The 54385-nt window shown below is 64.6% G+C and carries 62 protein-coding genes and 4 pseudogenes (2 of these 66 only partly in view); 51 read left to right on the forward strand and 15 right to left on the reverse strand.

Annotated elements, in window-relative coordinates:
- Positions 1 to 303 carry the 5' portion of a response regulator gene (locus tag JHX87_RS10955; protein ID WP_271884892.1) on the reverse strand. The gene continues 408 nt to the left of window position 1, outside the view, so the window shows 303 of its 711 coding nt (coding positions 1-303); it begins with the start codon at positions 301 to 303; its stop codon lies beyond the left edge, outside the window.
- Between the two features lie 9 nt (positions 304 to 312).
- A complete protein-coding gene (locus JHX87_RS10960) occupies positions 313 to 831 on the reverse strand; it encodes a MarR family winged helix-turn-helix transcriptional regulator (protein WP_271884890.1) in 519 nt (172 codons plus the stop codon).
- A 150-nt stretch (positions 832 to 981) separates the two neighbouring features.
- On the opposite strand from JHX87_RS10960, the gene JHX87_RS10965 reads away from it, so the two are divergent.
- Positions 982 to 1851, forward strand: coding sequence for a branched-chain amino acid aminotransferase (locus JHX87_RS10965; protein ID WP_271884888.1), 870 nt, complete (start codon positions 982 to 984; stop codon positions 1849 to 1851).
- Between the two features lie 6 nt (positions 1852 to 1857).
- On the opposite strand, the gene JHX87_RS10970 is transcribed toward JHX87_RS10965, so the two are convergent.
- Positions 1858 to 2795 (reverse strand): IS630 family transposase gene (locus tag JHX87_RS10970; protein ID WP_377775999.1). Its coding sequence is split into 2 segments (ribosomal slippage): positions 1858 to 2471 and positions 2471 to 2795, totalling 939 coding nucleotides; the frame shifts between segments, so codons are not numbered across the junction.
- Here JHX87_RS10970 and JHX87_RS10975 point away from each other — a divergent pair.
- Genes JHX87_RS10975 through JHX87_RS18460 form a run of 3 tightly spaced genes read left to right on the forward strand, consistent with a single transcriptional unit; the run spans position 2730 to position 3647 of the window.
- Positions 2730 to 3233 (forward strand): YcbK family protein, encoded by a 504-nt coding sequence (locus JHX87_RS10975; protein ID WP_271884886.1) that lies wholly within the window; start codon positions 2730 to 2732, stop codon positions 3231 to 3233. The two genes, JHX87_RS10970 and JHX87_RS10975, sit on opposite strands and share 66 nt — an antisense overlap.
- A 5-nt stretch (positions 3234 to 3238) precedes the next feature.
- Complete coding sequence (locus JHX87_RS10980; RefSeq protein ID WP_271884884.1) at positions 3239 to 3484, forward strand: hypothetical protein; 246 nt, start codon at positions 3239 to 3241, stop codon at positions 3482 to 3484.
- A gap of 28 nt (positions 3485 to 3512) precedes the next feature.
- Positions 3513 to 3647 carry a hypothetical protein gene (locus tag JHX87_RS18460; protein ID WP_334220884.1) on the forward strand — a complete coding sequence of 45 codons (135 nt, stop codon included), beginning with the start codon at positions 3513 to 3515 and terminating at the stop codon, positions 3645 to 3647.
- A gap of 232 nt (positions 3648 to 3879) precedes the next feature.
- Here the strand turns inward: JHX87_RS18460 and JHX87_RS10990 are convergent, their stop codons facing one another.
- The 4 genes from JHX87_RS10990 to JHX87_RS11005 form a co-directional block, all read right to left on the reverse strand.
- Entirely contained in the window at positions 3880 to 4161 is a 282-nt protein-coding gene (locus JHX87_RS10990; RefSeq protein WP_271884880.1) for a PAAR domain-containing protein, read from the reverse strand.
- A 453-nt stretch (positions 4162 to 4614) separates the two neighbouring features.
- On the reverse strand, positions 4615 to 5022 hold the full coding sequence (locus JHX87_RS10995; RefSeq protein WP_271884877.1) for a hypothetical protein: 408 nt from the start codon (positions 5020 to 5022) through the stop codon (positions 4615 to 4617).
- The gene (locus tag JHX87_RS11000; RefSeq protein ID WP_271884875.1) at positions 5019 to 5600 is read right to left on the reverse strand and encodes a hypothetical protein; all 582 of its coding nucleotides are present in this window, start codon (positions 5598 to 5600) and stop codon (positions 5019 to 5021) included. Before JHX87_RS11000 ends, JHX87_RS10995 begins: the two co-directional genes overlap by 4 nt.
- Positions 5597 to 6595: a DUF4123 domain-containing protein gene (locus JHX87_RS11005; RefSeq protein ID WP_272833673.1), complete on the reverse strand. Its 999-nt coding sequence runs from the start codon at positions 6593 to 6595 to the stop codon at positions 5597 to 5599. The genes JHX87_RS11000 and JHX87_RS11005 overlap by 4 nt, the downstream gene beginning before the upstream one ends.
- Before the next feature lie 54 nt (positions 6596 to 6649).
- Here JHX87_RS11005 and JHX87_RS11010 point away from each other — a divergent pair, with 54 nt between their 5' ends.
- The 4 genes and pseudogenes from JHX87_RS11010 to tnpC form a co-directional block, all read left to right on the forward strand.
- Positions 6650 to 7864: an IS256 family transposase gene (locus JHX87_RS11010; protein ID WP_272833674.1), complete on the forward strand. Its 1215-nt coding sequence runs from the start codon at positions 6650 to 6652 to the stop codon at positions 7862 to 7864.
- 54 nt (positions 7865 to 7918) lie between these two features.
- Positions 7919 to 8371, forward strand: a pseudogene (locus JHX87_RS11015) (ABC transporter permease); the annotation flags it as partial.
- A gap of 24 nt (positions 8372 to 8395) precedes the next feature.
- A complete protein-coding gene (locus tag JHX87_RS11020; RefSeq protein ID WP_271886718.1) occupies positions 8396 to 9370 on the forward strand; it encodes a substrate-binding domain-containing protein in 975 nt (324 codons plus the stop codon).
- Positions 9371 to 9423: 53 nt separating this feature from the next.
- Positions 9424 to 10463, forward strand: a pseudogene (gene tnpC, locus JHX87_RS11025) (IS66 family transposase); the annotation flags it as partial.
- A gap of 60 nt (positions 10464 to 10523) precedes the next feature.
- On the opposite strand, the pseudogene JHX87_RS18465 reads toward tnpC, so the two are convergent.
- From JHX87_RS18465 to JHX87_RS11040, 3 genes and pseudogenes are all read right to left on the reverse strand, one after another.
- Positions 10524 to 10847: pseudogene (locus JHX87_RS18465) on the reverse strand (transposase domain-containing protein); the annotation flags it as partial.
- A gap of 452 nt (positions 10848 to 11299) precedes the next feature.
- A complete protein-coding gene (locus JHX87_RS11035) occupies positions 11300 to 13750 on the reverse strand; it encodes an SIR2 family protein (protein ID WP_271886719.1) in 2451 nt (816 codons plus the stop codon).
- Positions 13751 to 14049: 299 nt separating this feature from the next.
- Positions 14050 to 14490 (reverse strand): hypothetical protein, encoded by a 441-nt coding sequence (locus tag JHX87_RS11040; RefSeq protein ID WP_271886720.1) that lies wholly within the window; start codon positions 14488 to 14490, stop codon positions 14050 to 14052.
- Between the two features lie 264 nt (positions 14491 to 14754).
- On the opposite strand from JHX87_RS11040, the gene JHX87_RS11045 reads away from it, so the two are divergent.
- Positions 14755 to 16026, forward strand: a complete 1272-nt coding sequence (locus JHX87_RS11045) for a tyrosine-type recombinase/integrase (RefSeq protein WP_271886721.1) — start codon at positions 14755 to 14757, stop codon at positions 16024 to 16026.
- A gap of 3 nt (positions 16027 to 16029) precedes the next feature.
- On the opposite strand, the gene JHX87_RS11050 is transcribed toward JHX87_RS11045, so the two are convergent.
- Positions 16030 to 16632, reverse strand: a complete 603-nt coding sequence (locus JHX87_RS11050; RefSeq protein WP_271886722.1) for a hypothetical protein — start codon at positions 16630 to 16632, stop codon at positions 16030 to 16032.
- Between the two features lie 622 nt (positions 16633 to 17254).
- Between JHX87_RS11050 and JHX87_RS11055 the strand changes: the two genes are divergently transcribed.
- From JHX87_RS11055 to JHX87_RS11140, 18 genes and pseudogenes are all read left to right on the forward strand, one after another.
- Positions 17255 to 17503, forward strand: a complete 249-nt coding sequence (locus JHX87_RS11055; RefSeq protein ID WP_089386171.1) for a helix-turn-helix transcriptional regulator — start codon at positions 17255 to 17257, stop codon at positions 17501 to 17503.
- On the forward strand, positions 17500 to 17739 hold the full coding sequence (locus JHX87_RS11060) for a hypothetical protein (protein WP_089386170.1): 240 nt from the start codon (positions 17500 to 17502) through the stop codon (positions 17737 to 17739). Before JHX87_RS11055 ends, JHX87_RS11060 begins: the two co-directional genes overlap by 4 nt.
- Positions 17736 to 18131: a VRR-NUC domain-containing protein gene (locus JHX87_RS11065; protein ID WP_271886723.1), complete on the forward strand. Its 396-nt coding sequence runs from the start codon at positions 17736 to 17738 to the stop codon at positions 18129 to 18131. The genes JHX87_RS11060 and JHX87_RS11065 overlap by 4 nt, the downstream gene beginning before the upstream one ends.
- Complete coding sequence (locus tag JHX87_RS11070) at positions 18128 to 19129, forward strand: helix-turn-helix domain-containing protein (RefSeq protein ID WP_271886724.1); 1002 nt, start codon at positions 18128 to 18130, stop codon at positions 19127 to 19129. Before JHX87_RS11065 ends, JHX87_RS11070 begins: the two co-directional genes overlap by 4 nt.
- Before the next feature lie 71 nt (positions 19130 to 19200).
- Positions 19201 to 19596 (forward strand): annotated as a pseudogene (locus JHX87_RS11075) (DNA cytosine methyltransferase); the annotation flags it as partial.
- 49 nt (positions 19597 to 19645) lie between these two features.
- Positions 19646 to 20218, forward strand: a complete 573-nt coding sequence (locus JHX87_RS11080; protein WP_271886725.1) for a DNA methyltransferase — start codon at positions 19646 to 19648, stop codon at positions 20216 to 20218.
- The gene (locus JHX87_RS11085; protein WP_271886726.1) at positions 20215 to 20895 is read left to right on the forward strand and encodes a hypothetical protein; all 681 of its coding nucleotides are present in this window, start codon (positions 20215 to 20217) and stop codon (positions 20893 to 20895) included. The genes JHX87_RS11080 and JHX87_RS11085 overlap by 4 nt, the downstream gene beginning before the upstream one ends.
- Positions 20896 to 20961: 66 nt before the next feature.
- On the forward strand, positions 20962 to 22500 hold the full coding sequence (locus JHX87_RS11090) for a class I SAM-dependent DNA methyltransferase (protein ID WP_271886727.1): 1539 nt from the start codon (positions 20962 to 20964) through the stop codon (positions 22498 to 22500).
- Complete coding sequence (locus JHX87_RS11095; RefSeq protein ID WP_271886728.1) at positions 22497 to 23798, forward strand: restriction endonuclease subunit S; 1302 nt, start codon at positions 22497 to 22499, stop codon at positions 23796 to 23798. Before JHX87_RS11090 ends, JHX87_RS11095 begins: the two co-directional genes overlap by 4 nt.
- Positions 23795 to 24226, forward strand: a complete 432-nt coding sequence (locus JHX87_RS11100) for a hypothetical protein (RefSeq protein ID WP_271886729.1) — start codon at positions 23795 to 23797, stop codon at positions 24224 to 24226. The genes JHX87_RS11095 and JHX87_RS11100 overlap by 4 nt, the downstream gene beginning before the upstream one ends.
- Positions 24227 to 24241: 15 nt before the next feature.
- Positions 24242 to 25000 carry an abortive infection family protein gene (locus JHX87_RS11105; protein WP_149140662.1) on the forward strand — a complete coding sequence of 253 codons (759 nt, stop codon included), beginning with the start codon at positions 24242 to 24244 and terminating at the stop codon, positions 24998 to 25000.
- Positions 25000 to 28134: a type I restriction endonuclease subunit R gene (locus JHX87_RS11110; RefSeq protein WP_271886730.1), complete on the forward strand. Its 3135-nt coding sequence runs from the start codon at positions 25000 to 25002 to the stop codon at positions 28132 to 28134. Before JHX87_RS11105 ends, JHX87_RS11110 begins: the two co-directional genes overlap by 1 nt.
- A gap of 3 nt (positions 28135 to 28137) precedes the next feature.
- Positions 28138 to 28530, forward strand: a complete 393-nt coding sequence (locus tag JHX87_RS11115; RefSeq protein ID WP_271886731.1) for a hypothetical protein — start codon at positions 28138 to 28140, stop codon at positions 28528 to 28530.
- Positions 28531 to 28928: 398 nt separating this feature from the next.
- Positions 28929 to 30191, forward strand: a complete 1263-nt coding sequence (locus JHX87_RS11120) for a site-specific DNA-methyltransferase (protein WP_271886732.1) — start codon at positions 28929 to 28931, stop codon at positions 30189 to 30191.
- Positions 30188 to 30691 carry a hypothetical protein gene (locus tag JHX87_RS11125; RefSeq protein WP_271886733.1) on the forward strand — a complete coding sequence of 168 codons (504 nt, stop codon included), beginning with the start codon at positions 30188 to 30190 and terminating at the stop codon, positions 30689 to 30691. Before JHX87_RS11120 ends, JHX87_RS11125 begins: the two co-directional genes overlap by 4 nt.
- Positions 30688 to 32055 carry a site-specific DNA-methyltransferase gene (locus JHX87_RS11130; protein WP_271886734.1) on the forward strand — a complete coding sequence of 456 codons (1368 nt, stop codon included), beginning with the start codon at positions 30688 to 30690 and terminating at the stop codon, positions 32053 to 32055. The genes JHX87_RS11125 and JHX87_RS11130 overlap by 4 nt, the downstream gene beginning before the upstream one ends.
- A complete protein-coding gene (locus tag JHX87_RS11135) occupies positions 32052 to 32261 on the forward strand; it encodes a DUF7220 family protein (protein ID WP_271886735.1) in 210 nt (69 codons plus the stop codon). The genes JHX87_RS11130 and JHX87_RS11135 overlap by 4 nt, the downstream gene beginning before the upstream one ends.
- A gap of 190 nt (positions 32262 to 32451) precedes the next feature.
- Positions 32452 to 32658, forward strand: coding sequence for a cold-shock protein (locus JHX87_RS11140; RefSeq protein WP_271886736.1), 207 nt, complete (start codon positions 32452 to 32454; stop codon positions 32656 to 32658).
- A gap of 70 nt (positions 32659 to 32728) precedes the next feature.
- Here the strand turns inward: JHX87_RS11140 and JHX87_RS11145 are convergent, their stop codons facing one another.
- Both JHX87_RS11145 and JHX87_RS11150 read right to left on the reverse strand, forming a co-directional pair.
- On the reverse strand, positions 32729 to 33289 hold the full coding sequence (locus JHX87_RS11145; protein ID WP_271886737.1) for a DUF3489 domain-containing protein: 561 nt from the start codon (positions 33287 to 33289) through the stop codon (positions 32729 to 32731).
- Between the two features lie 95 nt (positions 33290 to 33384).
- Positions 33385 to 33612 (reverse strand): hypothetical protein, encoded by a 228-nt coding sequence (locus JHX87_RS11150; RefSeq protein ID WP_271886738.1) that lies wholly within the window; start codon positions 33610 to 33612, stop codon positions 33385 to 33387.
- Positions 33613 to 33729: 117 nt separating this feature from the next.
- On the opposite strand from JHX87_RS11150, the gene JHX87_RS11155 reads away from it, so the two are divergent.
- The 15 genes from JHX87_RS11155 to JHX87_RS11225 all read left to right on the forward strand — a co-directional run bounded on the left by JHX87_RS11155 (position 33730) and on the right by JHX87_RS11225 (position 44507).
- The gene (locus JHX87_RS11155; protein ID WP_271886739.1) at positions 33730 to 34266 is read left to right on the forward strand and encodes a hypothetical protein; all 537 of its coding nucleotides are present in this window, start codon (positions 33730 to 33732) and stop codon (positions 34264 to 34266) included.
- Complete coding sequence (locus JHX87_RS11160; RefSeq protein WP_271886740.1) at positions 34214 to 36265, forward strand: phage terminase large subunit family protein; 2052 nt, start codon at positions 34214 to 34216, stop codon at positions 36263 to 36265. Before JHX87_RS11155 ends, JHX87_RS11160 begins: the two co-directional genes overlap by 53 nt.
- On the forward strand, positions 36265 to 36480 hold the full coding sequence (locus tag JHX87_RS11165; protein WP_271886741.1) for a phage head-tail joining protein: 216 nt from the start codon (positions 36265 to 36267) through the stop codon (positions 36478 to 36480). Before JHX87_RS11160 ends, JHX87_RS11165 begins: the two co-directional genes overlap by 1 nt.
- A 2-nt stretch (positions 36481 to 36482) precedes the next feature.
- A complete protein-coding gene (locus JHX87_RS11170) occupies positions 36483 to 37979 on the forward strand; it encodes a phage portal protein (protein ID WP_271886742.1) in 1497 nt (498 codons plus the stop codon).
- Positions 37979 to 39286, forward strand: coding sequence for a S49 family peptidase (locus JHX87_RS11175; protein WP_271886764.1), 1308 nt, complete (start codon positions 37979 to 37981; stop codon positions 39284 to 39286). Before JHX87_RS11170 ends, JHX87_RS11175 begins: the two co-directional genes overlap by 1 nt.
- A 53-nt stretch (positions 39287 to 39339) precedes the next feature.
- Positions 39340 to 39720, forward strand: coding sequence for a head decoration protein (locus JHX87_RS11180; RefSeq protein WP_181745857.1), 381 nt, complete (start codon positions 39340 to 39342; stop codon positions 39718 to 39720).
- Positions 39721 to 39760: 40 nt separating this feature from the next.
- Positions 39761 to 40783, forward strand: coding sequence for a major capsid protein (locus JHX87_RS11185; protein ID WP_271886743.1), 1023 nt, complete (start codon positions 39761 to 39763; stop codon positions 40781 to 40783).
- An 18-nt stretch (positions 40784 to 40801) separates the two neighbouring features.
- Entirely contained in the window at positions 40802 to 41116 is a 315-nt protein-coding gene (locus tag JHX87_RS11190) for a head-tail joining protein (RefSeq protein ID WP_113900856.1), read from the forward strand.
- A complete protein-coding gene (locus tag JHX87_RS11195) occupies positions 41113 to 41742 on the forward strand; it encodes a DUF6441 family protein (RefSeq protein WP_271886744.1) in 630 nt (209 codons plus the stop codon). Before JHX87_RS11190 ends, JHX87_RS11195 begins: the two co-directional genes overlap by 4 nt.
- Before the next feature lie 63 nt (positions 41743 to 41805).
- On the forward strand, positions 41806 to 42063 hold the full coding sequence (locus tag JHX87_RS11200; RefSeq protein ID WP_036707085.1) for a type II toxin-antitoxin system ParD family antitoxin: 258 nt from the start codon (positions 41806 to 41808) through the stop codon (positions 42061 to 42063).
- Positions 42063 to 42407, forward strand: a complete 345-nt coding sequence (locus JHX87_RS11205) for a type II toxin-antitoxin system RelE/ParE family toxin (RefSeq protein WP_036707083.1) — start codon at positions 42063 to 42065, stop codon at positions 42405 to 42407. Before JHX87_RS11200 ends, JHX87_RS11205 begins: the two co-directional genes overlap by 1 nt.
- A 33-nt stretch (positions 42408 to 42440) precedes the next feature.
- The gene (locus JHX87_RS11210; protein WP_271886745.1) at positions 42441 to 42863 is read left to right on the forward strand and encodes an acyl-CoA transferase; all 423 of its coding nucleotides are present in this window, start codon (positions 42441 to 42443) and stop codon (positions 42861 to 42863) included.
- A gap of 23 nt (positions 42864 to 42886) precedes the next feature.
- On the forward strand, positions 42887 to 43825 hold the full coding sequence (locus JHX87_RS11215) for a phage tail tube protein (RefSeq protein ID WP_271886746.1): 939 nt from the start codon (positions 42887 to 42889) through the stop codon (positions 43823 to 43825).
- Positions 43826 to 43827: 2 nt separating this feature from the next.
- Positions 43828 to 44265 (forward strand): hypothetical protein, encoded by a 438-nt coding sequence (locus JHX87_RS11220; protein WP_271886747.1) that lies wholly within the window; start codon positions 43828 to 43830, stop codon positions 44263 to 44265.
- A 98-nt stretch (positions 44266 to 44363) separates the two neighbouring features.
- A complete protein-coding gene (locus tag JHX87_RS11225; protein ID WP_271886748.1) occupies positions 44364 to 44507 on the forward strand; it encodes a DUF7697 family protein in 144 nt (47 codons plus the stop codon).
- On the opposite strand, the gene JHX87_RS11230 is transcribed toward JHX87_RS11225, so the two are convergent.
- Together JHX87_RS11230 and JHX87_RS11235 are read right to left on the reverse strand one after the other, a co-directional pair.
- Positions 44497 to 44877, reverse strand: a complete 381-nt coding sequence (locus JHX87_RS11230) for a type II toxin-antitoxin system VapC family toxin (RefSeq protein WP_271886749.1) — start codon at positions 44875 to 44877, stop codon at positions 44497 to 44499. The two genes, JHX87_RS11225 and JHX87_RS11230, sit on opposite strands and share 11 nt — an antisense overlap.
- Entirely contained in the window at positions 44877 to 45089 is a 213-nt protein-coding gene (locus JHX87_RS11235; protein ID WP_271886750.1) for an AbrB/MazE/SpoVT family DNA-binding domain-containing protein, read from the reverse strand. Before JHX87_RS11235 ends, JHX87_RS11230 begins: the two co-directional genes overlap by 1 nt.
- 69 nt (positions 45090 to 45158) lie before the next feature.
- Between JHX87_RS11235 and JHX87_RS11240 the strand changes: the two genes are divergently transcribed.
- The 9 genes in view from JHX87_RS11240 to JHX87_RS11280 are tightly spaced (at most 9 nt apart) and all read left to right on the forward strand, a layout consistent with a single transcriptional unit that may run on beyond the window.
- Positions 45159 to 47621 (forward strand): phage tail tape measure C-terminal domain-containing protein, encoded by a 2463-nt coding sequence (locus JHX87_RS11240; RefSeq protein ID WP_271886751.1) that lies wholly within the window; start codon positions 45159 to 45161, stop codon positions 47619 to 47621.
- A 9-nt stretch (positions 47622 to 47630) separates the two neighbouring features.
- The gene (locus JHX87_RS11245) at positions 47631 to 48257 is read left to right on the forward strand and encodes a DUF2460 domain-containing protein (RefSeq protein WP_271886752.1); all 627 of its coding nucleotides are present in this window, start codon (positions 47631 to 47633) and stop codon (positions 48255 to 48257) included.
- On the forward strand, positions 48254 to 48601 hold the full coding sequence (locus JHX87_RS11250; RefSeq protein ID WP_097031196.1) for a hypothetical protein: 348 nt from the start codon (positions 48254 to 48256) through the stop codon (positions 48599 to 48601). Before JHX87_RS11245 ends, JHX87_RS11250 begins: the two co-directional genes overlap by 4 nt.
- Complete coding sequence (locus tag JHX87_RS11255) at positions 48594 to 48725, forward strand: hypothetical protein (protein WP_271886753.1); 132 nt, start codon at positions 48594 to 48596, stop codon at positions 48723 to 48725. The genes JHX87_RS11250 and JHX87_RS11255 overlap by 8 nt, the downstream gene beginning before the upstream one ends.
- 4 nt (positions 48726 to 48729) lie before the next feature.
- A complete protein-coding gene (locus JHX87_RS11260; protein WP_271886754.1) occupies positions 48730 to 49416 on the forward strand; it encodes a lysozyme in 687 nt (228 codons plus the stop codon).
- Positions 49417 to 49418: 2 nt separating this feature from the next.
- Positions 49419 to 49628: a hypothetical protein gene (locus tag JHX87_RS11265; protein WP_272833675.1), complete on the forward strand. Its 210-nt coding sequence runs from the start codon at positions 49419 to 49421 to the stop codon at positions 49626 to 49628.
- Positions 49625 to 50509, forward strand: coding sequence for a DUF2163 domain-containing protein (locus JHX87_RS11270; protein WP_271886756.1), 885 nt, complete (start codon positions 49625 to 49627; stop codon positions 50507 to 50509). Before JHX87_RS11265 ends, JHX87_RS11270 begins: the two co-directional genes overlap by 4 nt.
- Entirely contained in the window at positions 50506 to 50952 is a 447-nt protein-coding gene (locus tag JHX87_RS11275) for an NlpC/P60 family protein (protein WP_271886757.1), read from the forward strand. The genes JHX87_RS11270 and JHX87_RS11275 overlap by 4 nt, the downstream gene beginning before the upstream one ends.
- 9 nt (positions 50953 to 50961) lie before the next feature.
- Positions 50962 to 54385, forward strand: partial view of a baseplate multidomain protein megatron gene (locus JHX87_RS11280; RefSeq protein WP_271886758.1) — the 5' portion only. The gene runs 575 nt beyond the window's last position; only the first 3424 of its 3999 coding nucleotides appear in the window; it begins with the start codon at positions 50962 to 50964; its stop codon lies beyond the right edge, outside the window.

Genomic DNA, 54385 nt, shown 5'->3' on the forward strand with positions numbered 1-54385 from the left:
ATCATCGGCGCCGCTTTCCAGACCAGAGATGCGGTCCTCGACCTCGCCCTTGGCAGTCAGCAGCAGGATCGGCGTCGCGATCTTCTGGCGCAGCGCACGGGTCAGCGAGACGCCATCCTCGCCCGGCATCATCACGTCCAGCACGATCAGATCGAACTCCAACCCCGACAGCAGCCGCCGCGCATGGGCCGCGTCCTTGGCCAGGGTCACCATATAGCCGTTCTTGCGCAGGAATTTTCCCAGCAAGGCGCGAATGCGCTGATCGTCATCGACGATCAGGATATGCGTGTCCTGATGTGTCATGGGTGTTTCCTAGCGCTCGTCCGAAAAATCCTTCATCGCGTGATACTGCGCCCGCGTCTCGGGGTCCATCATCGCTTCCAGAACCTGTCGAAACCCGCCGACGGCCTGCGGACCCGCCGCGCGATAGGCGGCCCGCATCCGCGCCCGCTGCGCCTCGGACAGCTTACGTTCCAGCGCGGTGCCCTTTTCGGTCAGGTAAAGCTGGCGTTCGCGGCGGTCGCGGCGGCCGATCCGGCTTTCGACCAGCCCATCCCCGATCAGCGTCCGCAGGACGCGGTTCAGCGACTGCTTGGTCACGCCCAGCACCGCCAGAAGCGAGGTGACCGTCAGCCCCGGATCGCGATTGATGAAATGCAGCGCCCGGTGATGCGCACGCCCGTAATCCATATCGATCAGGATCATGTCGGGATCAGCGGTGAAGGCACGATAGGCAAAGAACATCGCCTCGATTCCCTTGCGAAGCTGATCATCCGTCAGAAAAAGAAGATCCTCGCCGACCATGGTCTGGGTGCGCAGTTGTTCGGTCATAAAGCTTCCTTTTGCAATTTGCCCAATCGATATGGCAGCGTTGTTGACTTTCCTAGATTCCATTGCTAGCCGTCAAGTGCTTACGCAACAAAAAGATTGTTTCCGGAGGCGCTGCGCAAGAAATGAAAACCGGATGGATGGAGTAAAGAGATGACGGCGGCATATGACGATCGCGACGGCAAGATCTGGCTGGACGGTGCCCTGGTGGACTGGCGCGATGCACAGGTACATATCCTGACCCACGCCCTGCATTATGCCAGTTCAGTATTTGAAGGCGAACGCTGCTATGACGGCAAGATCTTCAAGGGCCACGAACATTCGCTGCGCCTGATCGAATCCGCGCGGCTTCTGGACATGCCCTCGCCCTATACTGCCGAGGAAATCGACGCGGCCAAGGAAGAGGTGCTGAAGGCCAACGGCTTTACCAACGCCTATGTGCGCGCGGTGATGTGGCGTGGATCCGGGCCGGATATGGGCGTCTCGGCGGCGCGCAACCCGGTGCGCATGGCCGTGGCCGTCTGGGAATGGGGCAGCTATTACGGCGATGCCAAATGGCAGGGGGCCAAGCTGGACGTTGCCAAGTGGAAGCGCCCCAGCCCCGAGACGATCCCGACCGCAGCCAAGGCGGCGGGTCTCTATATGATCTGCACCATGTCCAAACATGCGGCCGAGGCAAAGGGCTGTTCCGATGCGCTGTTCATGGATTGGGAAGGCTATGTGGCCGAGGCGACCGGCGCGAATATCTTCTTCGTCCAGGACGGAGAGGTGCATACCCCGCAGGCGGACCGGTTCCTGAACGGCATCACCCGTCAGACCGTCATCCAGATGCTGAAAGACAGCGGCGTCACCGTCCATGAACGTCGCATCAAGCCCGAGGAGCTGAACGGCTTTCAGGAGTGTTTTCTGACCGGCACCGCCGCCGAGGTCACACCCGTGGCGCAGATCGGCGACTGGAATTTCCAGGTCGGCCAGACGACGCGCAAGGTGGCCGAAGATTACGAAAAGCTGGTGCGCCGCTAGAGCGTTTCAGGGTTTAGCGGAAGCATACCCGGCGTTTTGGAAGTCGTTTTCGCATTCTTCGGGTGTGAAACGGTCCATGATGGTACCGACGGTCCTCCAGAGTGTGTCGCGTGTTCTTGCACCAGTGTCCCTCATCCAGTGTTTGAGCTTGGAGAAGGCCTGCTCGATAGGGTTCAGATCCGGGCTGTAGGGCGGCAGAAACAAGAGATGTGCTCGGGCAGCGCGAATGGCCTGGCGGACAGCCTGGCTTTTGTGGCTGCCGAGGTTGTCCATCACGACGATGTCGCCAGCATTGAGCGTGGGGACCAGCCCGCGCTCGACATAGGTACGGAAGATGTCGCCGTTCACGGGGCCGTCAAACACCCATGGTGCGTCGATCCGGTCGTGGCGCAAGGCCGCGATGAAGGTTGAGGTATTCCAGTGACCGAAAAGAGCTGCACCCGGCAGCCGCTCACCCTTCGGCCCCCAGCCCCGGAGCGGGGCCATGTTGGTCTTGACCCAGGTTTCGTCGATGAAAACGAGGCGCGTTGGATCAATCCTGCCCTGATGCCGCCGCCACCGCTCGCGGCGGCGCTTTTCCTCCGGGCGTTCGCGCTTATCGGCGACCAGCGTCTTTTTTTGAAACTGAACCCGCAGTTGCGCAGAAACCGCCACACGGTGTCATGGCTGACCGACACGCCGCGGTCTGCCAGAAGGCCCTGCAGACCGGCGAGGGTCACATGGGGACAGCGGCGCACCTGCTCAACGAGCCAGTCCCGGTGCGGTTCAAGAAGAGGGCGACGATACCCGCCCATCTTCGCCGGACTGACCGAACCGGTCCGTCGCGCCCGGTCTGTCCACTTCACCACGCTTGAGGGCGCAACCCCAAGCCGCTGATCGTGAACTCGGCCTATCGCAGCCCGGGACATAACCGGCGCGTCGGCGGTGCTAAACACTCGAAGCATCTGGAAGGCACGGCCTTTGACATCTCCATGGCCAATCACCATCCGGCAGTCTTCGAGAAAGCCGCGCGGGCCGAGGGATTTCTGGGTTTCGGCACCTATCCTCGCTCCGGCTTCATGCATGTCGATCTTGGCCCTTCCCGGCGCTGGGGCGAGCCCTTCCCGGCCCGCGCCATCCCCTTCGTCCAGGACCAGCCGCCCGCGCGGGAACATCTCGCCGACAGCCGCACGATGAAAGGCAGCGGCGCAGCCGGACTGGCGACCGTCGGCGCGGCGGGGATCGAGATTGCCGAGGACACGCTCGGCGACGCACAATCGGCGATCCAGCCGATGATCCCGCATCTCGACACCCTGCGCTGGGCCTTCATCGGCCTGGCGCTGGCCGGGATCGGCCTGACCGTCTGGGCGCGGCTCGACGACTGGAACCGGGGGCGACGGTGACGGGCATGGTGTCGGCGCTGCTGGCGTCGCGCTGGGCGCGACGGCTGGCCATCGGGATCGCGCTGATCGGCGCGGTCCTCCTCTTCCTCCTCAACCTGCGGCGGGCGGCCGAAACCGCCGGCCGCCATGCCGAACGCCTGAAACAGATGGAGCGCCAGAATGATGTCCAACGCCGCATGCTGGACGCATCCAGCAACCGCCCTCATGATCGCGACGAGCTTGCTGACCGCCTGCGAGACGGGCGGTTCTGATCCAGTCGGCGCGGTTTGCCCGCCGGTCGTGACCTACGATCAGGCGGTACGGGACCGGGCGGCGGCGGAGTTGGAGGCGCTGCCCGAGGATGCCGCGCTGGTCGGGATGATGGCGGATTACGCCGTCGTGCGCGCGCAGGCGCGGGCTTGCGGACCTGACTGAGCATCGGCCCGGTGGGTTCTGATCCACCTGGCCCGGATCACGATTGACGATGTCAAAAAGCGGCAGGGATTCGGTGCACAGCTATACTCGCACAGATATAGTCGCGGGCTGTCGCGCGTGAAAATGGGCACAATTGTGCATGCGGCAATAGATATCCGATTTCCTACGACGAGAATGAAACGCAGGTGCCGCCCCAACTTTTTCGGAGTACACCATCACCGCCACAGCGCTTTCAATCGGAATTTAATGTCGGGATGCCCATCGCTATCTTTCCGCCATGCGCAGTCCGATCACCGACCCGCATGACCCCGCGCCCGTTGATCTTCACCACGCTCGATCCCTTGACCATTGGGTCGGGCAGCGGAGGCGATCCGGGACATCCGCATTGCCCCCCTTCGACCGCAACAGGGATGCCATTGAATTTCACCAGAGTCTGACCGGGATTCATGACCGGCCCACCGCCGTGAATCGGGCAGGTATGCGCGTGGCTGAGAAGAGCTACCGGTTTCGACATATTACCCCTCTTCTTTATATGAAATAAAAACAACATCCTCATGCATTTATGGCTACCGCCTCAGCTGGGCTCATAATCATCTGGGTCAAAATATTTCATGTCAACGGTCCCATCTGGATAAACGCACAACATATCATCTCCAGGTGAACTTTCATCGGGACAAGAAACAAACACACCCAGGTCAACCGCCATTTTCTTAAGAGCAGACAACCAGTCAAATACACTGTTTATCTCAATATCGACCTTAAACGAAAAAAATAGAGATATTTTTCATTTCATGCACGAGCGCCCAACGCTGAAACCTTGGAACCCCAATTGCCTCATCAGAATCATAGGCAACTATCGCGCTACCAGGAATCTCGAATGTTGAAATCAAAGTCGATCTGAGCTGATCATAGCTCACTCCACCCCCAACATATACATCAAGACCGTCGGCAAATTCTAGGCAGAAATTCACATTGCCTCACCACCTGAAGGATGAATCTGCCTATCAACGACGACTTCATTCACATAAAGTTTTTTGGCGGTAATTTTTAATCGAATCCATTCTTCAGAGTTATCTACATAGTTTGACCACTCAACACCCAAATAGAGCGCATCACCATCACTCACCTCTTCAAGGACCTGCCCTGACTGCAAAGCTCCGCCCCGAAACAGAGGCCCGCCATCGCTTGATATCTCCGATTCACCAACAGTAACGCTGAGAATATACTCCTTACTGTAATCGTTCCGCTCCTGATCATCATCGGTATATAGGTCAAACGTTAAAGTGACCTTGCCATCAGCAGAATCAAGAACGGAAAGAACAACCTTATCATATAGCTCATACCGCTTTAGAAAGTCGCCGACTGCCATGATCATGATATCAAGCCTTGTCCATTTGGGTTCCGAATAGTAGTTCCCGGAGATATATGTGAAGAGCCAGAGTTCTTAGGTGTCGGAGCACCGTTTTTGTCCAGATAGTGATCTCCGCGACCCGTCCTATTTGGGTTTGTTCGATGATAATGATCCCGCCCTGCCCAACCAGGTCTGCCCGATTCACCTTTATCAAACTCCAGCACCTCGCCGGTCTCAGGATTCCTGAACCGTCGCCGATTAGGTGCCGGATGTTGCTCTTCTTCCCAGCCTTCCTCAAGTAAATCTTCAGGGTCCTCTGGTAGAGTAAGTTCACCACAACCCTCACATATTGTGCTATCGTCTTTTTCTCCCTCCTGCTCGTCGGTTTCCTCGGCCTCCTCCTCAGCTTCTTCCATACTGTTGATGTGATCCTGCAGCGTTGCCGCAGCCGCGCGACCAGCCATTCCGCCGAGGCGTGCACCCACCGAGCGCCCAATCATCGTACCAACAACAGGGGGCGGTATAAGCGATCCAATTATTCCGCCGATCCAGCCTCCGAACAGCCGGCCGGCCCCTTCACCCAGCGTTCCGGCCGTGGTCATGCATCAATCTCCGCCGCAACCTGATTCATCCGCGCCAAGCTATCGAGCATCGCAGTCTTAACCTGCCTATCAGGCGTCTCATCATAGGCCTGGATGAACGCACGGACGCGGGGCTCCTGTGCAACTCGGCCCTCCGTGATTGTCATAAGGTATGCCCAACGCTGATGACCTCCCAGACTGCGCATCCCCAACTCATTGCCCGAACGACGGCTCGCCGAGGCTACTCGCTCAAGCTGATGGTCAGACAAACCCTGAAAATCCGGTGGCAACGTCCTGCGCAGAAAGCTCGCGGTCCTTCGCAGCGATCTTCGTTCACGCGCACCCTGCATGCCCTCAAGGGTCGTAGCGCTGAGAGTGAGCAGTCCAGGTGGAGAGTTTGGCAAATCTATCGGTCTATCCGACTGTAGCCACTCCCGCCCATTCGCCCAGTCAGGATCAGGCGCGAAGAACAGGCTTGAAGCTGGTCCATAGAAGCGCGCTGTTTCGGACGCGTTCATCACAGGCAGTGCTTGCGCGATGACATTTGCATCTGCATGGCGAAACAGAACCGCTTCATGGGTCCCGGACTCTGTCGAGCCGTTCATATCAGGAAGCGCCAATTCGGCCGGAGGTGCAAATTCATTCGGGATCATCACCATATTGATGCCTCTGAGGTGTTTGTAGAGAGCATCGGCTCCGTCCGGGCACTGCCAGAAGACGGCGGCGGGGCGGTTGGCGATGAGGGTCATGAGGGCCGGGATGGTGTCCTGTGGCGCTCGGCCGGTGATTTTCTCCGGGCGTTCATCCAGCCAGACCATATGCGGGGCAGTGATGATCTGTTCGGGGTGGTTGTCGCCGCGATCCAGATAAAGCGGGCGGCTGACGAAATCGCCCAGCAGCAATTCGTGCGGCAGGTTGTCAAATTGTGCGCCGTCGAGCACAGCGAAGACCGGCGCGGCCTGATGGTCAAGCGCCAGCAGTGCCTCTTCAAGAGAAGCGGGGACCTGCGGCTCCACTTTCGGCTCCGTACGTGCGGCTTGGGTCCATGCTTCCTGAGAGGAGCAAGGACCATGACGATTTCGAACGAACTGCTGGACGAGCTGCTGAAAGGCTGCAAGCGGCCTGAGGATCTGCTGGGCGACGCCGGGCTGATGAAGGAACTGAAGATCCGGCTGATGGAGCGGATGCTCGGGGCCGAGTTGACGGCACATCTGGGCTATGAGGCTGGTGCGGAGCCGCCGGCTGAGCAGACCAACCGCCGGAACGGGATCGCGACGAAGAGGGTGAAGGGCTCGGACGGCGAGGTGCCGCTTTCGGTGCCGCGAGACCGGGAGGGCAGCTTCGAGCCCGAGCTGGTGAAGAAGGGCCAGACCCGGATCGATGGGGTGGATGACAAGATCATCGGGCTTTACGCTGCTGGGCTGTCGGTTCGGGACATCCAGGCCCACCTGGAAGATCTTTACGGCCTGCGGGTTTCGCCCGACCTGATCAGCCGCGTCACGGATGCCGTGCTGGACGAGGTCCGCGAGTGGCAGCACCGGGCGCTGGACCGGATGTATCCGATCGTCATTTTCGATGCCCTGCGCGTGAAGATCCGCGATGCTGACAGCCGGATGGTCAAAAACAAGGCCGTTTACATCGCCTTGGGCGTCACCCGGGAAGGGGATCGCGAGGTTCTGGGGCTCTGGATCGCCGACAACGAGGGCGCGAAGTTCTGGCTGTCGGTGATGAATGAGCTGCGCAACCGGGGCGTTCAGGACATCCTGATCGCGGTCGTGGACGGGCTGAAGGGCTTCCCCGAGGCCATCACTGCGGCCTTCCCCGAGACCACGGTCCAGACCTGCATCGTTCACCTGATCCGGCATTCGATGAACTTCTGCAGCTGGAAGGACCGCAAGGCCGTGGCGGCCGACCTGCGCCCGATTTACGAGGCCCCCACCGCTGAGCAGGCCGCCCGCCAACTGGGTGCCTTCGAGGAGAAATGGGCCGGGAAATACCCATCCATCGCCCCGGCCTGGCGCCGGGCATGGGCGGAAGTGACCCCGTTCTACGCCTTCAGCGCGGCGATCCGGAAGATCATCTACACCACGAATGCGGTGGAATCGCTGAACCGCGTGCTGCGGAAAACGCTGAAGACCAAGGGCTCGTTCCCAACCGAGGAGGCCGCAACGAAGCTGATCTTCCTCGCCATCCGCAACTTCGAAAAGGGCGGCCGCGCGGTCCGGGAATGGGTTGCGGCCCGCAATCAGCTGGCCATAATGTTCGCAGGGCGCTTCGACGCCTGAACGTATCTGAAAACCGCATGGGCCACATCAGATACACAGAGTTTCAGACACTCCCCGGTGCTGATTCTGGCAATCTTGGCCATCCTGGGCGAGATCGCGATGACCCGGATGCGCTTCGGGCGCCATGTAACCGCCATCGGCTCCAATGCCGAGGTGGCAAGGCAGTCCGCGATCCGCGTCGATCGACTGCGCTTGGCGACTTACGTCTTTCAGGGCCTCTGCGTGGGCCTCGCGACGTTGGTATACGTTCCACGGCTGGGTGCGGTAACTCCCTCGACCGGCCTTCTATGGGAGCTGGAGGCCATCGCTGCCGTCATTATCGGCGGCACCGCGCTCGCCGGCGGCTATGGCCGCGTCTGGGGCACCGTTACGAGGGTCCTGATCCTCGGCATCGTCGCCAATATTCTGAACCTCACCGATTTCATCAGCCCGCATCTGAACGGCGCCTTCCAGGGCGCGATCATCATCGTCGCGGTGCTGCTGCAACGCCGCAAGGCACATGACTGAAGCTTGACCAACGGAGGAGAAACCATGTCAATTACTCGTCGCCAGATCTTCACCCACGGGGCCGCAGGCCTTGCCCTGCCCGTGCTTGCTGTCGGCATCCGCCCCGCCGCCGCGCAGGACGCTGCCCCGGCCCGCATCGGCATCGCCATCCCTGCCGCCACCCACGGCTGGACCGGAGGACTGAACTATCACACCGAGCGCACTATCGCCGCCATGACGCAGGCCTTCCCCTCGCTGGAATTTATCCTGACCACAGCTGGCGACGTCCAGACCCAAGTCAACAATATCGAGGATCTCGTCGCCCAGCAGATCGATGCGCTTGTCATCCTGCCGATGGAATCGGACCCGCTGACCGCACCGGTCAAAGCCGCGAAGGAGCGCGGCGTTTTCATCACCACCGTGGATCGCGGTCTGGGCGAAGAAGGGATCGAAGATCTCTATGTCGGCGGCAACAATCCGCAATACGGCACCATCGCCGCCGAATATTTCAAGTCGAAGCTGCCCGATGGCGGCAAGATCGTGGTCATGCGCGGCATTCCCACCGCCATCGACAATATTCGCATTGAAGCCTTCAATGCAGCCCTCGAAGGGTCGGGCGTCGAGGTGCTCGACATGCAATATGCCAACTGGAACCCCGACAAGGGCTTCGAGGTGATGCAGGATTATCTGAGCCGTTTCCCGCAGATCGACGGCGTCTGGGCCGGCGACGACGACGCAGCACTCGGCGCCCATGCTGCCATCGGACAGGCCGGTCGGCAGGAGGAAATCGTCCTGCTAGGCGGATCGGGCATGAACCGGGTGATCAAGATGATCATGGACGGCGACAGCCTGATCGACGCAGATATCTTCTATCCACCGACACTGATCATCCCTGCGATTGAGGTCACGGCCATGCGCTACGCAACGCAGGCCCCGATCTCGGGTCAATATGTCCTGAACAGCCCCCTGATCACCAAGGACAACGCCGAGGATTATTACTTCCCCGACAGCCCGTATTGATCAACGACGGCGTATGCGCCCTGGTGCGTAAGCGTCCGGTCTGACTGCTACCGTTCACGCAGGTGCCGCTGCCCTCGCGCCCCATTGAACGTGGCCGCCCGGGACCGGGACTTCTGGCCCATGTGCTGGTCAGCAAGTATGCGGACCATCTGCCGCTCTATCGCCAGAGCCAGATCTTCGACCGCGACGGGATCGAACTGGACCGGTCCACGCTGGCCGATTGGGTCGGCAAGACCACCGCCCTGCTGGAGCCGCTGGCCGATGCCATCGGTCGCCATGTCTTGGCAGGCGAGGCAATATTTGCCGATGACACGCCGGTGCAAGTGCTGGCGCCCGGCACCGGCAAGATCCGGACAGCGCGGATCTGGAGCTATGCCCGCGACGAACGCCCATGGGGCAGTGATACGCCACCGGCCGCATGGTATCGCTTATCGGGCGACCGCAAGGGCCAGCATCCCAAGGACCACCTGGCCGGTTATCGAGGCTGGATGCATGCCGACGGTTATGCAGGGTTCGAGGAGCTTTATCGATCCGGCACGATCCGCGAAGTTGCCTGCATGGCGCATGTCCGACGCAAATTCGTCGACATCCATCGCGCCCAGGGCTCCGCCATCGCCGAAGAGGCCATCGCCCGGATCGCCCGGCTCTACGCGGTCGAGAAGGAGGCCAGAGGATCACGCCAGACCACAGGGCCGCACTGCGCAAGGCTCATGCCGCTCCGGTCTTCGATGATCTCGAGATCTGGCTGGCCATGCAACTGACCAAAATATCAGGTAAATCACCGCTCGCGGCGGCGATCCGCTATGCCCTGACCCGGATGGAGCGCCTGCGGCCCTATCTCGACAATGGCATGCTGGAACTGGACAACAATGTGGCCGAACGCGGCATGCGGGCCATAGCACTCGGACGGAAGAACTATCTCTTCGTCGGCTCCGAGGCAGGCGGCAAGGCTGCCGCCATCGCCTATACCCTGATCGAAACCGCCAAGCTCAACGATATCGACCCCTTCGCCTGGCTCGCCGATACCATCGCCCGGATCCCGGACTACAAGATCAACAGGGTCGATGACCTGTTGCCGTGGAAATGGAAAGCCTTCGCAGCAGGCACAGGCAAAACGTGGTCGCACGAGGCGGTTCACGATGAAGCGCCCTGGCACATATTCCAGTTCTTCGGTCACATCCTCGCCGATCCGGCGCAGATGCCCGCCGCAATCGGCGCAGGCGTCGCCGCCGGGCGTCAGTTCGACTTCCATGCGCGGGATATGATCCGGGATCGGCTTGCGCTTCGGCTTACCCTTTTCCTCGATGTCGGGCAGCTTCATCCGCGCGGTCATCGCCGCGGCCGCGATCGCGCTGGTTTCCAGTGCCAGCTGCAGTTGCTCGACGGTCTCGACGAACTGCCAATGCAGTTTTTGGTGTCCGGTGTTGATGTGGCGTTGATGTAGACGCGCGATTGGCCGGTGGTATGGTGACACCATCGTCTTATGTATTTGTATTTTCTGCAAAATTTGGTTGCGGGGGTAGGATTTGAACCTACGACCTTCAGGTTATGAGCCACACCCCACCCGATCCCACCATGTCAATCAAATCAACCACTTGGATCGTATGCCTTTGAATTCATTGAATTACTGACAGGAACTCGAAGGATACAACCGCAGTTCAACGGAAGTGAGCGCGTTCAGATTGAATTCTCGGGTTGACCAGGCGTTGACAAGCGACCCTGATCATTCGCGAGGGACCATCGCTACAGCCCGAGAGCCGATCACGATGCGAAGTGCAGGGAGCGGTCTTGGCTGCCTCTGGCTCTATGGGGGGCTGGTCGTGGTGAGCCTTCAAGGCGGGCAGGTGCAAAAACAGATGATCAGATCACCTTGGGGAGAGTCTCTGTCGCAGATGCAGAACAATCCCCAAGCAGATCACAATTTCTCTCTCAAAATCGCGAGCCAATACTGTCGAGCGCAGATTGGGCTTTGTCCCTTTGATATCCCGAAGGAAGCACGCCGACTCGCTTGCGGGCATAGCCTGCGAGCTGACCCAGCGCCGTGTCGATCAATACCTTGTGCCCGTCGTTCAATTGGTGACCCACCACGCTATAGGTTCGCAAAATCTCCGCAAGAGTCTCGAACGGATAGTGCTGCGGGTCGTTCTGGCGCAGGATCTTGCCAGTCAGTTCGATTGCTTCTTTGAAATCCCTGAATAGGTCGACCCCGATGCGGGTAGTTTTCTCCGCCCGCAACATCAAAAACTTTGCGCGCCGGTCGTCCAGTTGGCGACGGTCGAAAGTGTTTCCTGTGCGGCGTTCGAATTCGTTGGCTTCAGCATATCCCTGTTCGAGAAGCTTCTCGGCGACGGGAAGTTCGCCTGCCGCACATTTGGCCATGTGCCATTGCAGCCAAAAAAGCGGCATTCGCCTGATTTGTTGCTCCTGCTTGTTGTGTTCGAAGAACCTGTCGATCTCACCCCTGTCGGTGACGACATCGGAAAGGATGGAAAACCGCATCATCTGATTGAACATGCGCTGTTCGAAAGGGTTGCGATAGGTTGCCGCGAGGTTCATTAACAAAGGAACGATAGCATCCACGATTTCGGCATCGTTGAACAGGTTTTGCAGTATGTTCTGGGCCCCGATCGAGGGTACGGTCTGGATGATCTGACCGGTACGGCGCACGAGGCGGAAGGTGTCACTTCCGGCTCTAGCATTCAGCCGGTCGATGATGGCACCATAGTCCGTCTCCATCGCATTGCTGAGGAAGGAAACTGGTGCGTTCTCACCGATATGGGCGAAATATAGCGCGATGATGATCGCTGCTCGCTCGGTCTGACTGAGTGAAAGCTTATTGAATTCTTCACGATACCGATTGGTAACGTAGTCCGACCTGAGCAACCGCATCAGGAAATGCGGTAGACTTGCCTTGCAGGTGCTCTGGATGAAACGAAGCCGTGCACCGGGATCAAGGGCATGAAAATCACGCCACCCAGCGATCTGATCGGCGAGGTCGCTCAGAGCGCGTGTCTCGTTCTCGTTGAGACTGACGAGGGGTATCTTCCGGAAACTGCCGAAGCCTTCGAGCGATGCGAGGCCAATAGGGCTGGCGTCGACAGCCACGGCCCGGCTGGTGAGGATCAAAACGCCGTCCTGCCCATCAAACTGACGCGCGATGCTGGCAAGCCGGTCTACTGGCAGATCAAAGCAGTTCTCGATGATCAGTGCCGCGTTCGGGGCATGATGAAGAATGTCTGCGACCTCGTTCAGCACGCTCTCATAAGCTTGGCGCATCTGGTAGACCGGTCTTCCCCCCGACAGGCGATAGGCAAGATCGGTTGTGAGCAGGGTCTTGCCATCACAGGGATATCCCTCAAGAAGCACGATCCGGGCGTCACCTGCGATGGCAGCCAGTGTTCCCAGTATGGCGGTGCGCTGTATGTGGTACTCAGATACATCGTTGGACGCGTCCCGCGCGAGCTGCGAGGGTTCGACCTTTCCGTAGAGAAGCAGGTCTTCGATCTGGGCTCGCGTGGGAACCGTAGCCGCGGGATCCGGAGGTGTGTATTTCGCGAAACTGACGAGGCGTGGCTCTTTCGGTGCATCCTTCGCCAGAAGTCCTCTGATGATGGTGGCAAGTCCGGCCCGGCCGGTGAAGAGCGGCGTGCCGAGCCGCTTTTGAACCGCGGTGGCATCAGGGTCGGCCTGGGCCGTCGGGCGATTGATGAAGAAGGCTTTCTCACGCAAGCCTGTCAGGTCATTGATCGCTTGGTTGAGGTGGAAATCGCCGGCATTGAAACCGACAAAAACCACGATCTGAGCCTGGTCGATGTCGCGTCGAAAGCGGTTGAGCCACTTTTTCACGAAGGTGAGCTTCGCGTAGCTTTCGGCGCCGAGCACGCAGCTTTCACGAATGTTGTGTATGTCCCATTTCTGCACATAGCCGTGCAGGTGGATGATCGGCAGATTTGGCGTTGCCGTGTCGGGTTGGTCCGTGTTGTTAAGAGCCTCGACCGATTTTTGCGCGGCATGTGCCGCAATCTCGAGCGCATTGTCATAATTTGTCGTGTAGACCGCTTGCCAAGGGTAGCGTAACAGATCGGCCATATCAGAGGTCACGTTGGAAACGGTGAAACGCTCTTTCAGGAGTCTCATCATGCCGTTGTCGGCAATCTTGTCCCACAGGGCATCGGTAGCGTTTTGCAGATCCTTGTATGGCGGCTTCTGACTGAGTTCGGAATTGAATAGATTGAGCAGTTGTGCGCCAGTGCCGAGCGTTTCATCTGGGTTAAAATTCAGACAATCCGCAGAAAATCCGGCACCGCAGAACAAGATACCACCGCCGTTGCGGGCTAGGTTGAGACGCCTTTGAAACTCATCAAATGAGTTGCTCTCCATGGGTTCGAACTCCTAAAGTAACTCTCATTTGCGGTGAGGCGTGACAGCGTTTTGACTGCGTTCCTACGGTTGTATCATTCTTTATACAGGTCTAAGAACCACATTCAACGCACCCTCCAACCCGCCAGTTACCCCTCGGCCCATCTTGCAGTCCTCTTCCCAATCCTTCCAGCAAGCCATAGTGCGTCGGGTCGAAAAGCTGAAGGATGCGTTCTTTGAGGTTGGATGACCCGCTCCCCTTCCACTGCTGCGTCCTGCAACTAGCCACGACCAGCAGCTTACCGCCGACAGCCCCGCCCCTATCCCTTCGGCGTCACATCCTTCATCCCTTTCTGCAGCAACAGCGCCACCTGTTCTGCAGTGAACTTAAACCCCTGGCCGTCCGGGACTCGTTCGGCTGACACCGGGTATTTCGGGCGGCGGGGGTCGATGCCGGTGATTCTGAACTGCTCGCGGCCGGTGCTGAAAGAGCGGCCGTAATCGGCGGGGGAAAGCCCGAAGGCCTCGGCCAGCGCCTCGAACCGCAACCGCTCAGGATCGAGAGCGCTTCCATCCGGCAGGGGGATCGAGATGCGGAAGGTGGCATCGAACCCCCAACGCAGGTCGACGCCGGTGATGTCGCGCGGCTCAACCACCAGGCCATGACGGGCGGCGACTGTCTCGCAGGCCTTCAGCATTTCGGCTTGCAGGCGCTGGCACAGCACGGGCGTCAGGTTTCTTGGGGGCTTGGTGCTGGGCATGGCAGTTTCACGATTGGGAGCGTGCCGACACGATTACCCCATGGGCGGACCCCGATCAAACGATGGGTACAGATGGTGGCGTGCCTCCGTCTGCTCCCTATCCCGCGCACTGGGCCCGTTCGCCCAACGCCTTGTTCTTCCTGTCCGGAATTGCCCCCCGGCGATCAATTCCGCCTTTCGCCTGTATTCCGGTCCCGGCCCCGTGGTCCGACTTGATAGTGGCGCGGGTCTACGCCTGTGTCACAGGACTTGGAGGCGGGATGCATGGTCAAGAGACTGAAACTCAATGAGAAAACCCTGCGCGAGGCGGAACCGAAGCCCGGCGTCAGCTATCAGATCTTCGATACGGACGTGATCGGTTTCGCCGCGCGGGTGCAGGCTTCCGGGGCGCGGACCTTCACCATCGACTACCGGCACGCCGGGCGGCAGCGGCGGATGACCATCGGGCGCTGGCCGGATTGGAGTGTGACGGCCGCGCGCGAACGCGCCAAGGAACTGCGGCGCGCCATCGACGAAGGGCAGGACCCTCTGGCGGCGCGCGATGAATGGCGAGGGGCCCCGCGCGTCACGGACATGATCGACCGCTACATCGCCGAACACCTTCCGAAACTCGCCAAGACCAATGCGGGCGACCAGGTCTCGATGCTGAAGAAGATGGTGGAACCGGCCTGGGGCAACCGGCTGGTGACGGAGATCACCAAGTCCGACGTCGCGAAGTTCCTAGATTTCGTGGCCGAGGGACGGCCACGTCCCTGCAAAGCGAAGCCCAACAACCGGGCGCGCAAGCTGCAAGGTCACAAGCCCACCCCGATCCGCGCCAACCGCATGGGCGAGGTTCTGCGCAAGATGTTCACGCTGGCGATGGAATGGGAATGGCGGACGGACAACCCGGCACAAGGGTTCCATCGGCGCATCGAACATGCCCGCGAACGGTTCCTGTCGCCCGAGGAACTGACCCGGCTCGCCGCCGTGCTCGATGCCGCCGAGGATCAGCGCGCCGCGGCGATCATCCGCATGTGCATGCTGACCGGCGCTCGTGTGGGCGAAGTGCGGACGGCCCGGTTCGAACAGTTCAACCTCGACTATGCCATCTGGTCGAAGCCTGCCTCGACCACCAAGCAGCGCAAGATCCACCGCGTCCCGATTTCGCAGGACGTCGCGGCCATCGTGCGCCTGCGCCAGCAGGCGGTGCCGAGCGGGAACCCGTGGCTGTTCCCCGGCGATACCGTCGGCCAGCCCGTACGGGAAATCCGCCGATTCTGGGCCAAGGTGCAGAAGGACGCCGGGCTGGCCGACGTCCGCATCCACGACCTGCGCCACACCTTCGCCTCCCTGCTTGTCAGCGGCGGTGCATCGCTGGAAATGATCGGCAAGCTCTTGGGCCACAGCCAGATGCAGACCACCCAGCGTTATGCGCACCTGATGGATTCCCCCTTGCGCGCAGGCGTCGATACGGTGGCCAGTCTCCTGCGCCCGCGGCCCCGCCTTGTGCATGACGCAGCGCAGGACGGAACCGGCTTGCCGAAATCGGCCTGACCTTCACACCGTTTCCTCGCCACGCAGCTTGCGCCAGAGCGATGACAGCCGCTTGCGGATGGTGCTTTCATCCGGCACTTCCCCCGACTTCGAATTCTGGACGAACCAGTCCTGCACCAGCGCAACCAGCGCGGTCTGGGTGTCGGGCACCCCCTTTTCGAACAGGAAAACGGTCAGCCACGCGTACATGGAATCCCAATCGTACCGCGGACTGGCGCCGATGGTGGAGGCCGGGCGGCGCAATAGGTCGCGTTCTTCCTCGAATTGCAGCAACGACCCCGACGCCACCAGCAGGTCTGACGAGCGGATCGGCAGACCATCCGAAGGTTCGGTCACGTGCGCCCAGGTCGCGCTGCCGGGTTTGAGAACGCGCCTCAATCGGCCGATATCGTCGCTCGGCCCGAACCGCCTGAACATGCACATCAGTTCCGCGATGGGCACCTCGACCAAGCCCCCCACGACTTCATCCCCACATCTGACGGGCGGAATGCCTGCGACGACCTTCAGCTGGCCCTCTGCCGCCCAGCCCGCGACATCGGCCGGGGGACAGCCCCAGCGCACGGCAATTTCGTAGATGGAATAGAAGGCGACGGGCGGCAAAGGCATGAACGAACTCCTCTCAGACATACGGCATCCTTCGGCCAAGGCCGTCGGACTGCGGGTTACAAAAACCCGCCGTGCCAAGCACGCGGGTGGACTGGCTGCAGCCCACGTCGTCGAGGAAAACTGCCTGTAATTGGGCACCCCACCCCAAGAGGGGCGGCACCTGGCTTCGGTTGCCTTGTCGATTCTTATGTTCTGCTCAACCACGAATCTACGCATCCTGAAGGCGAACGATCAACCAGAATCCTGCACTGGCGTACCAGAACAAAAAAAGAACTTGTGGATATCATCCAGAACCGTCGGAACCCGACCGGAATGGTCCATTCCGGCAATTCCGGTCCCTGCGAAACCGGCGAAACCGCCTCAGCGCCGCCCAATCAGCCCCAAGCTGTCGGAGCGGTGTCGACGAAGCGCGGATCGTCGCCAGGAAGCGGCGCTTGGAATGCCCTGAGAAGGCTGCGGCAACGCCTGTCGCGTCGCGCGCCAGCCGCTGAAAGTCCAATAATACAAGGGGTGGAATTGGGAGATAGCGGCCAGTTCCACCTTCCGCCTGTCTTCCGGTCCTCACGCTCTGCTTCGCTGAAACCGCCCCCGGCAGAGGGGCGCGAGGCGAACGGAGCAGCCGATGAAGGACATGCAAAACGACCCAGTGGAGGAGGTCCCTGACCTTTTGGCCGACTGGATCAGCCGCGAGCAGTTGGCCCGCGCACTGGATTTGACCACAGACACTTTGTCGCGGTGGGAAGCCCGCCGTCAGGGTCCGCCCTGCACACGCATAGGTCGAAAGATCTTCTATCGCCGCGCCGCCATCCAGGAGTGGATCCGGGCGCAGGAACAGGCTCACCCGGTGCGCAAGACGCGGGGGCGGCCATGACGATCCACCCCCGCAGTTCCGCCTGGCCCGCCGACCGCGTGGCCGAGGCCCGCGCCGTCCTCGCCGATGTCGCACATCACAGCGATCTCCTGATCCGGCTCGCCTGCAACGTGCTGGTCCAACATGGCGAGACCCCGGACGAACGTGCTGATGCCCAGCGCCTTCTGGTGGTCGTTGACGCGCGGCGGCCGGTGCGGCGCGCCCAGCGCGAAGACCAGGGGAGGGCCGTGCGATGAAACGCCGCGGCACCCCCGAGGCCGATTTGCAGCGTGCGGTCGTGCAGGCGCTGCGCATCGCCCTGCCCCGCAGCGCCATCATCCACCACTGCGCCAACGAGGTGACCGAGGCCGGGCCCCGCGGGGCGAAGCGCCAGGCGATCCTTGTCGGCATGGGCGTCCATGCCGGGTTCGCCGATCTGATGGTGCTCTGCGACGGCCGCGTCCTGTTCCTCGAACTGAAGGCTCCGAAGGGGCGATTGCGGCCGGAACAGGAGGCGTTCCGCGATGCGGTGCGGGCGCATGGGTTCGGCTGGGCGCTGGTGCGCAGTCTCGACGAGGCGCTGGGCGCGCTGGCCGATCAAGGCTTCACCACGCGTATCGCTCCTGCCCCGCGGAGGCCCGCGCCATGAGTCACGAGGCCACCAACTGGGCCATCAAGCAGCGCGGATTGAAGCCGACGACCAAGATCGTGCTCTGGCACCTCTGCGACCGGTTCAACCCCGACTACGGCTGCTTCCCCTCACAGGACCGGCTGGCGCATGACTGCGAGATCAGCCGATCAACGCTGAACGATCACCTTGGCCAGCTGGAGGCCGTGGGTCTGCTGCGGCGGGTGCCGCGGCTGGACCCTGTGACCAAGCGCCAGCTGCCCACCCGCTACATCCTGGGGTTTGAGCCGGGCTTCACACCTGTGGCTGTGGTGCCGTGTCCGGAAACCGGACACGGACAGGATCAGGACGTAGAAAGCCGCGACAGTACCGATGTTTGTGACGATGACGCCATGGCCGATGCCTTGCCGTGTCCGGATTTCGGACACGGGGATGAGGCGAGTCCCGTGTCCGATTTTTCGGCCGAGCCGTGTCCGGAAAATCCCGAAAGCCGTGTCCGGATTTCGGACACTAACCCTGTAAGGGAACCTCTAAGTAAACCAGTAAAGGAGGAGGAGGGCGCGCAGGCGCGCGAGGCGATCTCCGATGAGGTCTTCGGGAACCTGATCGAGGCGCTGGGCCTCGACCCCGCCGCCCTGCCCGGCTGGTGGCAAGGCTGGCCGCCTCGGCTGCACGTCCAGCGCTGGCGCGATGAACTCGGACTGACCGAGGCGGAGATCATCGCCACGGCCGAGGCATCCCGCCAGGAGCATCCCGAACCGCCCGATGGGCCGAAAGCACTGGATCGCGCCATGCAGCGCGCCGCCCAGCGCAAGGTCGAGGATGCCGGGCGCAAGCGCCGGAAGGCGAAGACGGCCCCGGCCACGAAGCCGATCACCGACCTCCCCGCCTTCTACGCCGATCTGGTCAACTCCGACCGCTATCTGCCGGTCAGCGCGATCAGCAACACCATGCGCGATGCGATGCTGGCGAGGGGGCTGGTCACGCCCGAACGCCTGCGCGAGCGCGGGGTGCGGTGAATGGCATGGTGTCACGTCCCCGGTACGGATTGTCCCTCTGCGCAGGCGGCGGAGGACTTGATCTGGGCCTCATGCTCGCCGAACCCGGCTATCACACCCGCGCCTTCGTCGAATGGGAAGCCTGGCCAAGGGCGGTCCTCATCGCCGCCCAGCGCGCCGGGTATTTCGCCCCAGCCCCGATCTGGACCGACCTGCGCAGTTTCGACGCCCGCCCTTTCCGTGGCGCATTCGATGCCGTCCTCGCAGGCTACCCTTGCCAGCCCTTCAGCGCGGCCGGAAAGCGTGGCGGCGCGGACGATCCCCGCCATCTCTGGCCCGACGTCGCCCGCGTCATCCGCGAATGCCGCCCGGAATGGGTCTTCCTGGAAAACGTCGCCGGTCACGTCACCCTCGGGCTCGAGACTGTCCTGCGAGAGCTTTGGGGCATGGGCTACACGCCTGCGGCGGGCCTGTTCTCGGCGGCAGAGGTCGGCGCGCCGCACGAGCGGCTCCGCATCTTCATCCTGGCCCACACCGATGAGCCTGCACCCCGGCACCGGCCGCTACAACCCGGCCGGGAACAGCGACTTCACCCGGAAGGCGGAAGCGCTGGCGCTGGGCATCGCGAAAGCCCTGCCGAACCACTGGCCGACCCCGGCGGCGCAAAACTGGAAAGGGTCGAGCGAGGCGAGCATCACCCGCACCGACGGCAAGTCCCGGATGGACCTGCTGCACTACCGGGCGGAGCAGGGCTTCACCCGCCCGGCCCCGGCGACCTCGCCGGATGGGCCGCGGTCCTCGCCGCACGCCCCGATCTCGCGCCCGCTCTGGGCTTCGATGATTGCCTTGCATGGGCGCGCCGTCTCGCGGCGGATCCTGAGGGGCCGGTCGCGGCGGCGGCTGAACCCGCTCTTCGTCGGATGGCTGATGGGCTGGCCCATCGGGCACGCGCTCTGCGCCTGCTCGGTAACGGAGTTCACCCTCTGGCAGCAGCACATGCGTGGCGCTCTCTCGCAGCTGCCCATGGCCTCGGGCCCGTGGATCTGGCGGCCGATGGATGCAGCCCAGCGCCCGGCACAGATGGATTTCCTTGAAGGATTGCAGCCATGAGTTTCCACGGCCGCGTCAGCGGCACCAGGATCAAGCGCGCGCTGGGCGTGCAGGCGGCGCTGGAATGGGCCTTCCGGATCGAACAGGCGCAGCTGGAACTGCCCCTGCCCCCGGACGTCACCGAGGAAGGTTTCGGCTTCGGCCTGGAATACGTCCTCCTGCAACGCGCCGTGCTGGGCTGCAAGATCGACGGCGGACAGCACAAGATCGGCGGCTACACCCACGAGGACGCCGAGGTCATCGCCGCCACCGTCGCCGGGATCCCCGACACCCTCGGCGGCAAGCGCATGGCGATCCGCGTCGCCGAACTGGCCCGCGCCGGGCTGACCCCAGACTGGATGCCCGGCGCCGTCCCGCGCTGCGTGCCCAACATCGTGAAGCAGAACCAGCACGGCACGCATGCGGGGGCCATCGTCGTAGGCACGGAGCGCATCCGTGTTCGTGGCCCGGGCGCGCGCGCCACTTGGAAGACCATCGACATCCTGGCCTGCCCGGTCACCTTCTCGCCCCACCCGCAGCAGATCGACGCTGCCCGTCGCGGCTATGACGACTGGTGGCAGGCGCTGGGCTGGGTGCGGGACGGGCTGATCATGGGCGGTATGTTGCGGGAGGTCGAGGTGACGGCGGCGATGCCGAAGGCGCGCCCGTGGGAAAGATCACAGCCAAGCCGCTGTTAGCGGCTGGATTTCGCCCTCCGGCTGAAATACCGTCTGGAAAAGACTTACCGCGGGGCAGATTTCACAATGGCATCAATCGACAACGGCTCGGACCTCGGCATTGAAGCCGCCCTCTTTAAAGCCGCGGACAAGCTGCGTGGCAACATGGAGCCGTCCGATTACAAGCACGTCGCCCTTGGTCTGATCTTCCTCAAGCACATCTCGGACGGGTTCGAGATGAAACGCCAGGCGCTGCTGACCGAATACCCCGAGGGCGCCGAGGATCCCGACGAATACCTCGCCGACAACATCTTCTGGGTGCCGCCCGAGGCGCGCTGGTCGCATCTGCAGGCCAGCGCCAAGCAACCCAACATCGGCAAGTTGATCGACGAGGCGATGATCGCCATCGAAAAGGTCAACCCCTCGCTCAAGGGCGTTCTGCCCAAGGACTACGGCCGCCCGGCCCTCAACGCCGTCATGCTGGGCGAACTCATCGACCTGATCTCCGGCATCGCGCTGGGCGAGGGAAAGGACAAGGCGCGCGACCTCTTGGGCCGGGTCTACGAATATTTCCTCGGCCAGTTCGCGGGCAGCGAGGGCAAGCGCGGGGGTGAGTTCTACACCCCCCGCTCGGTCGTGCGCACCATGGTTGAGATGCTGGAACCCTACAAAGGCCGCGTCTATGACCCCTGCTGCGGATCGGGCGGCATGTTCGTGCAATCGGAAAAGTTCGTCGAGGCGCACGGCGGTCGTCTGGGCGACATCGCCATCTACGGGCAGGAATCGAACTATACCACGTGGCGGCTGTGCAAGATGAACCTCGCCGTGCGCGGCATCGACGCCGACATCCGCTGGAACTCCGAGGGCACCTTCCATAAGAACGAACTGCCTGACCTGCGCGCCGATGTGATCCTCGCCAACCCGCCCTTCAACATCTCGGACTGGGGCGGCGAGCGGCTGCGTGAGGATGCGCGCTGGAAATATGGCATCCCGCCCGCGGGCAACGCCAACTTCGCCTGGCTGCAGCACATCCTGCATCACCTGTCCCCCACCGGCACGGCGGGGGTGGTGCTGGCGAATGGCTCAATGTCCTCCACCCAGTCGGGCGAGGGCGAGATGCGCCGCGCCATGATCGAGGGCGAGGTCGTGGATTGCATGATCGCCCTGCCGGGGCAGCTGTTCTATTCCACCCAGATCCCGGCCTGCCTGTGGTTTCTGGCGAAGGACAAGTCGAACGGCATCGCGCGGGACCGCAAACTGCGCGACCGGCGCGGCGAGGTGCTGTTCATCGACGCCCGCAAGCTGGGCTTCATGGTGGACCGCACGCGGAAAGAGTTTTCCGATACCGACATCGCCCGCATCGCGGACACCTACCACGCCTGGCGGCTGGGCGAGGGCTATGCCGACGTGCCGGGCTTCTGCAAATCGGCGAGCCTTGAGGAAATCCGGTCCCACGGCCACGTCCTGACCCCGGGCCGCTATGTGGGGGCCGAGGCGGCGGAGGAGGACGAAACGCCCTTTGCCGAACGGTTCGCCGCGCTTCAGGAGCAACTGGAGGCGCAGTTTGCCGAGGCCGCCGAATTGACGGAGACGATCCGGGCGCGGCTGGCGGGGATTGGGCTTTGAGGGAGGGGTGGCATAAGGCTACGATCGGCACGCTGATTAGCTCAGGTGCGATTCAGGTCCACAAAGACGGCAATCATGGCGCAAACTACCCGCGCGTAGATGATTTTGGCACTGATGGTCTGCCGTTCCTAACGGCCAAATCCATCTCGGATTGGACCATAGACTATCAAGGTGCTCCACGCCTTTCTCGCGAAAAGGCAAAAACCTTCAAGTTCGGCTTTGTCGAAGGTGGAGATGTACTGCTTTCTCATAACGCCACCGTTGGAAGAGTAGCCATTGTCCCAGAAGGTCAAGAGACAGCGGTTATCGGGACATCGCTCACCCAGTTCCGGGTTGACCGCTCAAGAATACTCCCTGAGTTTCTCGCGCTCTATTTTTCGAGCCGAGAATTTCAGGAACAGCTTAGCTTTGTGATGGCGCAGACGACAAGAAACCAAGTGCCCATCACGGAGCAACGCAAGCTGCCTATTCAGCTACCTGAACTTGGCGCTCAGCAAGCGATCGTTGATGTCGCCTTTGGGCTCATCGACAAGATCGAGTTGAACCGGAAGATGAACGCCACGCTCGAGGCCATGGCGCGGGCGCTGTTCCGCGACTGGTTCGTCGATTTCGGCCCCACCCGCGCCAAGATGGAAGGCCGCCCCCCCTACATCTCCCCCGATCTCTGGTCGCTCTTCCCAAACCGCCTCGACGCCGAGGGCAAGCCGGAGGGGTGGGAGGTGCGCTCGGTCTATGACTTCGCCAACGTCGTTTACGGCGCCCCTTTTGCGTCGAAGCAGTTCAACACAGATAGCGCTGGAATTCCGCTGATCCGTATCAGGGACCTCGCCACCCACGAACCCGGTGTGTGGACAGAAGAGGTTCACCCCAAAGGCCATCTGATCGAACCCGGAGATATTGTGGTCGGCATGGACGGCGAGTTTCGTTTGCACGTCTGGAAAGGCGCGCCCGCTTGGCTGAACCAGCGCGTATGCCATTTTGAACCGCGGCCCGGTGTTCCGACAGCATTCTTGGCCGAAGCCCTGATCGAACCTCTCGCGTTTTTCGAACGTGGCAAAGTCGGCACGACGGTTATCCATCTCGGCAAGGGCGACATCGACACCTTCCGGCTGCTTCACCCGGGAACGGAACTGCTATCTGCATTCGGCGAGATCGCCCGGTCGTTGATCGATGCAACAGTGAAGAACGCAACCGAATCCCGCACCCTCGCCCAGACCCGTGACCTCCTCCTGCCGCGCCTGATGTCGGGGGAGTTGCGGGTGGCCGACATCAATTCCGAAGAGGCGGAACACGCATGACAGAGGGTTCACGAGCCAACCTCAAGCGGGCCATCGTCTCCCGTCTGGACAGCATCGCCGAGGAACATCGCCTAGGCCATCAAGCCGCCTATGCCAACAGATACAAGATGCGGTCGCTCCATGATGCACCGATCGAGCTGATGTTCGAAAAGCACCCCGAAACCGAGCCTCATCTGTGGGCGCTGGCAGCGCAAGTCGCCGCGATTCCTAAAGGCTCCCTCGTTGCAGAGCCTTATCCAAAGGCGGACCTCTACAAAGTTCCGGCGAAGGGCGGCGGCATGCAGTATGGACGCCATTCCGCACTGGAAGACATGACCTTACTCGGCCGAGCCGATCTGGTCCGTTTCACCCTGCGCAGTGTCGCGGATCTTGATGTTGTCCTGTCGGCCGTCATGCAGGCGAAGCGTCAAGTTAGCGGTGGCGACTGATGGAGTGTCGGGCGAATGAGTAGCGATTGGTATCCGGGCATCGAGCAGTTCTGCGACCATTGGAAACATGCCCCGATGCTCCAACAGACATTTGAAACGCTGAAACAGACCTTTGCCGATGGCAATGATGCATGCATTGACGCTTCAAAAAGCCTTGTCGAATGTGCTTGCCGTGTCATCATCGAGACCCTGGATGATCCCGTGAACCCAATCAAGGATTGGAAAAACAGCCCAATCAAAGGTGAGAGCCCAAGCTTTAACAATTGGGTGTCGGCTGGCCTTATGCTGCTGGAAATCCAATCAGTCCGCGATGATCCATTCAGCAAGGTGATTTCAAGGCATTTCGATCTGGTGGACGCCTTGGGAAAGTTCCGGGACAAAGCAGGACCAGTAAGCCACGGCAAAGAAGGCTTCGCAAAAAAACTTTCAGCCCACCACCGCCGGGCAGCAGTGCTTGCCGCTGATGCGCTCGTGACGTTCCTGCATGAGGCTTATCTCGAGCGCGAATCCGATCCAGGCACTACGCTTGAGCCTTACGAACGTTTCCCCAACTCGAATGCCCTCATCGATTTTCACGTCGAGGCTGAGGCTGCCAGCAGTGAGGATGGGTGGCTGGATGTAACCCTGCGACTGCCGGGGGGAGAAACGCTGGACCTCACGGTAGAGCCCTCCCGCCTGCTTTTTGGCGTCGATCGTGAAGCCTACAAATATGTGCTGGGTTTGTGCCGTGATGCTTCGCTGCCTCCCGTGACAGACGATGAGGAGGCGGCCTGATGGCGACCCTGACCGAAGCGGAAGTCGAAGCCGTCCTGCTCGATCAGTTGGGCGCGCTGGGCTATGTTTGCCTGAACGATTCGGTTTCGGGCCCAGACGGCCATACACCCGAGCGCGACGCATACTCCGACACGATCCTTGCCGGGCGCCTCCGCGAGGCAATGGCGCGGCTGAACCCGCAAATTCCCGAGGATGCGCGTGAGGATGCGTTGCGGCGCGTGGTGGCCAGCGACCGCCCCTCGCTGATCGAGGAGAACCGTCGCCTGCATCGGTTCATGATCGAGGGCGTTCCGGTGGAATATCGGGCCGAGGATGGCACGATCCGCGGCGATGCCGTGCGGCTGGTGGACCCTGAGGATGCGCTGAACGACTGGCTGGCCATCGCGCAGTTCACTGTGATCGAGAACGGCAACAACCGGCGCCCGGATGTGGTGGTGTTCCTGAACGGTCTGCCGGTGGGTGTGATCGAGGTGAAGAAGCCAGGGGCCGAGACCGCCACGCTGGGCGCAGCGTTCAACCAACTGCAGACCTACAAAGCGCAGATCCCATCGCTCTTCCGGGCCAATGCCGTGCTTGTCACGACCGATGGCGTGCAGGCGCGCATCGGCTCCCTGACCGCCGATCTGGAACGTTTCATGCCCTGGCGCACCACTGATGGCGCTGGTGTTGCGCCCAAGGGCGCGCCGGAAATGTCGGTGCTGATCGACGGGGTCTTCGCGCGGCCGCGCCTCTTGTCGCTGATGCAGGATTTCACAGTCTTTGGAGACGCGCCCAGTGGCATTGCCAAGATCATCGCGGGTTATCATCAGTTCCACGCCGTGAAGCGGGCCGTGGCCAGCACGGTGGAAGCCAGCCGTTCCGGGGGCGACCGCAAAGTGGGGGTGATCTGGCACACGCAGGGATCGGGCAAGAGCCTGCTCATGGCCTTTTACGCGGGCCAGCTGGTGCGTGAACCCGCGATGGAAAACCCGACCATCGTGGTGATCACCGACCGCAACGACCTTGACGACCAGTTGTTCGGCACCTTCTCCATGTGCCGTGACCTGATCCGCCAGACCCCGGTGCAGGCCGACAGCCGCGAGGATCTGCAAAAGGCGCTGTCGCGCGCCTCGGGCGGGGTGGTGTTCACCACGATCCAGAAATTCGCGCCGGAGAAGGGCGAGGCCTATCCGCTGCTGACCGACCGCCGCAATGTGGTCGTCATCGCGGACGAGGCGCACCGTAGCCAGTATGGGTTCAAGGCCCGGATCGAGAAATCCGGTGAAATCGCCTATGGCTTCGCCAAGCACCTGCGCGACGCTCTGCCCAATGCATCCTTTATCGGCTTCACCGGCACGCCGATCGAACAGGACGATGTGAACACCCCTGCTGTGTTCGGCCATTACATCGACGTCTATGATATCAGCCGCGCCGTCGAGGACGGGGCGACCGTCCCGATCTATTACGAAAGCCGGTTGGCGCGCATCGAACTGCCCGACGCTGAAAAACCGAAGGTTGATGCCGAAATCGAGGAACTGACCGAGGACGAAGCCGTCAGCGAACAGGAACGCCTGAAGCGGAAATGGTCGACAGTCGAGGCGCTTGTCGGAGCGGAAAAGCGGTTGCGCATGGTGGCCGAGGATCTTGTCGCCCATTTCGAGGCGCGAGTGCAGGCGATGGACGGCAAGGCCATGGTGGTCTGCATGAGCCGCCGCATCTGCGTCGACCTCTACAACCAGATCGTCGCACTGCGGCCCGACTGGCATTCCGAGGACGACAATGCCGGGCTGGTGAAGATCGTGATGACCGGCTCAGCCTCGGATCCTGAAGCCTGGCAACCCCATATTGGCGGGAAGGCCCGGCGCGACTTGCTTGCCAAGCGGGCTAAGGATCCGAAGGACCCCCTGAAGCTGGTGATCGTGCGGGACATGTGGCTGACCGGCTTCGACAGTCCCGCCATGCACACGATGTACATCGACAAGCCGATGCGGGGCCACGGGCTGATGCAGGCCATCGCCCGGGTGAACCGAGTCTTTCGCGACAAGCCCGCGGGGCTGATCGTCGACTATATCGGCATCGCCCAGAACCTGAAGTCCGCGCTGGGCCAGTATTCCAAGTCCGACCAGGAACAGGCAGGGATCGACGAGGCCGAAGCTGTCGCCGCCCTTCTGGAACGACTAGACGTCGTGCGCGCCATGTTCCACGGCTTCGATTATGCACATGGGCTGACCGGCACCCCGCACCAACGGCTTGTCGCCTTGGCAGAGGCACTGAACTGGATCTTGGCCAAACAGGACGAAGCTGCCCAGCGCGAAACCGACAAAGAAGCCAAGAAGGCGGCGCACCGCAGATATCAGGATGCGGTGCTGGCACTCTCGAAAGCATTCGCTCTCTGCTCGGCAAGCGACACCGCGCGCGAGGTTCGCGACGAAGTGGGCTTCTTCCAGACCGTCCGAGCGGCGATGATCAAGGCTTCCGGCACCTCCGGCCGTTCGGTCGTCGATCGTGATCTGGCCATCCGCCAGATCGTCAACGGTGCCGTCGCCTCGACCGAAATCGTCGACATCCTGTCCGCGGCGGGGCTGTCGTCACCCGACATCTCCATTCTGTCGGATGAGTTCCTTGCCGAAGTCGGGCAGATGGAGAAGAAGAACCTCGCCCTCGAAGCACTGAAGAAACTCCTGAACGACGAGATCCGGTCGCGCAGCCGGTCGAATGTGATCGAGACCCGCAAGTTCTCGGAACGGCTGGAAGAAGCCATCGCGCGCTACCACACCAATGCCATCAGCACGGTCGAGGTGCTGCAGGAACTCATTGCCCTGGCCAAGGACGTGCGAGACGCCCGCAGCCGAGGAGAGGAATCCGGGCTGACACCCGAGGAAGTCGCGTTCTACGACGCGCTGGCTGACAACCAGAGTGCAGTTGACGTGCTCGGCAACGACCAGCTGAAAATCATAGCCCATGAACTGCTGAAGGGACTCAAGGCCAACGTCAGCATTGACTGGGCGCACCGCGACAGCGCTAGGGCGAGACTGCGGGTGCTCGTGAAGCGCATCTTAAGGAAATTTGGTTATCCGCCAGACCTCGAGGATGCCGCAGTGCGCGGTGTCCTAGCGCAGGCCGAGGCGATGCTGTCGGAAATGTCGGGGTCATAGGTCGTGGCAACCAAGCTGATGCGAACTCTGATACCGCTACTGGCCATCGCGGCCGCTTCGCCAGCTCTGGGACAGAGCTTCTCTTGTCGAATAGGCACGCAGCCCGCTTGCCTGGACTACGGCGACAAGGTTTGCTCGAGCAGCGGAATGTGCGTCGACCGCAACGCTGCCTGCTTCGATCAGTACCAGTGCAACTACGAGGGGTTCACCTGCAAATCAAACGTAACCGAATGCGTCGAAGCACATGATTCCCTTCTGCGCAAACACAATGAGCTGGTCGACGATTTCAACGAGAATCTCGAGATTGCCAAGAAGATGGCAGCGCGGCTGGACGACATTGAAAGCTGCCTGATCTATGCCAGTACGCTCGAAGATGCGAAGCTATGTGCGCAATGATCCCCCCCTCCTCTGGTTCCTCCCCGGACCTGAACGTATGCGGGGGGGCGCAGCGCGGCGGTTCGCTAGCGTGAGGCGTTTTCACCGGGGAAGCCAGGCGGAAGCCACCTTGTGCGCTGATGCCGGAATTCGTGAGTCAGATCAGCGACTTGCGGAATCACGATCTGGCCGGGGTGGATTCCCGGCGGGAAGCCAGGGAATCCACCTCCGGGGAAGCCAGGTGGCCGGAAGCCACCGCCGAAAGCCAATTTGCTAGAAGCTTTTGAATCCGCTTCACTTTTTGGGTTGACAGATGTGCCCCCATTGACCTACCCCTTGATCATCGAAGAATTGCGCCCGGAGGAACCCCCTCGCGGGCGCTTTTCAATTACCCTCCCACACATCCCGAGCCCCGCCCCATGGACCTCGTCTTCGCGCCGAGCCAGATCGAAACCTGGCCGATTGCCCGGCTGCGCCCCTATGCCCGCAATGCCAAGATGCATGGCGACGACCAGGTGGCGAAGATCGCCGCCAGCATGGCCAAGTTCGGCTGGACCGTGCCCTGCATGGTGGCCGACGACGGCGAGCTGATCGCGGGCCATGGCCGCGTGCTGGCCGCGACCATGCTCGGGCTGACCGAGGTGCCGGTGATCCGGCTCAGCCACCTCGACGAGGCCGAGCGCCGGGCCTACCGGATCGCCGACAACAAGCTGACGGAACTGGGCGAATGGGACGAGGCCATGCTCCGCGACGAGATCGCAGGGCTGCTGGCCGAGGTTTTCGACCTGACACTCCTTGGCATCAGCGACGATGACCTCGACGCGCTGCTGCGGGATCCGGAGGCGCTGGGCGGCGATGGTCCGGTCGAGGGCGAGGACGATGTTCCGGAAATGCCGGTCACGCCGGTGTCGCTGCCGGGCGATCTCTGGCAACTGGGCGCGCACCGGCTTATCTGCGGCGACAGCACTGCGGCCGATGTGGTCGGGCGGCTGCTGGGCGATGTGCGCCCCCAGCTGATGGTCACCGACCCGCCCTATGGCGTGGAGTACGATCCCTCCTGGCGCAACGCCGCGGGCGCAGCCAAGACCAAGCGCACCGGCAAGGTGCTGAACGACGACCGGGCAGACTGGCGCGAGGCATGGGCGCTGTTCCCCGGCGACGTCGCCTATGTCTGGCACGGCGCGCTGCATGCCGGGACGGTGGCAGACAGCCTGACGGCCGCGGGTTTCGCTATCCGGTCGCAGATCATCTGGGCGAAGGACCGGCTGGTCCTCAGCCGCGGCGACTATCACTGGCAGCACGAACCCTGCTGGTATGCTGTGCGCGCCAAGGGAAAGGGTCACTGGGCCGGGGACCGCAAGCAGACCACGCTGTGGCAGATCGCCAACCGGGATCAGGATGCCGACACGGTCCACGGCACCCAGAAGCCGGTCGAGTGCATGCGCCGTCCGATCCTTAACAACTCGAGCCCCGGCCAGGCGGTCTATGAGCCTTTCATGGGATCGGGCACAACACTGATCGCGGCCGAAACCACCGGGCGGGTGTGCTTCGGCGTGGAACTGAACCCGGCCTATGTCGATGTCGCCATCGAGCGCTGGCAATCCTTCACGGGTCACGAGGCGGTGCTGGCGGAGACCGGCGAGACTTACGCCGCCCTCAAGTCCAGGAGACTGGCGGCATGAACTGCACCCTTGCCCTCCGGTACGCCGCAACCAGCCATGACGAAGTCGCCGCCCTTGCCAGCGCGGTGACCGAGTTCCAGGAGAAGATTCGCGACGCGAAGGGCTATCCCCGGATCAATGCGTTGCAACAGGATTTGCAGGCGACGCGCCAGCGCCTGGCCGTGCTGTTCGGCGAACGCCATGGCTGGCACCTGTCCAAGTCCGCCTTCTCGCCCTCGGTGCTGGCGCGGGGCGGATTGTTCAACGGGCGCGGCTATCACGTCGATCCCTGGCCGCGCGAGCTTGTCGACCACGGGTATTTCTACCGCAGGGACCGGAAGGCCGCCGCGGTGGCCGCGCATCTCTACGGTACTTTCGATGCCGCGAAGCGTCAGGACACCGAGGCCACGGCTGCGCTTCACGGGCTTCGCGCCACCTGGCCCGAGGATTTCCCGAGCTGGTATCTCCCCGGCCGAACCACGCTGATAGTCTGCACACCGCTGGCTGGACCTACGTCATGATCATGCCACCCGGCCGGATCGAACTCTGGCCCCTGGCCCGTCTCCGGCCTTACGCCCGCAACGCCAAGACCCACGATGCCGACCAGGTGGCGAAGATCGCCGCCAGCATGGCCGAGTTCGGCTGGACCGTGCCCTGCCTCGTCGCCGCGGATGGGGAGTTGATCGCGGGCCATGGCCGCATCCTGGCCGCGGCCCGGCTGGGTCTGGCCGAGGCGCCGGTGATCGTGCTGGGTCATCTGACAGAGGCTCAGCGCCGCGCCTATCGGATCGCCGACAACAAGCTGACCGAACTGGGCGGATGGGACGAGGCACTGCTGCTCGAGGAACTGCGGGGCCTGATCGCCGCGGACTTCGACCTCGGGCTGATCGGGATCCCCGAGGACGAGCTGGACGCTCTGCTGCACGATGCCGACGACCGCGCGTCCATCGACGATGACACAGCCGACACCATCCCGGAGGCCCCGGCCGAACCTATTACCCGCCCCGGCGACATCTGGCAGCTCGGGCATCACCGCCTGATCTGCGGCGATGCCACCGACCCGGCCGTGGTGGCGCGGCTGATGGACGCGGCGCAGGCCTCGCTGATGTTCACCTCGCCGCCCTATGCGCAGCAGCGCGACTATGGCGCGGCGAAGGAGAAGGTCGGCGATTGGGATGCCCTGATGCAGGGTGTCTTCGCCGCGGCGCCCGTCACCCACGATGCCCAGCTGCTGGTGAACCTAGGCATCGTCCATCGGGACGGCGAGTGGATCCCCTATTGGGAGGGCTGGCTCGACTGGATGCGCGCGCAGGGCTGGCGGCGGTTCGGCTGGTATGTCTGGGACCAAGGGCCCGGCCTGCCCGGCGACTGGAACGGGCGGCTCGCCCCGTCGCACGAGTTCATCTTCCACTTCAACCGCCAGCCTCGGAAGCCGAACAAGACGGTCGAGAGCAAGCACGCGGGCGAAACCCTCGGCGGCGGCGGCCTGCGCGGTGCGGATGGCAGGGTCCACCGCAAGACCGGTTACGGCAACGCGATCCAGAGCCATCGTATCCCCGACTCTGTGTTCCGCATCATGCGCCACAAGGGCGGGCTGGGCGCCGCCGGATCGCACCCGGCCGTGTTCCCCGTGGCACTGGTCGAGGCGGTTCTGGAAGCCTTCACCGACCCCGGCGACCTGGTGTTCGAACCCTTCTGCGGCTCCGGCACCCAGCTGATCGCGGCTGAACGCACCGGGCGGCACTGCTGCGCGGTGGAACTGGACCCGGTCTATTGTGACGTCGCCATACGGCGGTGGGAGATGGCGACGGGGCGGACGGCCAGCCGAATCACGGAAGCCGAGGCGGCGACAACGCCTGCGCGCCGGTCGAGAAAGCGCGCATGACCCAGTCCCGCCGCATGTCTCTGATCGAGGCCGCAACAAACGTGATCGTCGGCTATGCCCTCGCGGTCGGACTGCAGATCGCGGTATTTCCGGTCTTCGGCATTCACATCGCGCTGGGCGATAAGCTGGCCATCGGCCTGGCGTTCACCGGCGTATCGCTGGTGCGCGGCTATGTCTTAAGGAGGATGTTCGGACGATGGCGCTGAACTGCCGCGCCAGCGTTCGAGGGTTTATTCTGGCCCGCACCTTGTAATCACGCTGACCGATGGGCACTTGGGTAAGGCAATGCCTCATCTTTCGACCTTCTGTCTCCTCACGGCTTCAGTTGCGACTCTGACGACACTGAGCCGGGCCACCGCGATGTTGCGGGTGGCACACAAACAAGGAGACATCACGATGGCCAATGGCACCGTGAAATGGTTCAACGCCACCAAGGGTTTCGGTTTCATCGCTCCGGCGCATGGCTCCAAGGACGTGTTCGTCCATGTGAGCGCGATGGAACGCGCCGGGATCCGTCAGCTGAATGACGGCCAGGCCGTGACGTTCGACATGGAAACCGACCGCAATGGTCGGGAATCCGCGACGAACCTCGTCCTCGCCTGAACGCAAGTTCGGTAGACATGACGATTGGAGCGGGGGTGACGAAAGTCGCCCCCGCTTCTTCATTTGCGTGTCACTGCGGCGAGAGACGGTAGACCGTCCCCCTGCCCTCGACCTTCTCTGCGGCGATGGGCAGGCCCAGCTTCTTCTTGATCGCCCCGGAAATGGCACCCCTCGCGGTGTGGGCTTGCCAAGACGTCGCCGCGACAATCTCGGCGACCGTCGCGCCCTCAGGGCGCTGGAGCATGGCGATGATCTGCGCCTGCTTGGTGCCGGGACGAATGGCGACGGGTTTCGCTACATCGTCAGGCGTTTGCGCCTGTCCCGGCTTCGGCTTCGCCTTCCGCGCACTTGCTACGGCGCTGACCACCACCGGCTCTATCCCGATGGCCTCGAGCCCGGCCTCGGTGGCGATCAGCGTGGTGCCGTGGCCATCGCCGGTCTCGCGCCACATCGGCTCGCCGCGGCGCAAGTTGGCCTCGACTTCCTCGAGCCAGCCGCGGGCGATCATCTTGCCGACCACCATCTTGGCGGCGGCGCCGACCAGCCTCTCGGGTAGCGGCAAGGCGAGGTTGCCGGGCCGGGTGGAAGCGCGGGACAGGATCAGGGACTGGGTGTCGGATGGGGTGGTCATCGAGGCCTCCGGGCGCCGTGGCGCGCGGCGTGCGCGCCTTCTACGGAGGCAAGCCCCATCACCAGACGGGGCGGCCGTCGTGCCACGTGGGCGCGTCAGGCGGCGTGTTCGCCTTCCTTGAAGGCGCTATCGGTAATCTGGCGCAGCAGACCCGCGTAGAGCTTCAGGGTGCCGACATGGCCCCAATGGATCTCGTCGGGGTGGGTCTCGAAGTGGTCGTCGCTGAGGGCCTTCAGGCGCTCCAGCATGGTGTCGATCTCGGCCCTGGCGGCGATGAAGGCGTCGAGGGCTTTGGAATTGTCGGCGGCGCGACGGGTGGTCATGGCGGTGGCATCCTTCGGTGAGTTGCATCGTTCCCTTGGGATCAGACTCGCTCTTTCGCGCCCTCTAATCAACTGAATACCAAGCAATATCATTGGGTTGATCGGATTATCTGCGCCATGAAGGGCATGAGCGAACGCGAGTATGCTGCGCATTCCGGCCTGTCCCGCGGCGGGGTGCAGAAGGCGCGCAAGAACGGGCGGCTGGTGATCCATGACGACGGGTCGATCAACGCAGCGGCCTCGGATGTGCGGCGGGCGGAAATGACGGACCCCGACCAGCAACGCCGGTCGCTTGGTGGCGATGGGCTGGCCAGCGGCCCCGGTGACACGACGTCCTACATCAAGGCCCGCACGGCGCTCACAGTTTACGCGGCGCAGGAACGCCAGCTGGCCGTCCAGAAGAAGAAGGGCGCGCTGGTCGACCGCGCGCGGGCGGAAACGCTGGTGTTCCGGCTGGCGCGGCAGGAACGGGATGTCTGGGTCACCTGGCCCGGACGGGTGGCCGCACTGATGGCGGCGCAGATCATGGCGGAGATGGAACGGCAATCCGGGGCATCGGTGACGATCGAGACCGCGATCATGCAGAGGGTGCTGGAAGCCCATGTCCGCGAACAGCTCGACGCCCTCGCCGACCTCCGGGTCTCGCTTGCATGATGAGGATGACGACAACGACCTGACGGCCGACCTCGACCTCGGCTTCGACGGTGCCGAAGACCTTCTGAGGGTCTGGCGGCAGGGGATGCGCCCCGACCCGAACCTGACGGTCTCGGAATGGGCGGATCAGCATCGCTGGCTGTCGTCACGCGGCGCGGCCGAGCCGGGGCGCTATCGCACCGCCCGGGCCCCTTATCTGCGCGAGATCATGGATGCGCTGTCCCCCGGCCACCCGGCCCAGCGCATCACCTTCATGAAGGCCGCGCAGGTGGGCGCGACCGAGGCCGGGAACAATTGGATCGGTTTCGTCATCCACCACGCGCCGGGACCGATGCTGGCGGTGCTGCCGAGCCTCGAATTGGCGAAGCGCACCTCACGGGGCCGTCTTGATCCCCTGATCGCGGACAGCCCGGCGCTGCGCGAGCGGGTGAACCCGGCGCGGTCGCGGGATGCCGGGAATTCGATGCTGTCGAAGGAATTTCCCGGCGGCATCCTGGTGCTGACCGGTGCCAACTCCGCCACCGGCCTGCGGTCGATGCCCGCGCGCTATGTGTTTCTCGACGAGGTCGACGCCTATCCGGCCTCGGCCGACGAGGAAGGCGATCCGGTCACCCTGGCCGAGGCCCGGACCACCACCTTCTCGCACCGGCGAAAGGTGTTCATGGTCTCGACGCCCACGATTCGGGGGCTGAGCCGGATCGAGCGGGAATTCGAGGCGTCCGACCAGCGGCGCTACTTCGTGCCCTGCCCGCATTGCGGCGCGATGCAATGGCTGCAGTTCGACCGCCTGCGCTGGGCGAAGGGGAAGCCGGAAACCGCCGCCTACCATTGCGAGGGCTGCGAACGACCCATCGCCGAGCACCACAAGACCGAAATGCTGGCCCGAGGCGAATGGCGGGCAACATCCGTGTCAACAGACCCGAAAGCCATCGGCTTCCACCTCTCGGCGCTCTACTCGCCCTTGGGCTGGAAAAGCTGGTCCGACGTCGCGCGGGAATGGCTGGCGGCCCAAGGGTCGGACGAGACGCTGCGCGCCGCGCGTAACACGCTTCTGGGCGAGACATGGGTCGAAAGCGGCGACGCACCGGAATGGCAGCGGCTGGCGGATCGGCGCGAAGCGTGGAAGCCGGGCACGGTCCCCATGGCCGGGCTGTTCCTGACGGCCGGGGCAGACGTGCAGAGGGACCGGATCGAGGTCGATATCTGGGCCTGGGGCCGGGGTCTCGAGTCCTGGCTTGTCGATCACATCGTCATTCCGGGCGGGCCTGACGCCCCAGAAGCCTGGGACAAGCTGACCGCCTTGCTCGGGCGCAGTTGGCAGCATGCCAACGGCGCCTTCATGACCGCGGCGCGGCTCGGCATCGACACCGGCTACGAGGCTGCGGCGGTCTATGCCTGGTCCCGCAAGGTTGGCTTCGAACAGGTGGCCCCGTTGAAGGGGCTTGAGGGCTTCAACCGCGCCGCTCCAGTTTCTGGCCCTACCTATGTCGATGCCACCATCGGCGGGAAACGGCTCCGCCGCGGGGCGAGGCTCTGGTCTGTGGCCACGGCGACGTTCAAGGCGGAAACCTACCGGTTCCTGCGGATCGAACGCCCCTCGGACGAAGACCGGGCGCTGGGCGTTCTCGATGCGCCAGGGACCGTGCACATCCCCGGCTGGGCTGACACCGAATGGCTGAAGCAGCTGGTGGCCGAGCAGCTGGTCACGATCCGCAACAAGCGCGGCTATGCCCATCAGGAATGGCAGAAGATGCGCGAGCGGAACGAGGCGCTGGACTGCCGGGTCTACGCCCGTGCTGCGGTGTGGATCCTCGGCGCCGACCGGTGGGACGAAGCCACCTGGCGGCGGCTCGAGGCGCAAGCTGGCGTGGAAACGCGCATGCCCACGGCCACCGCAACCGACAGCGCCACACAAGACCCGGCCCAGCCCAAGGCCGGAACACTGACCACGCCACGCCGGAAACGGCGGGCCTACACCCCGAATTTCATGAGGGACTGATGGACCTGGAACGCATGCAGGCCCTGCTCACGGCACTGCAGGAAGCCCGTTTCGCCGGGCTGCGCAGCGTCAGCTACGACGGCAAGACCGTGACCTATGGCTCGGACGCCGAACTGGCCGCGGCCATTCGCGATCTCGAGGCGCGGATTGCAGCGGTCAGCGGCGCCTCTGCCCGCCGCCGTCGTTGGGGCACCGTGGCCACGAAGGGTCTGTGACCATGGTGCTCGACGCCTTCCGCGCGCGCCTCGGGTCCATCATCGGCGGGTTCGATGCGGCGCAATCCCACCGGCGCATGCGCGGGTTCCGAGCGACCCGCGCCCATGTGAACACGCTGATTGCGGCCTCGGGCGAGACGATCACCGCCCGCGCGCGCTGGCTGGTCCGGAACAACGGCTATGCCGCGAACGCGGTCGATGCTTTTGCCAATCATGTCGTCGGTGACGGGATCAAGCCGTCGTCGAAGGTCGCTGATGCCGCGAAGAAGGAGGAGCTGCAGAAGCTCTGGCTCGCCTGGACGGACGAGGCCGACGCCGAGGGGCTGACCGACTTCTTCGGCCTGCAGCGTCGGGCCGCGCGAGAGGTGTTCCTCGCGGGTGAGGTATTCCTGCGCATCCGCACGCGGCGTCCCGAAGATGGTCTGACGGTGCCGATGCAGCTGCAGATGCTGCCCTCGGAAATGCTGCCCCAGGACATGACCCGTGTCCTGCCCGGTGCCGGGTCGATCCGGCAGGGCATCGAGTTCGACGGCATCGGGCGGCGCGTGGCCTATCATTTCCTGCGCCGCCACCCCGGCGACATGACCGATCCGGGCCTGGCGGGCGAGACGGTGCGCGTGCCCGCGTCCGAGGTGATCCACATCCTCGACCCTGTAGAGGCGGGCCAGTTGCGCGGCGTGTCGCGCTTCGCCGCGGCGGTGGTGAAGCTCTTCACCCTCGACCTCTATGACGATGCGGAGCTGGAGCGGAAGAAGACCGCGGCGATGTTTGCGATGTTCATCACGTCGCCCGCCCCGGAAACCGCCCTCGATCCGGCCGAGGATGATCTGGAGGTGGAACCGGGCCAGGTCGTGCGGCTCGATCCCGGCGAGGATGTCACCACGCCCTCGACACCGGATTCCGGGTCCACTTATGAACCCTTCCAGTACCGCACGCTCCTGCAGATCGGCGCGGCGCTGGGCGTGCCCTATGGCTATCTGACGGGCGATACCGCGAAGGGGAACTTCTCGAACACCCGGATCGCGCTGGTCGACTTCCGCCGCCGCATCTCGGCCTTCCAGCATTCAGTGATGGTCTATCAGCTCTGCCGCGCGGTCTGGACGCGGTGGATGGATATGGCCGCGCTGGCGGGGGCCATCGACCTGCCGGGATATGCGACCGACCGGCGGCAATACCTCGCTTGCGACTGGCTCCCCACGAAATGGGACTGGATCGACCCGGCCAAGGACGCCGCGGCGGAAATCCTGCAGATCGAAGCAGGCCTGAAATCCCGGACGCAAGCCATCGCGGAGCGGGGATACGACGCAGAGCAGGTCGACCACGAAATCGCGGCCGAACGAAAACGCGAGGCGGAACTGGGTCTCGACTTCCGGCGGCCGGGATCCCCGGCACAGGCGGCGGGTGGTGGCGCGCAGGATGACCCAACTGAGAAGCCGGAAGACCCTGATGCCGCAGAGGATGGCGAGGACCGGGAACCCCGGCCCGCGGAGGACGCATGATGCACCACACCCAGATCGCTCAGCGCGTCTTCAACACACCCCTGATGGTCGATCCTGCCAAGGCGCTGGCCTTCCTGTCCGGGCTGGGGCCGCGGATCGTGGGGCGGGAAGTCAGCATCGATGGGCTGGAGATCAATGCCGAGGATCAGCATGCGGCCACCCTGCCCGCCCGGGCGTCGCTCTTCGGCGACGACCTGACCAACCGACAGGCGCGAAATGGTGGCCACCCCTTCGCCGTGGTGGACGGGATCGCGGTCATCGAAATCGCGGGCACGCTGGTGCACCGCGGCGCCTGGATCGGTCAGTCCTCGGGGCTGACATCTTACGAGGGTATCGCCGCCCAGCTTCAGGCGGCACTGGCCGATCCGGCGATCCGTGGCATCGCGCTCGATATCGACAGCTTCGGTGGCGAGGTGGCAGGGGCCTTCGATCTGGCGGATCGCCTCCGCGCCGCGCGTCAGGTCAAGCCCGTGCAGGCCTTCGTCGCCGACCACGCCCTCTCGGCCGCCTATGCGCTGGCTTCGCAGGCCGACCGGATCATCCTGCCGCGCACCGGCGCAGTCGGTAGCATCGGCGTTGTGGCCATGCACAGCGACATGAGTGGAGCGCTGGACCAGAAAGGCATCGCCGTCACGCTGATCCACGCAGGCGCGCGCAAGGTCGATGCGAACCCCTATCAGCCTCTGCCCGAGGCCGTCCGCGAACGGATCGCAGGCGAGTTGGAAGACCACCGCCAGCTCTTCGCCGAAACCGTCGCCGAAGGTCGTGGCCGCCGCCTCGACACGCTTCAGGCGCTCGCCACTGAGGCCGCCGTGTTCCGCGGCGAGGCGGCCGTCTTTGCCGGTCTTGCCGACGAGGTGGCCGATCCCGTCACCGCCTTCCGCGCTTTCGCCGCCGCACCCCGCGGCACAACCACCCCCAGAGGAAAGGGCCCGATGATGACCACTGCCCCCGAAGATCATGCGCAGCCTGCGGCCGCGCCCGCCGCCAACACGCCGGAACCGGCCGCGCCCGCGGCAGTCGCACCGCCGCAGAAGGCGACGGCCGCGATGTCGCCCGAGGCGATCCGCGCTGAGGCGGCCGAGGTCGCGCAGGTTTGCGCGCAGGCCGCGCGCCTCGGCGTCCAGATCGATGCCGCCGATGCCGTCGCCAAGGGCGTGAAGCCGGAAGCTCTGCGCGCCAAGATCCTCGCCGATCTTGCGGCCCGCAGCGATGCCGCGGGCATCATCGCCACCGCCCCGGCCACTGGCGCGAAGGAAAGCCCCATCGTCGCGGCCGCGAAGAAATCGGCCGCCGCCTCGCGCTGACAATTTTGCCCGCGCTGGGCGCCCCCATCCCCCAACATCCTGGAGACTGAACCATGCCCGTCCTGACGGAACCGCCCAGCATGGGCGATGTCCTCAAATATGAGGTCAACCCGAACTACACCCGCGAGGTGGTGACGCTTCTTGCGGGCATGCCCTATCCCGTGGGCTCGGTGCTCGGGAAGATCACGGCGAGCGGCAAATACACCCTGTCGCCCGCGACCGGGGCCGACGGATCGCAGGTCGCCACTGCCGTCCTGCTCTATGCCGTCGATGCGACGCTGGCTGACGCGACCGGCATCGTGCTGGTCCGCGGCCCCTCGATCGTGTCGCGCGCGGCCCTCGCCTACGGCGCCACCGTCGATGACGGCACCAAGATCGCCGCGAAACTCACCCAGTTGTCCACCGTCGGCATCATCGCCCGCGACGGCGCCTGACGCTCAACATCACGCTTCCCCATTCCCCCGGAGCATCCCCATGACCCTCGTCCGCAATCCCTTCGACGCTGGCGGCTACTCGCTGGCCGAGATGACGCAGGCCATCAACATCCTGCCCAACCTCTACACCCGCCTTGCCCAGATCGGCCTCTTCCGCTTCGAAGGGGTCAGCCAGCGCTCGGTCATCATCGAGCAATACGAGGGCGTCCTGAGCCTTCTGCCCTCCGTCCCCCTCGGTGGCCCCGCCACGGTCGGTACGCGGGAGGGCCGCTCGATGCGGTCCTTCGCCCTGCCGTGGATCCCGCATGACGACGTGGTACTGCCCGCCGACATCCAAGGCGCACCCGCGCTGGGCGCCTTCGATGCTGCCGATCCCCTCGTCGAGGTGATGAACCGCAAGCTTCTGCTGATGCGCCGCAAGCATGCCCAGACCCGCGAATACATGGAGATGAACGCGCTGCGCGGCATCGTGAAGGATGGCGCGGGCACCACCCTCTACAACTACTTCACCGAATTTGGCCTGCCGCAGATTTCGGTCGACTTCGTCCTCGGCACCGCAGGCACCAACGTGCAGGGCAAGGTCCGCGAGGTGCTGCGCGCCATCGAGGACAACCTTCTGGGCGAGGCCATGACCTCGGTCCATGCGTTGGTCAGCCGCGAGTTCTTCGACAAGCTGATCGCGCATCCCAAGACCGAGGAGGCCTACAAGTTCTACGCCTCGACCGGCGCCCAGCCGCTGCGCGAGGATGTCCGTCGCAACTTCCCCTTCGGCGGCATCCTCTTCGAGGAGTACTCGGGGACAGTCACCCTCTCGACCAAGGCCACCGAACGGCTGGTCCCCGCGAACGAAGGCATCGCCTTCCCCTTGGGCACGATGGACACCTTCACCACCTATGGCGGTCCGGCGAACCTGCTGGAAACGGCCAACACCATCGGCCTGCCCCTCTACGCCCGCCAGCATCTGGACGAGAAGGGCCGCTGGATCGACGTGATGACCGAGGCCTCGATCCTGCCGGTGAACAAGCGGCCGCGGCTGGCGATCCGCCTGCATACGTCGAACTGACGCCAGGCAGAAACGCCCATGTCTGTCTTTGCCGCCGCCATGGACCGCATATTCACCCATGCTTCCATGGCGGCTCCTGCCCTCTGGATCTCGGCCACCACCTCCGAGGAACGCCCGATCCGCATCATCCGCCGCGCCCCGGATCGCGTGACCGACTTCGGCGCTGGGCGGTTCGTCAGCGACACGACCGTTGTGGACGTGCGCGTGGCCGACCTGCCCGCCCCGCGACCGGGCGACGTGATCGTAATCGGCGCGGACAGCCATGTGATCCAGGGAGAACCGCTGCGCGACCGGGAGCGGCTGATCTGGACGCTGGACCTGAGGCCCGCATGAAACTGAAGCTTGAGATCAGCCCCGACCTCGCCGCCCTGATGCAGGCGGAAATCGCTGCGGGCGAGAAGGCCGTCACCATCGCCATGCGCGAGGCAGGCGCGGGCCTGAAATCCGCCTGGCGCGGCCAGATCACCGGCGCGGGGCTTGGTACCCGGCTTGGCAACTCGATCCGGCTGGCCACCTATCCCAAGGGCAGCGAAAGCCTGAACGCCGCGGCGCTGGTCTGGTCCAACGCGCCGGTGATTGTCGGTGCACATGACGCCGGGCCGCTGATCCGGTCGCGCAACGGCTTCTGGCTGGCCATCCCAACCCCGGCCGCGGGCAAATCCACCCGCGGCGGACAGATCACCCCAAGCGAATGGGAACGCCGCACGGGGCTGCGACTGCGGTTCGTTTACCGGCGCAGGGGCCCGAGCCTGCTGGTGGCGGAGGGGCGGTTGAACAGCAAGGGCCGGGCGGTGGCATCACGATCGAAGTCCGGACGCGGATTAACCACCGTGCCGATCTTCCTCCTCGTGCCGCAGGTCAAGCTGCGCAAGCGGCTCGATCTGGCGCGGGATGCCGAACAGGCCATCGACGGCGTGCCAGGGCGGATCGTGGCGGGGTGGGCTAAAACACGGTCATGACGGGACCTGTCGACATGGCAGACTCATTGGCATATATTGCCAATGAGTCGCAGGGAGACTTCCATGGCCACCAGAAACGTCGTCCTGACCGAAACGCAATCCGACCTTGTCGACCGCCTGGTGGCATCCGGGCGCTATCAGAATGCGTCCGAGGCCCTGCGCGCAGGGCTGCGCCTCCTCGAACGCGAAGAGGCTGAACTTGGCGCGTTGCGCACCCGTCTGACGGCCGGGTTGGAACAGGCCCGGAGCGGCGATCTGGCCGAGGGCAGTGGTGAAGATGCCATCCGCCGGGCTTTTGCCGCCGCGCGTGCCAATACCTGATGCCGAAACCATGGCGCCTGACAAGGCAGGCGGAGGCCTCGCTGATCGAGATCGCACGCTGGACCGTCGAGACTTTCGGACCACGACAGGCGGCGGCCTATGAGGATGACCTGATTTCCACCTGCCGCGAGATCGCCGCGGGCACCGCCCTGTCACAGGACTGCCGTCGGCTCATCGCCACCGACCTGGTCGAGGACCTGCGCTTCACGCGCGCAGGCCAGCACTTCGTGGTCTTCATTGAAGACGCCGACCAGGTGGCAATCGTGGACTTCCTGCACAGCCGCGCCGACTTGCCGCGACGTCTGGCCAACCTGCCTCTGCCGAAAGGCGACAGGGAACACTGACCCCGGGCTTGTCCCGGAACCCCGGAACAACAGATGCCCACCATCCGCGAAACCGTCCTCGCCGCGCTGCACGCGCGGTTGCAGCCGCTTGCCGCCCTCACCCTGCGTGACGAGGTTCTGCCCGAGCGGATCCCGGCGGCCGGGCTGATCATCCTGCGCGACGGCCAGCCCGGCGAGCCGGAGGTGACGCTGTCGCCCCTGCGCTACCACTATCAGCACCGGGCCGAGCTGGAGGTCGTCGTTCAGGCGGGCACTGGCCGGGCCAGCGCCTTCGATGACCTGATCACCGCCATCGGTACGGCGCTGGAGGCCGACCGGACGCTCGGCGGCCTCTGTGACTGGGTCGAACCGGAGGCCACGGCCTCGGTCGATCTGCCGGTCGAGGGCGCCGCGGCCCTTAAGGCGGCGGTGATCACTATCGTCCTGCATTACACCACCACCGGCCCGCTGGCCTGACACCCCTCACATAGGAGACCCCCATGGCACGCGCACACGGCGCGCGGGCGCAGATGGCGCTTGCGTTCGAGACGGTTTACGGCACCCCGCCCGCGAGCGGCTATCGGCTGATGCCCTTCGCAAGCACCACGCTCGGATCAGAACAGCCGCTGATCGCCTCGGAGCTTCTGGGCCAGGGGCGCGATCCGTTGGCCCCGATCAAGGACGCGGTCACCGCCGACGGCGATGTGGTGGTGCCGATCGATGTCGATGCCTTCGGCTTCTGGCTGAAGGCGGCTTTCGGCGCCCCGACCACGACGGGGACCACGCCCAAGACCCACACCTTCCAGTCGGGCAACTGGACCCTGCCCTCGATGGCCATCGAAGTGGCGATGCCGGAAGTGCCACGGTTCGCGATGTATGCGGGCTGCGTGATGGACCAGTTGTCCTGGCAGATGAACCGCTCAGGGCTGCTGACCGCGACCGCCCGGCTGATCGCGCAGGGCGAGGCCATCGCGGCCACCACGGCCGCGGGCACGCCGACTGCGCTGGGCTTGCAGCGCTTCGGCCATTTCAACGGCGTGGTGAAGCGCAACGGCACGGCGCTGGGCAATGTCGTCTCGGCCGAGATCACCTATGCCAATGGCCTCGACCGGATCGAAACCATCCGCAACGACGGCAAGATCGAGGGCGCCGATCCCGGCATGGCCGCGCTGACCGGCCGGATCGAGGTCCGTTTCGCCGATAGCGCCCTCGTCACCCAAGCCATCGACGGCACGCCCTGCGAGCTTGAGTTCGCCTACAGCCTCGGGGCCAATGCCAGCCTCACCTTCACAGCCCATGCCGTCTACCTGCCGGTCCCGCGGATCGAGATCCCCGGGCCGCAGGGCATCCAGGCCAGTTTCGACTGGCAGGCCGCGAAGGCCACCAGCCCCGCCCGGATGTGCACCGCCGTCCTCGTCAACTCCGTCACGGGATACTGACCATGATCCGCCTGAACCTGTCGAACCGGCCCGAATGGCTGGACCTGCTGCCCGGCCTGCGCGTCCTGGTGGCGCCCCTGACCACCGCGCTGATGGTCTCCGCCCGCGCCGATCCCGCCATCGATGGCCTGTCGGAAACCTCCAGCCAGGAGGACATGGCGCTGGCTATGGCCAAGGCAGTCGCCCGCCGCGCGGTGCTGGAATGGGACGGCGTCGGCGATGAGGCGGGCAACCTCGTCCCCATCAGCCCGGCCGGGATCGACGCCCTGCTCGAAATCTGGCCGGTCTTCGAGGCCTTCCAGGCGCAATATGTCGCCCGCGGCCTGATGCTGGATCAGGAAAAAAACGCCTCCGCGCCCTCGCCGACTGGTCCTTCGGCGGGGGCGACGGCTATTGCGCCGCCTGCGCAGGCCCCTGCCCGGACTGCCCCGCAAGACTGAACCGGCCGCAGACGGTCGAAGGCTGGCAGGTCTGGGATCTGACCCAGCGCCTCGGCGGCCAGCTGCGCATCGCGCCGGGTGCCGTCATCGGATGGGACATGGGTGCCGCGCTTTCACTGGCGCAGGCGCTGGGCATCAACCCCCTGATCACCGTCGAACTGCTGCCCGAGATCGAGGCGGTGATGGTGCGCAAACTCAACGAGCAGATGGTCAATGCCGAAGGAGCAGGGATCAGGCCTTGACCTTAGGGATCAGAGTCACGTCGGGCAGACCTTCGAAATGTCCGTCGCACGTCAGGAGGGTAGCCCCCCGCGCACGGGCCGTGGCGAAGACGATGGCGTCTGCCGTCGCAAGCTTGTGCGTGCGGCAAGCCTCGGCCGCCGCAAGTGCGATCTCGGTGTCGAGCGGGATGACCTGGCAGACCTGTGTAAAGGCGATCACCTGATCCGCCTTGTCCTCGCCGACCTCGCGGCTCAGCCATTTTGCGAGTTCCAGTTGCACGATGGTCGGCACCAGCCAGACGGCCTGATCCGGCAGGTGTTCTGCCAGCCGGTCGCCAGTGGCCGAACCGATCAGCCATTCGATCCATGCGGAAGTATCGACGAGGACCATCAGAAGCGGTCTGTCCGGTCACGATAGTCGGCTGAGGAAGCGCCGCGGGCGAGGCCTTTCAGGGCGTCGCGCTTCGGCACCGGGACGAGCAGGACGCCCGTCCCCTTGGGAATAAAGGCGAAGGTCAGACCGGCTTCCCAATGCTGGGCGGCCCGGATCGCCTTGGGGATCGAGATCTGGAACTTGGAAGACAGAGTCGCCGTCTCGGACATGATCATACGCCTCCATGATCGATATGCATAACGTAAGAACACAAGTCCGAAAACGCAAGGAAAGCTGCAATGGCCGAGAAGAAGGTCTCCGTCCGCCTCGTGGCGGAGGGCGGACGTCGCGTGCGCGCCGAACTGGAGGGCGTGGGCGAAGCCGGAGCGCGCGGTTTCGGCCGCCTGTCGCACGAGATGGAACTTGCCAACGCCCGGCTTGCCGCCTTTGCACGCCGGGCCGGTCTCGCCCTCGGGGCCGCTGCTGCCGCCGCAACTGCCTCGCTCGGGCTGATCGTCCGATCCACCGCCGAGAGTGCCGCGCAGATCCGCCAGTTCGCGCAGGTCGCTAACGCGACGCCGGAGGCCCTGCAGCGCTGGTCGGCCGGGGCGCGAACAGTTGGCATCGAGCAGGAGAAGCTGGCGGACATTCTGAAGGACATGAACGACCGGGTCGGGGATTTCCTGCAGACCGGCGGCGGGCCGATGGCGGACTTCTTCGAGAATGTCGCCCCGCGCGTGGGCGTCACGGCCGACCAGTTCGCGCGCCTCTCCGGCCCCGAGGCACTGCAGCTTTACGTCGACACGCTGGAACGGGCAGGCCTGAGCCAGCAGGAGATGACCTTCTATCTCGAGGCCATGGCGTCCGACGCCACGCGCCTGCTGCCACTTCTGCGGAACGGCGGGGCGGAGATGACACGGCTTGGCGAGCAAGCCTCGGACCTTGGCGCGGTTCTGGACGGCGATGCGCTGGAGGCGCTGCGCCGCACGCAACTGGCACTGGGCACCGTATCCCTCGTGTTCGATGGCCTCCGCAACCGCATCGCCGTGGCCGTCGCCCCGACCATCGAGGCGCTGGCCAATGCCTTTGTGGCGCTGGCCTCGGACGGCGGCATCCTGCGGTCGGCCATCGACACGCTGATCGGCAACCTCGGGCGACTTGCCTCCTATGCCGCGACCTTCGCTGCCGTCATGGCCGGGCGCTGGGTGGCGGGAATGGCGGCCGCAGCCCTGTCCGTGCGCGGCCTCGCCACCGCACTCGTGTTCCTGCGCGGTGCCCTGATCCGCACCGGTATCGGCGCACTGATCGTCGGCGCGGGCGAGTTGGTCTATCAGTTCTCGCAACTCGTCGCCCGGGTCGGCGGCGTGGGCGAAGCCTTCCGGCTCCTCGGGGATCTGGCGCGGGAAGTCTGGTCTCGTATCGGTCTGTCGCTCGACGCGGCGCTGGCGCGCATGGAGGCCGGATGGGAGGGCCTGAAGGCGGCTGGTCTCTCGGCTCTCGAGGGCACCATTGCGGGCGTCGTCAGCTTCGGCGACCGGACAGCCGCGATCTTCCAGGGGGCCTATGACGCGGCCGTCGCGATCTGGGGCAGTCTGCCCGGGGCCATCGGAGACTTCGCGTTTCAGGCCGCGAACGGGCTGATCTCGGGCGTCGAGGCGATGCTGAACGGCGTCGTCACCCGGATAAACAGCTTCATCGAGACGCTGAACGCGGCGCTTGCGCTGCTGCCCGAATGGGCCACGGGCGAAGGCGGGGTGCGGATCGGCATTCTCGACCCGGTGGAACTCGGCCGCATCGGCAACCCCTTTGAGGGCGCGGCAACGGCCGCGGGCGCTGCAGCCGCCGATGCCTTCTCGGCGGCCCTCGCGCGCAGCTATCTCGAGCCGCCCGACCTTGGCCTCGGCGCCATGGCTGACGACGCCCGCGCCCGGGCCGATGGCTATCGCGAGGCGGCCGGGATGCTGGCCGATGCCGCCGGTCGGCCGCTGGCCAGCTGGCAGGCGCTGAAGGATGCGGTGACCGGCACGGGGGCCGAAGCCGAGACCGCGCTGGCGGATGCCGCCGCTTCTGCCGATGCCCTGACTTCCGGGCTGAACGACACCGCCACCGCCGCAGATGGCGCAGGCGGCGCAGCACGCGAGGCCGGGGCTGCAGCGGCCGAAGGCGCGGACACGGCACTGACCGGCTGGCAAGCCGTCACAGCAGCCCTCGCCGACTACGCCGCCAAGGCGCGCGACATCGGCGGGGATATCGGCAGTGCGCTGGTCGGGGCCTTCACCTCGGCCGAGAACGCCATCGGCGACTTCGTGAAGACCGGCAAGCTCGATTTCCGCGATCTGGTGACATCGATGATCGCCGATCTCGCCAAGCTCGCTGCCCGTCGTTTCATCCTTGGCCCTATCGCGAACGCCCTTTCCGGCGCGCTGGGTGGGGCGGGTGGCATCTTTGCCAATATCCTGCACGCGGGCGGCATGGTCGGTGCCCCGGCACCCGGCCGGATGGTCCCCGCCTTGGCCTTCGCGGGTGCCCCGCGCATGCACAATGGGGGCTGGGCCGGGCTGCGGCCGGACGAGGTGCCCGCGATCCTGCAACGGGGCGAACGGGTGCTCTCGCGACGGGAGGCGGCGGGGTACGGCCAGGCCAGCCCCTCGACCGTCAACGTCACGATCAACGCCCGCGACGCCGAGAGCTTCCGGCAATCCCGGACGCAGGTCGCGAGCGACATCGCGCGCGCCGTGTCGCTCGGGCGGCGGGGCATGTGAGGATCAGCCATGGCGTTTCACGAGGTCCGGTTTCCGGACAACATCAGCCGGGGCGCGCGCGGCGGCCCGGAGCGGCGCACGCAGATCGTCGAACTGGCGAGTGGGGCGGAGGAGCGCAATGCCAGCTGGGCCAACTCGCGCCGCCGCTATGACGTCGCCTATGGCATCCGCCGCGCCGACGATCTGGCGGCAGTCGTCGCCTTCTTCGAGGCACGGAATGGCCGCCTCCACGGCTTCCGCTTCAAGGACTGGGCCGACTTCAAGTCCTGCCTGCCGTCGCAGACGCCCGGCCCGACCGATCAGCCGATCGGCACCGGCAACGGCAGCACGACCGAGTTCCAGCTCGCCAAGCGCTACACCTCGGGCGCGCAGTCCTGGTCCCGCGCCATCACCAAGCCCGTCGCGGGAACCTTGACCATCGCCCTGAACGGCACACCGCAAGCCTCCGGCTGGTCGGTTTCCACGACCACCGGCCTCATCACCTTCACCACCGCCCCCGCCGCAGGCGCCGCCATCACCGCAGGCTTCGAATTCGACGTCCCGGTCCGCTTCGACACCGACGTCCTCGACGTCACCCTCGATCTCGAACGTCTCGGGTCGATCACCTCGATCCCCCTCGTGGAAATCCGCACATGAATGACGAATCCTTCTGGTCCCACCTCTGGCGCGAGATCGCTGCCTCGACGGCGCTGATGCTGGCCTTCTGGGGCGCGCTGGGCGGTGCCACCAATGCCCTGACCACCCGGATGGCGCTGCGCGAAGCCCTGCGCCATGTCCTGCTCGGCGGATTGATCGCCGCAGGGATGGGCAGTTTTTCCATCGTGATCGTGGCGGGTTGGCTAGGTCTGCCCGACGGCGCCGTCGCCGCGGGCGGAGCGGTCGGTTCGGCCGCCTACCTGGTCGGCGTCTTCGGGGCGGCTTTCATCGAACTGATCCTCGCGAGGCTCCGCCGCGCCGGGAAGGATGACGCCGATGCATGAGATCCTTCGCCTTGCCCGTTCGCTGCGGTGCGATTCCACCGACCCCGGACAGGCCTTTGCCCACCGGCTGCGCATCGGCGTCTCGGTCGCCGTTCTGATCCTTTTCCTCTCAACCCTCGGGTAATCCCATGCAAACATCTGATCGGGGGCTTCTGGCCCTGATCCGGCACGAAGGCGTCGTGCCCGGACCCTATCTTGACGTGAAGGACGTCTGGACCTTCGGCATCGGCCACACCGCCGCCGCCGGTCCACCCGATCCGGCGCGGATGCCGCGCGGGATGCCCGCTGATCTCGATGCGGGGATTCGTGAGGCGTTCCGGCTGTTCCGCGCCGATCTCGCTGCCTACGAGGCCGAAGTGCTGCGCGCGGTGAAGGTGCCGCTCGAACCCCACGAGTTCGATGCGCTGGTCTCCTTCCACTACAACACCGGCGGCATCGCCAAGGCCGCGCTGACCCGCCACCTGAATGCGGGGAACCGCGCGGCGGCCGCAGCGGCCTTCATGGGCTGGCTGCGCCCCGCCGCCATCCGGTCCCGCCGCGCGGCGGAGCGTGATCTCTTCGCCGAGGGCCGCTACCCGACCGGCACCATTCCGGTCTGGGCCGTCGACCGCAATGGCCGGGTCGATTTCTCGCGGCCGGTCCGGCGGCTCAGCGAGACCGAGGCGCTGGCACTGCTGCGCCCGACCCCCAATCCACCGTCGATCCCCATCTCACCCGACCCTTCCACGGCCCCTGCCGACCCCGCACTCGTGCAGGCGGCGCCGAGCATTACTGCGCGCATTTTCACCTTCCTCAAGACCCTGATCGGAGCATGACCATGAATTGGACCCTCGCACGTGGCCTCGTCTATCTGGCCTGCCTTGTCGCCTCCGGCCTCGCCGTGGCCGGGCTGGCGGATTTCGACCTGGCTACCGGCACGCTCGATATTCGCCCCTTCAATCTCTATGCCCTGACCGGCGCGACCGGAGGCGTCGTGTCTTCGCTCCTCGCGTCCGTGGCGCTCCTGCGCGGCTGGGGGCGGAAGTGAAGTCGCTTTCGCCCGCGCTTCAGGCCCACCTCGACGAGGGCACGACCACGCTTGCCTGGTGCTGGCGCATCACCCGCGCCGATGGCGTGACCTTCGGCTTCACCGACCACGACCGAACGCTGTCGTTCGAGGGGACCGAGTTCGAACCGGAAAGCGGGCTGACCGCCTCCGAGGTCCGGTCGGGATCCGACCTCTCGGTGGATGCGCAGGATGCGCAAGGCGTGCTGTCGTCGGACCGGATCACGGAAACCGACATCCTCGACGGCCGATGGGACAGCGCGGAGGTCGAGGTCTGGCGCGTGAACTGGGCCAGCCCTACACAGCGCGTGCTTCTACGGCGCGGGGCCATCGGTCAGATCCGGCGCGGGCGGCTGGCCTTCGTGGCGGAGGTGCGGTCGCTGGCCCATGTCCTCGGCCAGACGGTGGGGCGGACGTTTCAAGCCAATTGCGATGCTGCGCTGGGCGATGCGCGCTGCGGCGTCAACCTCGAGGCCCCAGCCTTCAAGGGCACCGGCGCGGTGATCGATGTGCTGCGCGACCGAGCCTTCACGGCCTCGGGCCTCGGCAGTTTCGCTGCGGGCTGGTTTGCCTTCGGGCTGGTCGAATGGTCGACGGGCGCGAATGTGGGGCGGCGGGTCGAGGTGCTGTCGCACGACCTCGTCGATGGCGTGGCGATCCTGACCCTGCTGGAAGCGCCGGTGCGTCCGATCACGGCGACAGACACCTTCATTGTCCGGGCGGGCTGCGACAAGCGGATTGCCACTTGTGGTGCGAAGTTCGCCAATGTCGCCAACTTCCGGGGCTTCCCGCGAATCCCCGGCCAGGATGCCGTGCTGCGCTATGCCACGAAGGACGGCGGACACGAGGGGGCGGTGCTGTGACTGCGCCAGTTCCGACCGCCGATCCCGCTATCGTCATCGCCGCCGCCCGATCCTGGCTCGGCACACCCTATCACGACCAGGCCAGCCTGCGCGGGATCGGCTGCGATTGCCTCGGCCTCGCGCGCGGTGTCTGGCGCGAAGTCGTCGGGCCTGAGCCGTTCCCGATCCCGCCCTACAGCCGGGATTGGGGCGAGACCGGGCCGAGGGAAGTGCTAGCGGAGGGCGCGCGCAGCATGATGCCGGAGATCGCACCAGCCGACGCACCACCCGGTGCGCTGATCCTGTTCCGTATGATGCCGCGCGCCATCGCCAAGCATGTGGGGATCCTCACCGGTCCCGACACCTTCCTCCACGCCTATGAACGGCTGGGCGTGATCGAGGAACCGCTGACGCCGACTTGGGCGCGCAAGATTGCCTTCGCTTTCCTCTTCCCTGCACGCTGAGACCCTCTCATGGCAACCCTCGTCCTCGGTGCCGTCGGTTCCGCCATCGGCGGGGCCTTCGGTGGCGCGATCCTCGGCTTCTCTGGTGCCGCCATCGGCGGTTTCATCGGCTCGACCATCGGATCGGTGGTCGACAGCTGGATCGTGTCCTCGCTGGCCCCGGCGCAGAAGATCGAGGGCCAGCGCCTCGACAGCTTGCGGATCACGTCTGCTACCGAAGGCGCGATCATCCCGCGCCTCTACGGGCGCATGCGTATCGGCGGCAACGTCATCTGGGCGACCGATTTCCGCGAGGAGACGAAGACCACAACGCAAGGCGGCGGCAAGGGCGGCGGCGGTGGAAAGGTCCGGACGACCGAATACCTCTACTACGCCAGCTTCGCCGTGGCGCTCTGCGAAGGCCCGATCACCGGCATCGGGCGCATCTGGGCGGATGGCAAGCCGCTCGACATGAGCGGCATCACCTGGCGCTGGTATCCCGGCAACGAGACCCAGACCGCCGATCCGTTCATTGCGGCGAAGATGGGCGCCGCCAACACCCCCGCGTACCGCGGCACGGCCTATGTCATTTTCGAGGAACTGCCGCTTGGAACCTACGGCAACCGCCTGCCGCAGCTGTCGTTCGAGGTCTTCCGGCCGCTTGCGGATCCCGACACGGCCGAAGGGCTGGTCAAGGCCGTGACCATGATCCCGGCCTCGGGCGAGTTCACCTATGCGACCGAAGCGGTCCGCAAGACGGTCGGGGCCACGACCACGGTGTTCGGCCAGACCACCGGCGGCACCACCTCGGCCGAGAACCTGAACGCGCTGCCCGACGAGGCCGATATCGTCGTGGCCCTCGACCGCCTGCAAGCCATGGCTCCGGCCGTCGAGAGCGTCAGCCTCGTTGTCGCCTGGTTCGGCAACGACCTGCGCGCTGGGAACTGCACTATCAAGCCCGGCGTGGAAGTTTCGACCAAGGTCACCAGCCCCAAGGTCTGGACGGTCAATGGCGTGGCGCGGGCGAATGCGCACCTCGTCAGTCGCGACGTCGAGGACCGGCCGGTCTATGGCGGCACGCCTGCGGATTTCGCGGTGGTGCAGGCGATCCGCGAGATGAAGGCGCGGGGGCTGCGCGTCACCTTCTATCCCTTCCTGCTGTTGGACGTCCCGCCCGGCAATACCCTGCCGAACCCCTATTCGAACAACGCCGCCACGCGGGGACAGCCGTCATTTCCATGGCGCGGGCGGATCACCTGTTCCCCGGCGGCAGGCTTCGCAGGGACCGCCGACAAGACCGCCGCTGCGGCCACGCAGGTCTCGGCCTTCTTCGGCGCGGCCACCCCAGCGCAGTTCTCGGTGTCGGGCGACAACGTGACCTGGACCGGCCCCTCCAGCGACTGGGGCCTGCGCCGGATGATCCTGCACTATGCCCATCTCTGTGCGGTGGCAGGCGGGGTCGACGCCTTCCTGATCGGGACCGAGATGCGGGGGCTGACGACGATCCGGTCGAGCGCCAGCGCCTATCCGGCCGTGACCGCATTCAAGGCACTGGCGGCCGACGTGAAGGCAATCCTCGGGCCGGGCACCAAGGTAGGTTATGCCTCGGACTGGTCGGAGTATTTCGGCCACCAGCCGGGCGACGGGACCGGGGATGTGTTCTTCCACCTCGACCCGCTCTGGTCGGACGCCAACATCGATTTCATCGGCATTGACAACTACATGCCGCTCTCCGACTGGCGCGATGGCTTCGATCATGCCGATGCCCTTGAAGGCTGGCCCGCCATCCATGACCGCGGTTACCTGCAGGCCAATATCGCCGGTGGCGAGGGCTTCGACTGGTTCTATGCCAGCGCGGCCGACCGGTCGGCACAGATCCGCACCCCGATCACGGATGGCAGCGCAGGCAAACCTTGGGTGTTCCGCTACAAGGATCTGCGCGCCTGGTGGTCGAATGCACATTTCGACCGGCCGGGCGGGTTGGAAAGCGGCACGCCCACCGCATGGGTGCCGCAGTCGAAGCCCGTCTGGTTCACGGAACTGGGCTGTCCCGCCATCGACCGGGGCACGAACCAGCCGAACGTCTTCTTCGACCCGAAGTCGTCCGAGAGCTTCACGCCTTACTTCTCGCGCGGCTGGCGCGATGACGCGATCCAGCGCGCCTATCTGGAAGCCAGCTATCTCTGGTGGGGAACTCCGGCTAACAATCCCGTGTCGGCCATCTACGGCGGCCGGATGGTCCATGTCCCCGAATGCGCCGCCTGGACCTGGGATGCGCGGCCCTATCCGTTCTTCCCCGAACTGACCGGCGTCTGGACGGACGGCCCGAACTGGCGGCTTGGTCACTGGCTGACCGGGCGGCTCGGCGCGGTGTCACTGGCGGCCCTCGTGCGCCACCTCTGCCTGCGCGCTGGGCTTGATGAGGCGTTGATCGACGTCACCTGCCTCTGGGGCGCGGTCGAGGGCTATGTGATCGGGGCCCTCGAAAGCCCTCGGGCGTCGATTTCCACGCTGGCCCGCCACTTCGGCTTCGATGCCATCGAGACCGAAGGCGTGATCCGTTTCGTCATGCGCGGCCGCGCCTCGGTCGCCACGCTGGCCATCGACGATCTGGTCGCCAGCCGTGAGGGCGAGGCTTTCGAACTGACCCGCGGCCAGGAGACGGAACTGCCGCAGGCGTTGAAGTGGCAGGTCGCACGGGCGGACGAGGATTACGACGCGGCGCTGGTCGAGGCACGGCGCATCACCGTGGATACAACACGCATCGCGTCCGAGTCCTTCCCGATGGCGATCCCGCCCGAGGAGGCCGAACGCCGCTGCCGCCGCGCGCTGATGGAAGCCTGGATCGGCCGGGAAAGCGCGACCTTCCGCCTGCCGCCCTCGCGACTGGCCCTCGATCCGACCGACGTGATCCGGCTCGCGCATGACGGCCGCGAGGTGGAATTCCGGCTCGTTTCGGTCGCCGATGCCGAGGCGCGCGGGATCGAGGCGGTCCGTCAGGACCGTGCAGCCTATGATCTGCCGCCCGGTGATCCGCGACCGGCCTCGCTTTCGAGCCCCGTCGTCTTCGGCACGCCCGAGGTGGTGATGCTGGACCTGCCGCAGATCAGCGAAGATCAGCCCGCCCATCGCCCCCTGATCGCCGCCCATGCCAGCCCCTGGCCGGGTGAGATCGCGGTGTTCCGCAGCGCGTCCGCGGATGGGTTCAATCTCCTGACCACATTCGGCAGTCGGACGCGGATCGGCACGCTGGCCCTCGACCTCTTTTCGGGGCCGACCTCCCGCTTCGACCTTGGCAACGAGTTGGTCGTCGATCTGCTGTCAGGAACGCTGGAGAGCGTGACGGATGTCGCGCTGTTCGGTGGGGCCAATGCACTGGCGGTCGAAAGCGCCCTTGGACAGTGGGAGATCGTCCAGGCGGGTCAGACAGAACTCATCGCCCCCGGCCGCTATC

The sequence above is a fragment of the Paracoccus fistulariae genome (assembly GCF_028553785.1).
Lineage (GTDB): Bacteria > Pseudomonadota > Alphaproteobacteria > Rhodobacterales > Rhodobacteraceae > Paracoccus > Paracoccus fistulariae.

Excerpts from the sequence above, each read along its gene's own strand:
- JHX87_RS11155 (WP_271886739.1), top strand. The coding sequence starts at position 33,730 with ATGAAGGGCATGAGCGAACGCGAGTATGCTGCGCATTCCGGCCTGTCC.
- JHX87_RS10990 (WP_271884880.1), bottom strand. The coding sequence starts at position 4,161 with ATGTCGAAACCGGTAGCTCTTCTCAGCCACGCGCATACCTGCCCGATT.
- JHX87_RS11000 (WP_271884875.1), bottom strand. The coding sequence starts at position 5,600 with ATGACCACGGCCGGAACGCTGGGTGAAGGGGCCGGCCGGCTGTTCGGA.
- JHX87_RS11255 (WP_271886753.1), top strand. The coding sequence starts at position 48,594 with ATGCATGAGATCCTTCGCCTTGCCCGTTCGCTGCGGTGCGATTCCACC.
- JHX87_RS11090 (WP_271886727.1), top strand. The coding sequence starts at position 20,962 with ATGGCATCAATCGACAACGGCTCGGACCTCGGCATTGAAGCCGCCCTC.
- JHX87_RS10980 (WP_271884884.1), top strand. The coding sequence starts at position 3,239 with ATGGTGTCGGCGCTGCTGGCGTCGCGCTGGGCGCGACGGCTGGCCATC.
- JHX87_RS11265 (WP_272833675.1), top strand. The coding sequence starts at position 49,419 with ATGAATTGGACCCTCGCACGTGGCCTCGTCTATCTGGCCTGCCTTGTC.
- JHX87_RS11210 (WP_271886745.1), top strand. The coding sequence starts at position 42,441 with ATGCCCACCATCCGCGAAACCGTCCTCGCCGCGCTGCACGCGCGGTTG.
- JHX87_RS11215 (WP_271886746.1), top strand. The coding sequence starts at position 42,887 with ATGGCACGCGCACACGGCGCGCGGGCGCAGATGGCGCTTGCGTTCGAG.
- JHX87_RS11225 (WP_271886748.1), top strand. The coding sequence starts at position 44,364 with ATGGGTGCCGCGCTTTCACTGGCGCAGGCGCTGGGCATCAACCCCCTG.
- JHX87_RS11145 (WP_271886737.1), bottom strand. The coding sequence starts at position 33,289 with ATGACCACCCCATCCGACACCCAGTCCCTGATCCTGTCCCGCGCTTCC.
- JHX87_RS11110 (WP_271886730.1), top strand. The coding sequence starts at position 25,000 with ATGGCGACCCTGACCGAAGCGGAAGTCGAAGCCGTCCTGCTCGATCAG.
- JHX87_RS11200 (WP_036707085.1), top strand. The coding sequence starts at position 41,806 with ATGGCCACCAGAAACGTCGTCCTGACCGAAACGCAATCCGACCTTGTC.
- JHX87_RS11190 (WP_113900856.1), top strand. The coding sequence starts at position 40,802 with ATGTCTGTCTTTGCCGCCGCCATGGACCGCATATTCACCCATGCTTCC.
- JHX87_RS11240 (WP_271886751.1), top strand. The coding sequence starts at position 45,159 with ATGGCCGAGAAGAAGGTCTCCGTCCGCCTCGTGGCGGAGGGCGGACGT.
- JHX87_RS11160 (WP_271886740.1), top strand. The coding sequence starts at position 34,214 with ATGTCCGCGAACAGCTCGACGCCCTCGCCGACCTCCGGGTCTCGCTTG.
- JHX87_RS11080 (WP_271886725.1), top strand. The coding sequence starts at position 19,646 with ATGAGCCTGCACCCCGGCACCGGCCGCTACAACCCGGCCGGGAACAGC.
- JHX87_RS11205 (WP_036707083.1), top strand. The coding sequence starts at position 42,063 with ATGCCGAAACCATGGCGCCTGACAAGGCAGGCGGAGGCCTCGCTGATC.
- JHX87_RS10960 (WP_271884890.1), bottom strand. The coding sequence starts at position 831 with ATGACCGAACAACTGCGCACCCAGACCATGGTCGGCGAGGATCTTCTT.
- JHX87_RS11120 (WP_271886732.1), top strand. The coding sequence starts at position 28,929 with ATGGACCTCGTCTTCGCGCCGAGCCAGATCGAAACCTGGCCGATTGCC.
- JHX87_RS11035 (WP_271886719.1), bottom strand. The coding sequence starts at position 13,750 with ATGGAGAGCAACTCATTTGATGAGTTTCAAAGGCGTCTCAACCTAGCC.
- JHX87_RS11060 (WP_089386170.1), top strand. The coding sequence starts at position 17,500 with ATGACGATCCACCCCCGCAGTTCCGCCTGGCCCGCCGACCGCGTGGCC.
- JHX87_RS11065 (WP_271886723.1), top strand. The coding sequence starts at position 17,736 with ATGAAACGCCGCGGCACCCCCGAGGCCGATTTGCAGCGTGCGGTCGTG.
- JHX87_RS11150 (WP_271886738.1), bottom strand. The coding sequence starts at position 33,612 with ATGACCACCCGTCGCGCCGCCGACAATTCCAAAGCCCTCGACGCCTTC.
- JHX87_RS11055 (WP_089386171.1), top strand. The coding sequence starts at position 17,255 with ATGAAGGACATGCAAAACGACCCAGTGGAGGAGGTCCCTGACCTTTTG.
- JHX87_RS11175 (WP_271886764.1), top strand. The coding sequence starts at position 37,979 with ATGCACCACACCCAGATCGCTCAGCGCGTCTTCAACACACCCCTGATG.
- JHX87_RS11050 (WP_271886722.1), bottom strand. The coding sequence starts at position 16,632 with ATGCCTTTGCCGCCCGTCGCCTTCTATTCCATCTACGAAATTGCCGTG.
- JHX87_RS11180 (WP_181745857.1), top strand. The coding sequence starts at position 39,340 with ATGCCCGTCCTGACGGAACCGCCCAGCATGGGCGATGTCCTCAAATAT.
- JHX87_RS11170 (WP_271886742.1), top strand. The coding sequence starts at position 36,483 with ATGGTGCTCGACGCCTTCCGCGCGCGCCTCGGGTCCATCATCGGCGGG.
- JHX87_RS11220 (WP_271886747.1), top strand. The coding sequence starts at position 43,828 with ATGATCCGCCTGAACCTGTCGAACCGGCCCGAATGGCTGGACCTGCTG.
- JHX87_RS11070 (WP_271886724.1), top strand. The coding sequence starts at position 18,128 with ATGAGTCACGAGGCCACCAACTGGGCCATCAAGCAGCGCGGATTGAAG.
- JHX87_RS11165 (WP_271886741.1), top strand. The coding sequence starts at position 36,265 with ATGGACCTGGAACGCATGCAGGCCCTGCTCACGGCACTGCAGGAAGCC.
- JHX87_RS11195 (WP_271886744.1), top strand. The coding sequence starts at position 41,113 with ATGAAACTGAAGCTTGAGATCAGCCCCGACCTCGCCGCCCTGATGCAG.
- JHX87_RS11010 (WP_272833674.1), top strand. The coding sequence starts at position 6,650 with ATGACGATTTCGAACGAACTGCTGGACGAGCTGCTGAAAGGCTGCAAG.
- JHX87_RS11125 (WP_271886733.1), top strand. The coding sequence starts at position 30,188 with ATGAACTGCACCCTTGCCCTCCGGTACGCCGCAACCAGCCATGACGAA.
- JHX87_RS11130 (WP_271886734.1), top strand. The coding sequence starts at position 30,688 with ATGATCATGCCACCCGGCCGGATCGAACTCTGGCCCCTGGCCCGTCTC.
- JHX87_RS11085 (WP_271886726.1), top strand. The coding sequence starts at position 20,215 with ATGAGTTTCCACGGCCGCGTCAGCGGCACCAGGATCAAGCGCGCGCTG.
- JHX87_RS11020 (WP_271886718.1), top strand. The coding sequence starts at position 8,396 with ATGTCAATTACTCGTCGCCAGATCTTCACCCACGGGGCCGCAGGCCTT.
- JHX87_RS11140 (WP_271886736.1), top strand. The coding sequence starts at position 32,452 with ATGGCCAATGGCACCGTGAAATGGTTCAACGCCACCAAGGGTTTCGGT.
- JHX87_RS11040 (WP_271886720.1), bottom strand. The coding sequence starts at position 14,490 with ATGCCCAGCACCAAGCCCCCAAGAAACCTGACGCCCGTGCTGTGCCAG.
- JHX87_RS11100 (WP_271886729.1), top strand. The coding sequence starts at position 23,795 with ATGACAGAGGGTTCACGAGCCAACCTCAAGCGGGCCATCGTCTCCCGT.
- JHX87_RS11245 (WP_271886752.1), top strand. The coding sequence starts at position 47,631 with ATGGCGTTTCACGAGGTCCGGTTTCCGGACAACATCAGCCGGGGCGCG.
- JHX87_RS11230 (WP_271886749.1), bottom strand. The coding sequence starts at position 44,877 with ATGGTCCTCGTCGATACTTCCGCATGGATCGAATGGCTGATCGGTTCG.
- JHX87_RS11135 (WP_271886735.1), top strand. The coding sequence starts at position 32,052 with ATGACCCAGTCCCGCCGCATGTCTCTGATCGAGGCCGCAACAAACGTG.
- JHX87_RS10995 (WP_271884877.1), bottom strand. The coding sequence starts at position 5,022 with ATGATCATGGCAGTCGGCGACTTTCTAAAGCGGTATGAGCTATATGAT.
- JHX87_RS11260 (WP_271886754.1), top strand. The coding sequence starts at position 48,730 with ATGCAAACATCTGATCGGGGGCTTCTGGCCCTGATCCGGCACGAAGGC.
- JHX87_RS11045 (WP_271886721.1), top strand. The coding sequence starts at position 14,755 with ATGGTCAAGAGACTGAAACTCAATGAGAAAACCCTGCGCGAGGCGGAA.
- JHX87_RS11250 (WP_097031196.1), top strand. The coding sequence starts at position 48,254 with ATGAATGACGAATCCTTCTGGTCCCACCTCTGGCGCGAGATCGCTGCC.
- JHX87_RS10965 (WP_271884888.1), top strand. The coding sequence starts at position 982 with ATGACGGCGGCATATGACGATCGCGACGGCAAGATCTGGCTGGACGGT.
- JHX87_RS11105 (WP_149140662.1), top strand. The coding sequence starts at position 24,242 with ATGAGTAGCGATTGGTATCCGGGCATCGAGCAGTTCTGCGACCATTGG.
- JHX87_RS11235 (WP_271886750.1), bottom strand. The coding sequence starts at position 45,089 with ATGTCCGAGACGGCGACTCTGTCTTCCAAGTTCCAGATCTCGATCCCC.
- JHX87_RS11185 (WP_271886743.1), top strand. The coding sequence starts at position 39,761 with ATGACCCTCGTCCGCAATCCCTTCGACGCTGGCGGCTACTCGCTGGCC.